Here is a 54,936-nt window from a genome sequence, read left to right on the forward strand (position 1 = left end):
GGCACGCGCAGGACGGTCTCGAGGGCCCGGGCGAGCTCCCCCTCGACGGTGCGCAGGCCGGGCTGGGCGGCCCAGCCACTGAAGCCGGCGCCGTCGTAGGCGAGGTCGAGCCTGAGGCGCACGGCCGCCGAGGACGGCCCGGCCGGCCCGTCCTCGGGCGCGACCTGCCCGGCCGCGGGGCCCGAGCGGGGCGGCGCGCCGTCCGGCTTCGCATCGGTGAGCATGGCGCTATTCGACCACGCCCGCCGCCGGCCCGCCGGTAGCCTGCCGCCATGAGCAGCCCCACGACCCTGTCCGTCGACTGCGGCGGCGGCGGCATCAAGGCCTCCGTGCTGTCCCCCGAGGGCGCGATGACCTCCCGGGCCGTGCGGACCCCGACGCCCTACCCCCTGCCGCCAATGACACTGGTCGACACCATCGCCGAGCTCGCCGCCCAGCTGCCGCAGGCGGACCGCGTGACGGTGGGGATGCCGGGCATGATCCGCCACGGCGTCGTCGTCGCCACCCCCCACTACATCACCCGTGACGGCCCGCGCTCGCGCGTGCTGCCCGAGCTGGTCGAGCTGTGGCGGCGCTTCGACATGGGGGCGGCGCTCACCCGGCGCCTGGAGCGGCCCGTTCTCGTCCTCAACGACGCGGAGGTCGCCGCCGCCGGGGTCGTCACCGGCCACGGCCACGAGATGATCGTCACGCTCGGCACCGGGCTGGGCAACGCGGTCTTCGACAACGGCGTGCTGGCGCCCCACGTGGAGGTCTCCCAGGGACCGATCCGCTGGGGCCTGACCTATGACGACTACATCGGTGAGCACGAGCGCCTGCGCCTGGGCGACGCCCACTGGTCGCGGCGGGTGCGGCGCGTCGTCGACGCCCTGCGGCCCATGTACCTGTGGGACCGCCTCTACCTCGGGGGCGGCAACTCCCGGCGGATCCTCGCCTCCCAGCTCGCGGCCATGGGTGACGACGTCGTCGTCGTGCCCAACGAGGCCGGGATGACCGGCGGGGCCCGCTGCTGGGACCTGGCCCGCCCCTGAGAGGCACCCTGGCTCCCACCCTGAGCGGACCCCGACCTTGGGAGGAGCCGATCTCCTCTCAGCGGGGGATTCGCCCGCCCACAGGCGGCTGTCAGGATGCGCCCATGACTCGTCCCTGCCCTCCCCGCCCCCGCGCCGTCAGGGCGTCCCGGAGCCCGGTCCTGCTGCCCCGGGCCGTCATGACCGTGGGACTGGTGGCACTGCTGTCCACCTTCCTCTACTCGGTCCCCGCCCTGAGCAGGCTCAGCACCTTCGTCCTCACCTGGCTCGTCCCCCTGCCGGTGCTCGACTGGTTCACCGCCGTCGTCATCCTCATCCTCGGCTCCGCCCTCTCGCGCCGCCTCCGCGCGGCCTGGCTGGCCACCACCGTCCTGGCCGTGCTGAGCATCGTGCTGTTCGTCCTGGCCGGTACCTCCCTCCTGCTCCTGCCCGAGGTGGACATCGCCGTCCTGGACCTGCTGTCCCTCGGCTTCAACGCCCTCATGCTGGTCCTGCTCGTCGTCCTGCTCCTGCGCGACCGCAGCGCCTACCGGGTCCGCATGAGGCCCGGCAACCTGCGCCGGGCGCTGACCGTCACGACGCTCGGCATCGGCGCGAGCACCGCCCTGACGGCCCTCGCCGTCCTCGTCATCCACCCCTCGGCCCTCACCGGCCTGTTCCTGGCGGGGGACCCTCACCCCCTCATCGACCTCGTCCGTCAGTTCCCCGACTGGGCCCTCAGCCTCCTCGGCCTGGGATGGGCCCTGTCCTTCCTGACCGGCCTGGCGACGCTCCTGCGCTCCCAGCGCCTGGCCGCGCGCATGAGCGTGGAGGAGGAGGAGCGGGTGCGCACGCTCCTGGCCGCCCACCCCCAGGACTCGCTCGGCTACTTCGCCACCCGGCGCGACAAGTCCGTCCTGCTCACCGAGCACGGCGCCGTCGCCTACCGCCCCAGCCTCGGCGTCGCCCTCGTCTCCGGCGACCCCCTGGGCGACCCGGCCACCTGGCCCGCCACCGTGGCCGCCTTTAGCCGCCACTGCGCCTCCTACGGGCTCACGCCCGCCGTCATCGGCGCCTCCGAGGCCGGGGCCCGCGCCTGGGTGCAGGGCGGCCTGCACGCCCTGCACATCGGCGACGAGGCCGTCCTGCGCCCCGCCCGCTTCCGCCTGGGCGAGCTGGCGGAGGTCCGCCAGGCCATGCGCCACGCCTCCGGCGCCGGGTACACGGCGCGGGTACGGCGCCACCGCTCCATCCCGGTCGAGGAGCTGACCGGTCTCAGCGCCCTGGCGACCACCTGGCTCAACGGCGAGGCGGAGCGCGGCTTCTCCATGGCGCTGGGGCGCAGCCTGGACGACCCCTCCGACGGCGAGTCCGTCCTCGTCGAGGCCCTGTTCCCCGACGGCGACGAGCGCGGGCGGGTCGCCGCCCTGCTGTCCTTCGCGCCCTGGGGCGCCGACGGCCTGAGCCTGGACGTCATGCGCCGCCATCCCGAGGCCGACCACGGCGTCACCGAGCTCATGGTGAGCACGCTCATGGCCGAGGCCGCCCCCCTGTCCGTCACCCGCGTCTCGCTCAACTTCGCGGTCTTCCGCGACGTCTTCGCCCAGGGCGCGCGCCTGGGCGCCGGACCGATCCAGCGCGCCCGGCGCCAGGTGCTCCTGCTGGCCTCGCGCTGGTGGCAGCTGGAGTCCCTGTACCGCTCCAACTCCCGCTATGAGCCCGACTGGGTGCCGCGCCTGCTGTGCTACACCGACGGCGGGGACCTCGCGCGCGTCTCGGCGGCCGTGGCCGTCGCCGAGGGCTTCCTGCGCCCACCCGGCCCCCTGTGCGGCCAGGAGTGGCCCCAGCCGCGCCTGAGCGAGGAGGACAGCGCCCGCATGCTGGCCCTGACCCGGGCCGTGCCCGAGCCGCGCCCGGCCGCGCGAGTGCCCCGTGAGGTGCGCGAGCGCGCCGCCTGCCGCGAGCGGATGCTCAGCCATGGGCTCACGCCCTACCCGGCGGTCACCACCGTGACGACGGGCTGCGCCCGTGCGCTCGACGCTGGCGGGGAGCGGACCGTCGCCGGGCGCGTCGTCGGGCTGCGCGACCACGGCGGCGTCCTCTTCGCGGACCTGCGCGACTGGGGCGGCCAGGTCCAGGTGCTTCTCGAGCGGGGTACGGCGCCCGAGGCCCTGACCGGCTTCAGGCGCCTGGTGCGCACCGGGGACCAGGTGACCGTCACCGGCGCGCCCGGGGCCTCGCGCACCGGCACGCCGAGCCTGGTGGCGACCGGCTGGGCGATGGCCTCCAAGGCCCTGCGGCCCCTGCCGGACAAGCACCGCGGCCTGGCCGACCCCGAGGCGCTCGTGCGTCAGCGCCACCTGACGCTCATCACCTCCTCGCGGCAGCGCCACCTCGTCGAGGCCCGCTCCCGGGCGGTGCAGGCCGTGCGCTCGCGCCTGCTCGAGCGCGGCTACCTGGAGGTCGAGACGCCGATCCTGCAGCCGGTGCACGGCGGGGCGAACGCACGTCCCTTCCGCACCCACATCAACGCCTACGACCTCGACCTGTACCTGCGCATCGCCCCCGAGCTCTACCTCAAGAGGCTCGTCGTGGGCGGCATGGACCGCGTCTTCGAGATCGGCCGGAGCTTCCGCAACGAGGGGGCGGACTCCACCCACAACCCCGAGTTCACGATGCTGGAGGCCTACCAGGCCTACGCCGACTACGAGGTGATGAAGACGGTCGTCCACGACCTCGTGGTCTCGGCGGCGCGCGAGGCACTGGGCACCACCGTCGTGCGGGGCACCGTGGGCGGGATCGAGCACGAGGTGGACCTCGCCCAGCCGTGGCGGACCGTGAGCGTGTGCGACGCCGTCTCCCACGGCCTGGGCGAGCAGGTGACGACCTCCACCCCCACGGCCGTGCTGCGCTCCTACGCCGAGCGCCTGGGCCTGCGCCACGACCCGTCGTGGGGGTGGGGCACCCTGGTCCAGGAGCTCTACGAGCACCTGGCGGAGTCCAGCACCGTCCAGCCGACCTTCTTCAGCGACTTCCCGGCGCAGACCTCGCCGCTCACGCGCCCGCACCGTGGCGACCTGGTGCTGGCTGAGCGCTGGGACCTCATCATCTTCGGCTCGGAGGTCGGCACCGCCTACTCCGAGCTCGTGGACCCGGTGATCCAGCGTGAGAGGCTGACGGCCCAGTCGCTGGCCGCCGCGAGCGGCGACCCGGAGGCGATGGAGCTGGACGAGGCCTTCCTCGAGGCCCTTGAGCAGGGCATGGCACCCTCGGGCGGGCTGGGGGTCGGCGTCGACCGTCTCGTCATGATGCTCACGGGCGCGTCGATCCGCGAGACCATCACCTTCCCCCTGGTCAGGCCCTCACGATGAGGCGGCTGCTGGCGGCCGGTGTGCTGCTGTCCTACAACACGTGGGTCCTGGCGCCCCTGCTGTGGGGCGGGGACGTGCCGCCCGGCTACCTGTCCGAGCTGGCGGCGGACGACCAGCCCTGGCAGTGGGTCTTCCGCGGGGGCGACCTGCTCGCCGGTGCCCTGCTGCTGGCCATCGCGGCCCTGGGGGTGCGCGGGTGGCGGGCCCGGCTCGGCGACTGGTCCGCGGCCGTGTCCCTGGCCCTGGCGGCCAGCGGGGTGGGGACGGTGGCGGACGCGCTGGGCAACATGCCCTGCGCCCCGACGACGGACGCCATGTGCCGGGACACGGCGACGGTCTCCGGCGTCGTCCACGTCATCGCCTCGGGAACGGTGGGTGCCGGCTTCCTCATGGTCCTGGGGCTGCTGGTGCTGGGGCTACGGGACCGGGGGGCGCCGCGCGCGCAGGTGCGCGCGGTCCTCGTGGCCGCGGGAGCGCTCGGCGCCGTCGACGTCCTCACCCTGGTGGTGGCGGCCCTGGCCCCCGGCAGCCAGGTCTGGCCGCAGGTGGGGCAGGTGCTCCTGTCCTCCCTGCTGGCGGCCGCCCTCACCCTCGGTCTTGAGAGGGGGGCCGACGGCGGTGCCCGCCTTCCAGCACGAACCTGCTGAGCCCGGGGACGGCGCCTCCGGGGGTGCCCCGGCGCCCGCTGGCGGGCGGGTACCAGCCCCCGCCGCCGGGCACCCGGGGCACTGGGCGCGCCGGGCCGGCACCACGGCCCGGCGTCTGGCCCCCGCCGCCCCCGGGCGCCCCATGCTCGTCCTCCTGGCGGGCGCGGGCCTGGGCTCCGCCTTCTGGGAGCCGGTGCTGGCGCTGGCGCCCGGCGCCCACGTCGTCGTCGACCGGCAGGGGCGCCTGGGCACCCACTGCCCGGGGCCGCCGGCGCTCCACGCCCAGGCGGCCGTCCTCGCCCGGCTCATGGAGGACCTGGCGGTGGCCGACGGGGCCCCGACCGTCCTCGTGGCCCACTCGATGGCGGCCTTCGAGGCCGAGCTCCTGGCACGCCGTCGTCCCGACCTCGTGGACGGGATCGTCCTCGTCGACCCCTCCCTCGCCCTGCGGCCAGCGCTGACGCCCCCGCTGGCGGCAGGCGCCGTCGGGGGCCGTGCGCCCCTGGCCGCGCTCGCCCTGACGGTGGTGCGCGGCCTGCTGGGGGCGCCGGCCGTCCACCGGGCCGTGTCCGCCGTGGTGCGCGCCGGCATGCGCGGGCAGGTGTCGCAGCCGCGGGCCCTGGGCTCGCCCGCCTGGGCGGACACCTGGACCGCCGCCTCGCTCACGGGCGGTGCGGCGGAGTCCCTGGCCTACTCGGCCCAGCAGGACGACCTCCTGCGGGCACGGGAGCGCGACCGCCTGCCGGTGTGGGTGCCCACGCTCCTGCTCCAGGCGCCGCCCTACGCCTCGCGCCGACGCCTCGCCGCGGCACACCGGGCCTTCTCCCGGCTGGTGGTGCGCCGGGTGCCCGGCTCCGGGCACCTCATGGCGGTGGACGCCCCGCAGGAGGTGGCCCGGGCCGTCCGTGAGGTCCTGGGGATGGTGGGCGGCTGAGGCAGCCGCAGCACGCGCGCAACGGCCGCGGGGCCCGTCACCGTGTGGTGGCGGGCCCCGCGGGCGTGCGTGTCAGACCTGGAGCAGGCTCAGTCCTCGACCTTCTGGGCGGCGGCACCGCCGGCGGGGGCGAAGCCGGCGGCCTCGGCGTCCTCGGCGGAGGCGAACCAGACCTCGGCGACGGTGGCGTCGTACCAGCGCGAGCCGGGGACGTGGTACTTCATGGAGTCCTCGTTGCCCTTGACATGGTGGTCGGCGTCGGGGGCCTTAGCGGAGCCCTCGGCGAGGCGGACGGCACCGGCGTACTCGACGGCGGTGGTCTCCTCGGCCGGGGCCTCGGCGGGGGTCTCGACGGCCTTCTCGGCGGCCCGCTTGGCGGTGGCGACGGCGTCGGCCACGACCTCCTTCTTGGCGACGGGCTCGAGCACGAGGGAGATGACGGCCATGGGAGCGTTGTCACCCTTGCGGGGGGCCACCTTGACGATGCGGGTGTAACCGCCCTCGCGGCCCTCGAGCTGGGGGGCGATCTCCTCGAAGAGGCGGTAGACGGCGAACTTGTCTGTCACCTTGCGCAGGACCGTGCGGCGGGCGTGCAGGTCGCCGCGCTTGCCCTTGGTGATGAGCTTCTCGGCGTAGGGGCGCAGGCGGCGGGCGCGGGCCTCCGTCGTCGTGATGGACTCGTGGATGAAGAGCTGCGTGGCCAGGTTGGCCAGCATGTGGCGCTCGTGCTGGGCGGAGCCGCCCAGGCGGGGTCCCTTGGTGGGGCGAGGCATTGTTGTCTCCTAGGTGAATGGCGAGCGGGGGCGCGCGGCTCAGGCCTGCTCGTCGCTGAACGTGGGGTTGGTGTAGTCGTCGTCCGCGATGTAGTCGACCGGGGAGCCCTTGAGGGACAGACCCAGCTCGGCCAGCTTCTCCTTGATCTCGGAGATCGACTTGGCACCGAAGTTGCGGATGTCGAGGAGGTCCGCCTCGCTGCGCGCGACGAGCTCACCGACGGTGTGGATGCCCTCGCGCTTGAGCGCGTTGGAGGAGCGGGCCTGGAGGTCGAGCTCGTCGATCATGAGGGCGAGGTCCTGCTGGAGGGCCTGGTCCATCGGCGAGGGGCCGACCTCGATGCCCTCGGCCTCGACATTGAGCTCACGGGCCAGGCCGAAGAGCTCGACGAGCGTCTTGCCGGCGGAGGCGAGCGCGTCACGAGGGGTGATCGAGGCCTTGGTCTCGACGTCCACCACGAGGCGGTCGAAGTCCGTGCGCTGCTCGACACGGGTGGCCTCGACCGCGTAGGAGACCTTCTTGACGGGCGAGTAGATGGAGTCCACGGGGATGCGGGAGATCTCCGCGTTCGGGTCCTTGTTCTGGGCCGCGGAGACGTAGCCGCGTCCGCGCTCGACCGTCAGCTCGATCTCGAGCTTGCCCTTCTCGTTGAGGGTGGCGATGACGAGCTCGGGGTTGTGGATCTCCACGCCGGCGGGCGGGGTGATGTCACCGGCGGTGACGACACCCGGGCCGGACTTGCGCAGGTACATGACGACCGGCTCGTCGTTCTCGCTCGAGAGCACGATCTCCTTGATGTTGAGGATGATCTGGGCGACATCCTCCTTGACCCCGGCGATGGTGCGGAACTCGTGGGGCACCCCGTCGATGCGCACGCTGGTGACGGCGGCGCCCGGGATGGACGACAGCAGCGTGCGGCGCAGGGAGTTGCCGAGCGTGTAGCCGAAGCCGGGCTCGAGGGGCTCCAGGACGAACCGCGAGCGGCGGTCCTCCTCGATGACCTCCTCGGAGAGCGTGGGTCGCTGTGCAATGAGCACGTGGTTTCCTTTCGTGGCGGCGCCCGCTATATGACGCCGATCCTGCGGGATGTGGACGGCGCGCGAGTGATCTCGGCCCGTCCGCGTCCGCCCTTCAGGGGCGGGCGCGAGGAGCCGACGGCGTCATGGGCCCGGGGGGCCGGACGCCGTCGGCCTCGGTCGTCTCAGACGTGGCGGCGCTTGGGCGGGCGGCAGCCGTTGTGGGCCTGGGGCGTGACGTCGGAGATGGAGCCGACCTCGAGGCCGGCGGCCTGGAGGGAGCGGATCGCGGTCTCACGGCCCGGGCCGGGGCCCTTGACGAAGACGTCGATCTTCTTCATGCCGTGCTCCTGCGCGCGGCGGGCGGCGGCCTCGGCGGCGAGCTGGGCGGCGTAGGGGGTCGACTTGCGCGAGCCCTTGAAGCCGACCTGGCCGGAGGAGGCCCAGGCGATGACGGCGCCGTTCGGGTCCGTGAGGGACACGATGGTGTTGTTGAAGGTGGACTTGATGTAGGCGTGGCCGTGGGTGACGTTCTTGCGGTCCTTGCGACGCGTCTTGCGCACGGCGGTGCGGCTCTTGGGAGGCATGTTTCCTTCTTCGATCTAGGTCGTCGTTCCATGGCGGGCAGCCGTGCCCGCGCTCATGGACTGCTGCTTACTTGGCCTTCTTCTTACCGGCCACAGTGCGCTTGGGACCCTTGCGGGTGCGCGCGTTGGTCTTGGTGCGCTGGCCGTGCACCGGCAGGTGACGGCGGTGGCGCAGGCCCTGGTAGCAGCCGATCTCGATCTTGCGGCGGATGTCCGCCTGGACCTCGCGGCGCAGGTCGCCCTCCACCTGGTAATTCGTGTCGATGTGGTTGCGAAGCAGGACGAGCTCGTCCTCGGTGAGGTCCTTGACGCGGGTGTCGGGGTTGACGCCCGTCGCCGCGAGGGTCTCGTCCGCACGGGTGCGGCCGATCCCGAAGATGTATGTGAGGGCGACCTCGACTCGCTTCTCGCGAGGCAGGTCGACACCGGAAATACGTGCCACGGTGTGGTTCTCCTGTGTGCTCCCGGAGGTCGTCGCCCACCTCCCCCGCCGTCTGTCGCGGCGGCCCCGGCCTCCAGGAACCGAGGGTTGCTCACCGGTGGTGAGCTGGGGTGGGTGCTTGTGAGTGGCCGCCTGGTCGGCGGCCGTCAGCGTCCGGGGTCAGCCCTGGCGCTGCTTGTGCCGCGGGTTCTCGCAGATGACCATGACGCGGCCGTGGCGACGAATCACCTTGCAGCTGTCACAGATCTTCTTGACGCTCGGCTTGACCTTCATGATGTTCCTCCGTCATCCCCGTCAGGGGAGGACTGTCACTTGTACCGGTAGACGATGCGACCGCGTGTGAGGTCGTAGGGGCTCAGCTCCACGACCACGCGGTCCTCGGGGAGGATGCGGATGTAGTGCTGCCGCATCTTGCCGGAGATGTGCGCGAGCACGACGTGCCCGTTGCTCAGCTCCACCCGGAACATCGCGTTCGGAAGGGCCTCGACGACCGATCCCTCGACCTCGATGACGCCATCCTTCTTAGCCATGTTCCTCCGTCGGTGCTTGCTCGCTCGAGTTCCTCCGACGACGTCGCCGTCGGACGACGCGCCCCTTGCCCCCACCCCCAGCTGGTGCTGCGCGTGGGACCGTAGGGCGCACCGGCCCTTAACAATACGGCAGGGCCGCCGGGCCCCACCACGCGAGATCGGGCACAGTGACGGTGTTTCCGACCACAGGACGCGGCCGGCACGGCCTCGGCTCTGCCCGGACGGCCCTGACCGGTTCAGGACCGGGCGCGGCGCGCGGCCTCCTGCTCGGCGATGACCTGCGCGTACCGAGGGCCGGCCTCGCGCCACGGCACCCCGGGCACGAGCACGAAGTGTGTCCCCGCGGCGCGCATGCGCGCGCCGTGGGCGGCGCAGCGGCGCATGAAGCCGTCCAGGGCCCGGGCGCGCCCGTCCGGGCCCTCGGGCAGGGCCCGGCACCAGCCGACCTCGGCCGTGCCCAACAGGCGCGGCAGCAGCAGCGCCTCGACGTCCTCGACGCCGCGGGCGGTCTCCGCCCACAGGGTCGCCTCGACGCCCTCGATGCCGGGCTCCCCCACGCCCTCGAGGAGGCCGGCGGGGTCCCAGTCGCGGGCCGCACCAAGGTCCAGCACCCCGGCCCAGTCGAGGCCCAGCGGCGCCTGGGCGTCCCAGGCCATGTCGAGGTAGGCGTGCTTGCAGGGGGACATGATGAGGCGCGCCCCCTGCTGGACGGCCAGGCGCTGGCCCTCAGCGGCCTCCTGGCCGCGCACGTCCCACACCTGCAGCTGCGGGGGCGTGCCGGCCTCCTCGGGCGCCGGGCCGACGGGCTGGGCGGACCAGGCCTCGTTCCAGCCCACGGGCACGCGCCCGCGCTCGCGCACGACCTCGCAGGCCCAGGTCAGCAGCTCGGCGTAGGCCGAGCCCGGCCCGATGCCGTAGCGCTCGGCCATCGCCCAGGGCTCGTCGCCGCCGAGGTGGACGCGCCTGCCCTCGGGGTCGAGGTCCATCACCTGGGTGAGGACGTGGCGCAGGAAGGCGCGGGTGGCCGGGGCGCGGGGGTCGAGGTAGGAGAAGCCGACGATGATGCTGCCGTCCGCCGGGGCGGCGGGCGCCCCGGGGGTGGAGACGTGGGAGCTGCCCGGGGTGCACAGGCCGGGCAGGGCGTGCATGGCGGCGCCCACGTGGCCGGGCACGTCGATCTCGGGGACGACCTCCACGCCGCGGGAGCGGCAGAAGGCCAGGATCCGCCGGTAGTCCTCCTGGGTGTACCAGCCCGGGCGGCCCGGGCGGCCGGACCAGGCGGGCAGGGTGACGGCCGTGCGCCCGGAGACCTCGGTCAGCCGCCTGTAGTCGTGGGGGTCGTCCTCGGCGCGGCCCTCGTTGGTGATCTCCAGGCGCCAGCCCTGGTCGTCGGCCAGGTGCAGGTGCAGGACGTTGATCTTGAGGAGGCTGACGGCCTCGACGACGCGCAGCAGGTCCTCGACGGGCAGGAAGCTGCGGGCGATGTCGATCATGACGCCGCGGTGGGCCCAGCGCGGGGCGTCCTCGACCCGGGTGCCGGGCACGAGGGCGAGGACGTCGTCGTCACCCCTCCCCCACGCCGTGCCCTCGGGGTCCATGACGCGCGGCGGCAGCAGCTGCAGGAGGGTGCGCACGGCGTGGAGCACGCCGAGGCGGGTGGCCGCGCGCAGCACGACGCCCTCGGGCCCGGACTCGAGCGTGTAACCCTCGCTGCCGAGGTCCTGGTCCTCGTCGAGCAGGAGCGTGAGGGCCCCGGCGACCGGTGCGGGCGCCCGGTCCTCCGCCAGGGGCAGGAGGTCGGCGCTGCCGGACCAGCCCAGGCCGGCGCGCAGCCTCTCGGCCAGGATCTCGGCGGGCTCCTCGGTGCCGGCCTGGCACAGGAGCGGGGTGGTCCTCATCAGCGTGAAGCCGGCGGCGCGCGCCTCGAGGCTCCGCGGGGCGGGCAGGACGTGGACGGGTGGGCTCAGGGGGGCGACGGCGTTGTCCTCCATGGGCCGAAGCGTAGCGGTGCGCGGCTAGGGCGGCTGCCGGCCGCACCGGGGCTCAGCGCAGCGGCCTGGGCTCGATGCCGTAGGGGCTCAGGCCCTCGACACCGCCGTCGGGCGCGGTGAGGACCCACACGCCGCCGGGGACGATGGCGACCGTGTGCTCCCACTGGGCGGCCCGTGAGCCGTCCTCGGTGACGACGGTCCAGCCGTCGTCGAGCTCGCGCACCCGCGGTGAGCCAGCGGTGAGCATCGGCTCGATGGCCAGGACCATGCCCGGGCGCAGGCGCGGCCCCTTGCGCCTGACGGAGTAGTTGAGGACGTCGGGCGCCATGTGCATGGCCGTGCCGATGCCGTGGCCGACGTACTCCTCGAGGATGCCCAGGCGCTGGCCGTGCTCCTGCGCGGCGGCGTCCACGACCTCCTCGACGGCGTCGCCGATGGCGTTGAGGCGCGTCCCGCGTCCCGTCGCCTCACCGGCGGCCGCGCGGGCGACGGCGGCGATGGCGGCCCACAGGGCGTGGCGGGTGGTGGTGTCCAGGAGCCGGTCGGAGTCACAGGCGTAGCGGCCGCCGACGACGGTGGTGAAGGCCGCGTCGCCGTGCCACTGGGTGCCCTCCTCGTCCAGGACGTAGGCGCCGCAGTCGAAGGTGATGAGGTCGCCCTCGGCGAGGACCCGCTCGCCCGGGATGCCGTGGACCACCTCGTCGTTGACGGAGGTGCACACGGTGGCCGGGTAGTCGTAGTAGCCGAGAAAGCTCGAGTGCGCCCCGGCGCGGGAGATGACCTCGGCGCAGACGGCGTCGAGCTCGCCGGTGGTCACACCGGGGCGGACGGCCTCGCGCAGGGCTGCGTGGATGTCGGCGACGACGAGCCCGGCGCGGCGCATGTGGCGCACCTGGTCCGGGGTCTTGATCTGGATCTGCTCGTGTCCGATCACGGTGGGGTCCTTCCAGCGGGTGGGCTGCCGGGTGGCCAGGACGACGACGGCGGGCCGCCCGTGCGTGGGGGTGACCCGCCGTCGTGCTGCCTCAGGCGCTCACGCCGGCCTCGGCGAGAGCGGCCATGACGCGGTCGGTGACCTGGTCGAGCCCGCCGATGCCGTCGACGGACACGAGTAGGCCCTTGTCGGCGTAGATGGCGGCGAGGGGCGCGGTCTGCTCGGCGTAGACCTCGAGGCGGCGGCGGATGACGTCCTCGGTGTCGTCGGCGCGGTTCTGCTCGGTGGCGCGCTTGAGGAGCCGGGCGACGACCACCTCGGCGTCCGCGGTGATCTCGAGGACGACGTCGAGGGCGAGGCCGCTGTGGGCGAGCATGGCGTCGAGCTCGTGGACCTGGGCCTCGGTGCGAGGGTATCCGTCCAGGAGGAAGCCCTCGGCGGCGTCGGGCTGGCTCAGGCGGTCCTTGACCATGGCGTTGGTGACCAAGTCCGGGACGTACTCGCCCTTGTCCATGTAGGACTTGGCGAGGGTGCCGAGCTCGGTGGCGCCGGCGACGTTGGCGCGGAAGATGTCCCCGGTGGAGATGGCGGGGATGCCGAGCCGCTCGGACACGCGGGCGGCCTGGGTGCCCTTGCCGGCCCCGGGAGGGCCGAGGAGGACCATACGTGCGCTCATGAGAGGAACCCTTCGTAGTGGCGCTGCTGGAGCTGGGAGTTGATCTCCTTGACCGTCTGGAGACCGACTCCCACCATGATGAGGATCGTCGTGCCGCCGAACGGCAGGTTCTGGGACAGGCCGAGCCAGATGACCGCGGCGGTCGGCAGCAGGGCCAGGGCGAGCAGGTAGACGGAGCCCGCGGTGGTCACCCGGTTGATGACGTGCGTGAGGTAGCGCACGGTCGGCTCCCCCGCCCGGATGCCGGGGATGAAGCCCCCGTACTTCTTCATGTTGTCCGCGATCTCCTCCGGGTTGAAGGTGATGGCCGTGTAGAAGAAGGCGAAGAAGAGGATGAGCAGGCCGTAGCCGACGAGGTAGACGGTGTCCGTCTGGGAGAAGTTGTCCATGATCCAGCGCACCCAGCGCGACTGCTGGTTGCCGAACTGCGCGATGAGCTGGGGCATGGCCAGGATGGAGGAGGCGAAGATGACGGGGATGACGCCCGCGGTGTTGATCTTGATCGGGATGTAGGTGGTGGACCCGCCGTACTGGCGGCGCCCGACCATGCGCTTGGCGTACTGCACGGGGATGCGGCGGGTGGCCTGCTCGATGAAGACGACGGCGAGGGTGGCCGCGAGGATGACGACGAGCACCGTGAGGAACTTGGTGACGCCGTTGTTCGTGCCCACGATGGAGAACAGGTTCTGCGGCATGCGGGCGACGATGGAGGTGAAGATGAGCAGCGACATGCCGTTGCCGATGCCGCGCTCGGTGATGAGCTCGCCCAGCCACATGATGAGGCCGGTGCCGGCCGTCATCGTGAGGATCATGAGGGCGAGGTCGAGGGGGGAGGCGTTGGGGACGACGGAGACCGTGCAGGTGGGGAAGAGGGTGCCGGAGGCGGCGGTGGCCACGATGGTCGAGGACTGCAGGACGCCCAGGCCGATGGTGAGGTAGCGGGTGTACTGCGTGAGCGTGGCGTTGCCCGACTGGCCCTCCTTGTGCAGCTCCTCGAAGCGCGGGATGACCACGCGCAGGAGCTGGATGATGATGGAGGCCGTGATGTAGGGCATGATGCCCAGCGCGAAGACGCTCAGCTGGAGCAGGGCGCCGCCGGAGAAGACGTTGATGAGGCCCAGCAGGCCCGCGTCCTCGGTCTGGCCGACGCACACCTGGACGTTGCCGATGTCCACCCCGGGGGTCGGCAGCACGGAGCCGAACCGGAACAGGGCCATGATGCCCAGGGTGAAGAGGAGCTTTCCCCTGAGGTCGGGCGTGCGGAACGCCTGCATGAACGCAGTGAGCACTCGTACTCCTGTTGTCGCTGCTGGGCACGGACACCGCCGTCGGGCCTGGGGCACAAGGTGCGCGGGGCCGCGGTGGGGTCCGGTGCCCGGTGGGCACCGGGGGCCACCCTACCGCTCGTGGCCTTCGCCCTGAACAGGCAGGAGCCCCGGCGGGGGCGGGGATCGGTCACGTTGTGGCGGTCAGAGGCCACGGGCCCCTGTCACCGGTGGTGACAGGGGCCCGCGGTCAGTGCGTGGCGCCGGTGGCTCAGCGGGTGCTGAGGGTGCCGCCGGCGGCCTCGATCTTCTCCTTGGCGGAGCCGGACCAGGCGTCGACGGTGAGGTCGAGCTTGACCGCGACGTCGCCGGTGCCCAGGACCTTGACGAGCTGGCCGCCGCGCACGGCGCCCTTGGCGACGAGGTCCTCGACCGTGACGGCGCCGCCCTGCGGGAACAGCTCGGCGATGCGGCCAACGTTCACGGGCTGGAACTCCACACGGTTGGGGTTGCGGAAGCCGCGGAGCTTGGGCAGGCGCATGTGCAGGGGCATCTGGCCGCCCTCGAAGCCGGCCTTGACCTGGTAGCGGGCCTTGGTGCCCTTGGTACCGCGGCCGGCGGTCTTGCCCTTGGAGCCCTCACCGCGTCCGACGCGGGTCTTGGCCTTCTTGGAGCCGGGGGCCGGACGGAGGTGGTGCAGCTTGACGACCTGCACCTTCTCCTCGGTCTTCTTGGTGTCAGCCATCTTCTCAGGCCTCCTCAACGGTGACGAGGTGCGCCACCGTGGCGATCATGCCGCGCACGGAGGGGCTGTCCTCGCGCACGACGGACTGGCGGATCTTGCGCAGGCCGAGGGAGCGCAGGGTCTCGCGCTGGCGGTGGGTTCCACCGATGCCGGAGCGGACCTGGGTCACCTTGAGCTGCTTGGTGGCGGTCTCAGCCATCACGCCTCAACTCCTTCAGCGGCCTTCTCGGCCTCCTTCTTCTCGGCCTCGGCGCGCCGGTCGGCCTCGCCCTCGGCACGGGCGCGCAGCATGGACTGCGGCGCGACGTCCTCGAGGGGCAGGCCACGGCGGGCGGCGACGCCCTCGGGCTGCTCGAGCTTCTTGAGCGCGTCGACCGTCGCGTGGACGATGTTGATCGCGTTCGAGGAGCCGAGGGACTTCGACAGGATGTCGTGGATGCCGGCGCAGTCCAGCACGGCGCGCACCGGGCCACCGGCGATGACACCGGTACCGGGGGACGCGGGGCGCAGGAGGACGACTCCGGCGGAGTCCTCGCCCTGGACCAGGTGCGGGATGGTGCGGCGGATCATCGGGACGTGGAAGAAGCTCTTCTTCGCGACCTCGACGGCCTTGGCGATGGCGGCGGGGACTTCCTTCGCCTTGCCGTAGCCCACGCCGACCGTGCCCTCGCCGTCACCGACGACGACGAGCGCCGTGAAGGTGAAGCGGCGGCCGCCCTTGACGACCTTGGACACGCGGTTGATGGTGACGACGCGCTCGATGTACTTGTCGTCGTTGCCGCGGCCGTTGTTGCGGTCGCGGCGGTCGTTGTTGCGGTCACGACGCCCGCGGCCCTCGCCGCGGTTCTCACCGTTGCGGGCCGAGCCGTCGGACGACGCGGACCTGTCTCGCTGCGGTGCAGCCATCAGATTCTCCTTAGCTTTCGTCCGGGTCAGAGCGTCAGGCCGCCCTCGCGGGCGCCCTCCGCGACGGCCGCGACACGGCCGTGGTACTTGTTGCCGCCGCGGTCGAAGACGACCGCCTCGATGCCCAGGGCCCTGGCGCGCTCGGCGACGAGCTCGCCGACCTTGTGGGCGGCCCCGACCTTGTGGCCCTCGACGCCCTTGACGGCCTCCTCGAGGGTGCTGGCCGAGCACAGGGTGTGACCGATGGTGTCGTCGATGACCTGCGCCACCATGTGGCGGTTGGAGCGGGTGACGACGAGACGGGGGCGCTCGGGAGTGCCGTTGACGCGCTTGCGCACGCGCTGGTGGCGGATCTTGCGGGCGATGGTCTTGGACTTGCCCCTCTTGATCGCGTAAGCCATGGTCACTTACCAGCCTTTCCGACCTTGCGGCGCACGTTCTCGCCGGCGTAGCGCACGCCCTTGCCCTTGTAGGGCTCCGGCGGACGGATCTTGCGGATGTTCGCGGCGACCTCGCCGACCTGCTCCTTGGAGATGCCGGAGACGGCGATCTTCAGGTTGCCGTTCACGGTGAGCGTGATGCCCTCGGGGGCCTCGACGAGGACCGTGTGCGAGAAGCCGAGGGACAGCTCGATGCCAGTGCCCTTCTGGGCGGCGCGGTAACCGGTGCCGACGATCTCGAGGTTCTTCGTGTAGCCCTCGGTGACGCCGACGACCATGTTGTTGATGAGCGTGCGCGACAGGCCGTGCAGGGAGCGCGACTGGCGCTCGTCGTCGGGACGGGTGACGAGGATGGAGCCATCCTCCTCACGGGTCACGCTCAGGGGCTCGGCGATGGTGCGCGTCAGGGTGCCCTTGGGGCCCTTGACGGTCACGTCGTTGCCGTCAATGATGACGTCCACTCCGGCGGGAACCGGAACGGGGAGACGTCCAATACGAGACATTGCTATTCCTCCGTTCCTGTGCTCACCAGACGTAGGCGAGGACTTCGCCGCCCACGCCCTTGGACTCGGCCTGCCGGTCGGTCAGCAGACCGGAGGAGGTGGACAGGATCGCCACCCCGAGGCCGCCGAGGACCTTCGGCAGGTTGTTGGACTTGGCGTAGACGCGCAGGCCGGGCTTGGAGACGCGCTTGAGGCCCTGGATGGCCCGCCGGCGGTTGGCTCCGTACTTGAGGTTCAGCGTGAGCGTCTTGCCGACCTCGGCGTCCGTCACCTCGTAACCGGCGATGTAGCCCTCGGCCTTGAGCATCGAGGCGATGTTGACCTTGAGCTTGCTCGACGGCATGGAGACGGCGTCGTGGTAGGCGTTGTTGGCGTTGCGCAGACGGGTCAGCATGTCTGCGATGGGGTCTGTCATAGTCATGAGTGGGCCTCAGCCCTTCCTCGTCGTGGTTTCCTCGCGGACCTGCGACGTAAGTTCTTACCAGCTGGACTTGCTCACGCCCGGGAGCTGGCCGGTGAGGGCCATCTCGCGCAGGCAGATACGGCACAGGCCGAACTTGCGGTACACGGAGTGCGGGCGGCCGCAGCGCTGGCAGCGCGTGTAGGCGCGGACACCGAACTTCGGCTTGCGGTTCGCCTTCTCGATGAGAGCGGTCTTGGCCATGTCACTTCTCCTTGAAGGGGAAGCCGAGCTGCTTGAGCAGCGAGCGGGCCTCCTCGTCGGTCTTGGCGGTGGTCACCACGGTGATGTCCATGCCGCGCACGCGGTCGATGGAGTCGGCGTCGATCTCGTGGAACACGGACTGCTCGGTCAGACCGAAGGTGTAGTTGCCGTTGCCGTCGAACTGCTTGGGGGACAGTCCGCGGAAGTCGCGGATGCGCGGCAGCGAGATCGAGATGAGGCGGTCGAGGAACTCCCACATGCGGTCGCCGCGCAGCGTGACGTGCGCGCCGATAGGCATGCCCTCACGCAGCTTGAACTGCGCGATGGACCTGCGGGCCTTGGTGACCTGCGGCTTCTGGCCGGTGATCGCGGTGAGGTCGCGCACGGCGCCCTCGATCATCTTGGAGTCGTGAGCGGCCTCGCCGACACCCATGTTGACGACGACCTTGACGACGCGGGCGACCTCCATCACGTTGCCGTGCTGGAACTCGGTGCGCAGGGCGGGCTGCACCTTCTCGGTGTAGGTCGCCTTGAGGCGGGGGGTGGTGCTCTCAGACATGGTCACAGGTCCTCCCCGGACTTCTTCGCGTAGCGCACGCGGACGGTCCGCTTGGCGCCGTTGGGGCGGGTGCCCTCCTCGACGCGGAAGCCCACGCGGGTGCGCTTACCCTTGGCGTTGGCGTCGTAGATCATGACGTTGGACACGTGGATCGGGGCCTCGACGGTCTCGATGCCACCGGTGCGGGCGCCCTGGGCGGACTGGCCCACCTTGGTGTGCTTGGTGACGCGCTGGACGCCCTCGACGATGACGCGGTCCTCCGTGGGACGGACCTCGAGGACGCGACCGACCTTGCCCTTGTCCTTGCCGGCGATGACGATGACCTGGTCGCCCTTCTTGATGCGTGCCATGTTCAGATCACCTCCGGGGCGAGAGAGACGATGCGCATGAACTTCTTCTCGCGAAGCTCACGGCCGACGGGGCCGAAGATGCGCGTGCCGCGCGGCTCGCCGTCGGCGTTCTTGAGGATGACGGCGGCGTTCTCGTCGAAGCGGATGTACGAGCCGTCCGGGCGGCGGCGCTCCTTGCGGGTGCGCACGACGACCGCCTTGACGACGTCGCCCTTCTTGACGTTGCCGCCGGGGATGGCGTCCTTGACGGTAGCGACGATCGTGTCGCCGATACCCGCATAGCGACGACCAGAGCCACCGAGAACACGGATGCAAAGGATCTCCTTGGCACCGGTGTTGTCGGCGACCTTGAGTCGCGACTCCTGCTGGATCATTGAGTGTTCTCCTGTCGTCGAGCCGGTTCTCGGCATCCCGGTGCGGGGCGCGAGCCTGGCCGAACGTTCTTTCGGTCTTGCGTGCTCCTGCCCCGTCCTGGGGCGAGGGGTCCTCGGTACGCGGGTCCCGCCAGACACAGGCGCAGGGAGCGCGAGGTCTCTGGTGGGCGCACCTTCGGCGCACGCAACTCCCATAGCCTAGTCGAGGCCGTGATCGCGCGGAACCTGAGGCGGTGGCCGCCTCCTGTGCCCTTGCTCACCGGGCCGGACGGCTGTGCGCCGGGAGGGTGGCAGGGGCGCACGACGGCGAGGGGACGGCCGGGTGGACGGCGACGCCGTCGCCGTCCACGGGGGACGGCGACGGCGTCGCGGGGGTGCTGAGGTCAGCGTCGGGTCACTTGGCCCGCTCGGCGATCTCGACCAGGCGCCAGTGCTTGGTGGCGCTCAGCGGCCGGGTCTCCATGATGACGACGAGGTCACCGGGGTGCGCCTCGTTGTTCTCGTCGTGGACCTTGACCTTCTTGGAACGACGGAGGACCTTGCCGTAGAGGGAGTGCTTGTAGCGCTCCTCGAGCTCGACGACGATGGTCTTGTCCATCTTGTCCGACACGACGTAGCCGCGACGGACCTTGCGCTGAGGACGCTCGTCCTCGACGACGGGGGTGGTGTTCTGCTCGCTCACTTGGACTCCTCCGTGCTCGGAGCGGTACGGATGCCGAGCTCACGCTCGCGCACGATGGTGTGGATGCGGGCGATGTCGCGGCGCACGGCCTTGAGACGGCCGTGGTCCTCGAGCTGTCCGGTCGCCGAGGCGAACCGGAGGCTGAAGAGCTCGGCCTTGGCCTTGGAGAGCTCCTCGGAGAGGCGCTCGTTATCCATGGCGTCGAGGTCGGTGGGGGTCAGCCCCTGGGAACCGATTGCCATCAGACGTCACCACCCTCACGTGTCACGAAACGGGTCTTCATCGGAAGCTTGTGCTGTGCGCGGCGCATGGCCTCGCGGGCGAGGGCCTCGTCGACGCCGCCGAGCTCGAACAGGATGCGTCCGGGCTTGACGTTGGCGATCCACCACTCGGGGGCGCCCTTACCGGAGCCCATGCGGGTCTCGGCGGGCTTCTTGGTCAGCGGGCGGTCCGGGAAGATGTTGATCCACACCTTGCCGCCGCGCTTGATGTGGCGGGTCATGGCGATACGGGCCGCCTCGATCTGGCGGTTGGTGATGTAGGCGGGCTCGAGGGCCTGGATGCCGTAGTCACCGAAGGCGATGCGGTTGCCGCCCTTGGACATGCCCGAGCGGTGCGGGCGGTGCTGCTTGCGGAACTTGGTCCGGCGGGGGATGAGCACGGCTCAGGCCTCCGTTCCCTGGTCTGCGGCAGCGTTCTCGGCGACCGGCGCCTGCTCGGCCTGCTGCTCGTTCTGACGCGGGGCTCGCTCGCCGCGGCGCTCACCACGGCCACCGCGGCGGTCGTTGCGCCCGCCGCGGCGCTGGCCGGCCTCGGCCTGCTGACGGGCGAACTCGCGCTCCGTCATGTCGCCCTTGTAGATCCAGACCTTGACGCCGAGACGTCCGAAGGTGGTCTTGGCCTCGTAGAAGCCGTAGTCGATGTTCGCGCGCAGGGTGTGCAGCGGCACACGGCCCTCGCGGTAGAACTCGCTGCGGCTCATCTCGGCGCCGCCGAGGCGGCCGGAGCACTGGACACGGACGCCCTTGGCGCCGGCGCGCATGGCGGACTGCATGCCCTTGCGCATGGCGCGGCGGAAGGAGACTCGGCTGGCGAGCTGCTCCGCGATGCCCTGGGCGACGAGCTGCGCGTCGAGGTCGGGGTTCTTGACCTCGAGGATGTTGAGCTGGACCTGCTTGCCGGTGAGCTTCTCGAGCTGGCCGCGCAGGCGCTCGGCCTCGGCGCCGCGACGTCCGATGACGATGCCCGGGCGGGCGGTGTGCAGGTCGACGCGGACGCGGTCACGCGTGCGCTCGATGTCCACCTTGGAGATGCCGGCGCGCTCCATGCCGTCCTCCATGAGGCGGCGGATCTTGACGTCCTCCTCGACGAAGTCGCGGTAGCGCTGACCCGGCTTCGTGGAGTCGGCGAACCAGCGCGAGCGGTGGTCCGTCGTGATGCCCAGGCGGAACCCGGTCGGGTTGACCTTGTGCCCCATTACCGGGCTCCTTCCTTCTTCGCGGTGTCGGCCTTGGGGCCGACGATGACGGTGATGTGGCTGGTGCGCTTGAGGATCCGACCGGCGCGCCCCTGGGCGCGGGGGCGGAAACGCTTGAGGGTGGGGCCCTCGTCAGCGAACGCCTCGGTGATGTAGAGCGTGCTCTCGTCGAACCGCTCGCCGTCACGCTCGGCCTTGACCCGGGCGTTGGCGATGGCGGACTCGATGACCTTGCGCACCGGCACCGCAGCGGCCTGCGGGGCGAAACGGAGCACGTTGATGGCCTCGAGGGCGTTCTTGCCGCGGACGACGTCCACGACGCGACGGGCCTTCATCGGCGTGCAGCGCACGTACTTGGCCTGCGCCTTGGCTTCCATGTTCTCTGCCTCTCTGACTTCCGTCGGCGTCAGCGACGCGACTTGCGGTCGTCCTTGACGTGCCCGCGGAAGGTACGGGTCGGAGCGAACTCGCCGAGCTTGTGGCCCACCATGGACTCGGTGACGAAGACCGGGACGTGCTTGCGACCGTCGTGGACGGCGAAGGTGTGTCCGAGGAAGTCCGGCGTGATGACCGAACGACGGGACCAGGTCTTGATGACGTTCTTGGTGCCCTTCTCGTTCTGGGCGTCCACCTTCTTCATGAGGTGGTCGTCGACGAAGGGACCCTTCTTCAGGCTGCGCGGCATATCAGGCTCCTATCAGCGCTTCTTGCCGGTCCGACGACGACGCACGATGAGGCGGTCGCTGGACTTGTTGGGACGACGGGTACGGCCCTCGGGCTTGCCCCACGGGGACACGGGGTGGCGGCCACCGGAGGTGCGGCCCTCACCACCACCGTGCGGGTGGTCGACCGGGTTCATGACGACACCGCGCACGGTCGGGCGCACGCCCTTCCAGCGCATACGGCCGGCCTTGCCCCAGTTGATGTTGGACTGCTCAGCGTTGCCGACCTCGCCGACGGTGGCTCGGCAGGCAGCCTCGACGTTGCGGATCTCGCCGGAGGGCATGCGCAGCTGCGCGTACTTGCCCTCCTTGGCGACCAGCTGGACGGACGTGCCAGCGCTGCGGGCGATCTTGGCGCCGCCGCCGGGACGCAGCTCGACGGCGTGGACGACCGTGCCGGTGGGGATGTGGCGCAGCGGCAGGTTGTTGCCGGGCTTGATGTCGGCGTTGGGGCCGGCCTCGACGACATCACCCTGGGCGAGCTTGTTGGGGGCGATGATGTAGCGCTTCTCGCCGTCCGCGTAGTGCAGGAGGGCGATGCGGGCGGTGCGGTTGGGGTCGTACTCGATGTGAGCGACCTTGGCGGGCACACCGTCCTTGTCGTGACGACGGAAGTCGATGACGCGGTAGGCACGCTTGTGGCCGCCGCCCTTGTGACGGGTGGTGACGCGGCCGCTGTTGTTGCGGCCGCCAGACTTGCTCAGCGGGCGCACGAGGGACTTCTCGGGCTCGCTGCGCGTGATCTCGACGAAGTCGGCCACGGAGGAGCCGCGACGCCCCGGCGTCGTCGGCTTGTACTTACGGATTCCCATGTCGTTTCTTTACCTTCCGTGTCACTTAGCCACGTCGCCAAAGATGTCGATGGTCCCCTCACGCAGCGTGACGATCGCGCGCTTGGTGGCCTTCGTCCTGCCCAGGCCGGTACGGGTCCGGCGGGTCTTGCCGGGACGGTTCTGGGTGTTCACGGACTCGACCTTGACACCGAAGATGGCCTCGACGGCCTGCTTGATCTCGGTCTTGTTCGAGCCCGGCGCGACGAGGAACGTGTACTGGCCACGGTCCATGCAGGCGTAGGACTTCTCGGAGACGACCGGCGCGACGATGACGTCGCGGGGGTTCTTGCTCTTCTCGAGGCTCACTTGGACTCCTCCTCGCCCTTGCCGAGGAAGGTGTCCAGGGCGGCGGCAGTGAAGACGATGTCGTCGTTGACGAGCACGTCGTAGGTGTTGAGCTGGTCGGCCCAGGTCACGAGGACGTCGGGCAGGTTGCGCAGGCTCAGGACGGACAGGGTGTCCGTGCGCTCCACGACCACGAGGGCCTTGCGGTCCGTGAGGTTGCGCAGGCCGGCGAGGGCGCCCTTGGTGGAGGGGGTCTCGGAGGCCAGGAACTCGGTGATGACGTGGACGCGGCCGTTGCGGGCGCGGTCGGACAGGGCGCTGCGCAGGGCGGCGGCCTTCATCTTCTTGGGAGTGCGCTGGGAGTAGTCGCGCGGCTGCGGGCCGTGCACGACGCCACCGCCGACGAACTGCGGGGCGCGGGTCGAGCCCTGGCGGGCGCGGCCGGTGCCCTTCTGGCGGTAGGGCTTGCGGCCACCGCCGCGGACGGCGCCGCGGTTCTTGGTGGCGTGGGTGCCCTGGCGCGCAGCGGCGAGCTGGGCGACGACGACCTGGTGCATGAGCGGGATGTTGAGCTCGGCGTCGAAGATCTCGGCGGGCAGCTCGGCGGTGCCGGTCTTCTTGCCCTTCGAGTCGACGATGTCGACGGAGAGAACGTCAGCCATGGTGTCAGGCTCCCTTCACCGCGGTGCGGACGACGACGACCGAGCCCTTGGGGCCCGGGATGGCGCCGTTGACGAGCAGGAAGCCCTTGTCGGCGTCCACGCCGCGAACCTTGAGGTTCTGGACGGTGGTGGTCTCGTTGCCCATGCGTCCGGCCATGCGCAGACCCTTGAAGATGCGACCCGGGGTGGCGCAGGCGCCGACGGAGCCGGGCTTGCGGTGGTTGCGGTGCGCACCGTGCGAGGCGGAGACGCCCTTGAAGCCGTGGCGCTTCATGACACCCGCGAAGCCCTTGCCCTTGGAGGTGCCCTGGACGTCCACGAGCTGGCCGACCTCGAAGAGGTCGGCGGTGAGCTCCTGGCCGGGGGTGAACTCGGAGGCGAGGGAGGTGCGGACCTCGGCGACGTGGCGGCGCGGGGCGACGCCCGCCTTGGCGAAGTGGCCCTGCAGGGGCCTGGTGACCTTGCGCTCGTCGATCTCGCCGAAGGCGAGCTGGACGGCCTCGTAGCCATCGGTCTCGACGTTGCGGACCTGGGTCACGACGTTGGTGTCGACGCGGACGACGGTGACGGGGCGCATGACGCCGTTCTCGTCCCAGATCTGCGTCATGCCGAGCTTGGTGCCGAGCAGCGCCTTGGCAGGCGCGGCCGGAGCCGGCGGGTTAAGCGTAGTCATGGCTTCAGTCCTCAGAGCTTGATCTCGATGTTGACGTCCGCGGGCAGGTCGAGTCGCATGAGCGAGTCGACGGCCTTGGGGGTCGGGTCGATGATGTCGATCAGCCGCTTGTGCGTGCGCATCTCGAAGTGCTCACGGCTGTCCTTGTACTTGTGGGGCGACCGGATGACGCAGAACACGTTCTTCTCGGTCGGCAGCGGCACCGGGCCCACGACCGTCGCACCTGCGCGGGTCACGACGTCGACGATCTTGCGCGCCGAGCTGTCGATGACCTCGTGGTCGTAGGACTTGAGCCGGATGCGGATCTTCTGTCCCGCCATGGCGCCTAACCTCTCTTGCTTTCGGTGACCGGTCCACGCGCTCGGGCGTGTCGCTCACGCGACCTGCTCACACGCAACTCGCTGTTGAGGATGAGGGACCGGTCTGGACACACGGAAACCCGGTGGGTACCGGGTCCGTCAGACTGGTTCCCGGGTCGACCCCGGGAGGTGGTCGGCGCGCTCTCGCGCACCGGCCAGGCAACGCTATCAGCGCTGCGACTCGTGCGGGAAGCCGAGGGGGCGCTCCACTCCTGTGAGACCGCCCACCCGGTCCACGTGCTCGGGCGTGTCGCCCGGGCCGGTGGTGCGGGGCGGGGCGCCGTCGTCTCCCTTCTCCCCCGCGGCACCCGTCCGCCCCGGGCGGCCCGCGCACCGACGGCGGGGCGGGCGGCCGGCGTGCCAGATGTACAGGGCCACCATGGCCAGGCCGACGGCGAGCCGCACGGCCCACCAGGGGAAGCCGGGCACGTCGGGGGCGGCCCCGGCGGCGGCGACGTCTTGGGCGGGTGTGGGCAGGATGCGCTCACCGGTGACGAGGATGCGGTGGCTGTTGATGCCCAGCGGGGTGCAGGTGACGAGGGTGACGAGGTCCTTGCCCTCGACGGGGCGCAGGGCCTCGGTCTCGTCGGGCTCGACGACCTTCGTGCCGGTGACGCGGTAGGTGAGGACCTCACCGAGGACCTCGAGGGTGAAGGTGTCACCCACCTCGACCCGGTCGAGGTGGGTGAACATCGTCGCGCTGGCCAGGCCGCGGTGGCCGGTGATGACGGAGCGCGTGCCCTCGCCGCCGACGGGCAGGGAGGTGCCCTGCAGGTGGCCGAGGCCGGACAGGAGGGTGGCGTCGGAGGTGCCGTGGTAGACGGGCAGGTCGAGGTCGATGGCGGGGATCCTCAGACGCGCCATGAGGCCGCTGCCGTTGGCATCGAGGAGGGCGTTGTAGTCGAGGCTCGTGCCGGCGCTCGTGCCGTCTCCTGTGGGAATGTTGGTGCCCGCCTCGAGGACGGCGCCGGAGGCGAGGGCGTCGTTGTAGGCGCGGGCCTGGGCGAGCTGGGTGGGGGCGTCGGGGCTGGCGTCCTCGACGGCGCTGGCGTAGGAGACGACGACCTGGGACTGGTTGTACTGGCTGAGCCAGGCGGCGGCGGCGGGATAGGTGAGCAGGAGCATCCCGGCAGTGGCGAGCGCGGCGGGGACGAGCGAGAGCAGGTTGAGGCGCCAGCGGCTCCGGCGGGCTCGCGCATGGCGGATGCGGTGGGTGCGCACGTGGGGCTCCTGTCGGGGGTGGCTGGAGTGCCAGCGTAGGCGAGTGGCCGGGTGCGCGTCGGCGGGGGAGGCCGAGACCTCCCCCGCCGACGTCCCGGTGCTCCGGGAGGGGCAGTCGTCAGTCCTCGGAGCGACGACGGTTGCGGATGACGAGCACGGAGCCGCCCGCGACGAGGACGAGGGCCGCTCCCCCGGCCACCATGAGCACCTGGCCTGCAGCACCGGTGACAGGCAGGTTCGGAACCTTCTGCTTGGTGTTGTCGATGTCGTAGGCCTTAGTGAGGTCAGCCGTGGTGGTCTGGTTGTCCGTGAACTCGAAGGTGCGCACCTGTTCGTCAAGGACGTAGCCGGCAGGTGCCTGGGTCTCGACGAGGACGTACTTGCCGGGCACACGGAGCTGGTCAAGGCTGGCGGTGCCGTCGTCGCCGGTCGTCAGGGTGCCGATCGCCACGCAGTCCTTGGTCGCGTCGCCGTTGGTGTTGTCGCAGACCTTGAAGGTGGCGCCCCTGAGGACGTTGGCGTTGTCCTTGTCCTTCTTCGTGACGGTGACCTTGCCGAGGTAGTCCTTAACCGTCGCCGTGCCAACCTCGTTCGTCGTCTCGTTGATGTAGGTCTTGACCTCATTGGTGTACTCACCGACCTGTCCGACCGTCGTGTACTCGGCGACGACGGCGCCGCCGGAGGTGAGCTTGGTCAGGTCCGTGACAGTGATCGTGAGGACCTTCGTCGCGGTGTCAAGGGCGACCGTGTAGTCAGTGTCCTTCACCAGGGCGGCCCCATCAACCTTGAGGACCAGGCTGTCCACGGTGCCACTCGTGTCACCGGCTGCGGACAGGTCGTCCTTGAGCACGAAGTGGGTCAGCGGGCTAGCGGTGTCGTAGGTAGGGATGGCCTGCGTGACGGTCCATGTGAGGACACCGTCGGCGATGTTCTTGGTGTCCACCGTCTTGGTCGGTCCGGTGGAGACGACATTCTTGGGGTAGACATGGGCGGTGCTGCTCCAGCTGCCGTTGTCCTTGATGGGCAGGACGACGAAGAAGGGCTTCGCCTTCGTGACGATGTTGTTGTCGCCGGTGTCCGCGCCCTCGGCGACGACGTAGAGGCCCGGGTGCAGCCCGGTGAAGGCGGCGATGCCGGTGGCACCTGTCGTGGCTTCCGTTCCGGATCCGAGCGCGTGGTCCGCTCCGTCGATGGTGACCTTCGTGGGACTGGTCGCGTTGTCGAGAACAGGCTCAACGGGGGCGGAGCCGGAGATCTTCTGGACCACGTCCCAGCCGGCGTTGCCGCTCACAAGGTCGACGTCGGTGACCTTGTAGAGGGTGAAGGTCACGCCGGCCAGCGGCTCGGCCCCCTGGGGAACGGTCGTCTCGGTGCCGTCGCTCGGCGTGAGTGTGCCACCGGGGTTGGAGTACTTGTGGACGTTGATGACACCGTCACTGAAGTCAGTGATGTTGCCGGGGACGGCGGCCGCGGTGCTGGCGAGGCCGAGGCCGGTGAGGCTCAGGGCGAGCACGCCTGCGGCGGCGACCAGGCGACTCCTCAAAGTGCGCTTGGGTGTTGTCATGTCGGGATTCCTCTCATGGCGCGGCGTCCGTCGAGGCGTCGCGTGGGAACGGGTCGGGGGGCGAAAGACAAGGGCGAGGCTACCGGGTTGTGTCATGACCGGGCCACGCTGCGGCCGTGGGGCCGGTTACTGCGACGTCGTCTGCTGGCGGCGCCTCCTCATGGCCTCGGCTGCGAGGGCGGCCGCGATCAGCAGACCGCTGCCCACGAGCAGCATGTCGGTGCCGAGCCCACCGGTGAGCGGCAGGGTCGGGACATCTCGCTTGGTGTTCGTCACCTTCGCCGGCAGGCCGGAGACCGTGCCGTCCGCGGACACCGTGAAGGTGATGTCGCCGGCCTTGGTGTAGCCGACCGGCGCCTTGGTCTCCGTGAGGGTGTAGGTGCCGATGGGCAGGCCCTCGACACCGTAGCTGCCGTTAGAGGAGGGTAGATCGACGCTGGCATCGTTCATTCCGGTGCGGGTGATGGTCCACTCGGCCCCGGTGAGGGGCGCGCCGGACTCATCGACCTTCTCCCAGGCGATGGGGAATGCCTTGAGCGTGTTGGTGATGGTGCAGGCGACGTCACGTCCCCGCGGCACGGTGACCGTGGTGCCGTTGAGGGCGACCTCTCCCCCGGCGCCGTCGGTGTAGGAGCACTGCCAGGTCCCGGCCGCGTAGGCCTCGGCCGGCAGCGCCAGCGTCGCCTGAGCGGACTCGGCGAGAGTGTAGTCGCCGGCCGCGACCTGCGTCGGCTCGACGGAGCCCGTGCCGTTGAGGGCCGGGGTGCTGCCGGTGGTGGCGGTGAGTGTCCAGTCCTCGGGCATCGCCTGCGTGGCCCATGGGTGCACCGAGGCGCTGTTGTCCACCTTCTTGTCCAGGCTCAGCGTCTGCGTGCAGGTGACGGTGTTGGTGAGCGTGTAGCTGTTGGACTCGGCAGTGAGCGTCACGGTGGCCTCCGGCTTGGCCAGGTCGAGATCGATGACCTGGTCCAGGCCCGTACCACTGAGGCTCGAGCCCGTGAGCTCGCACCCGGGCATGTCCTTGATCACCGTGGCCTCGGCAATGGTGAGCGTGTCGTCCACGTGATGTCCCGTGCTGGTCTCTCCCCAGGTGGTGTCCGCGTCGTTGACCTTGAGGGAGGCGGTCATGCCGAGCCCCTCCGGGACGCCACCGATGTACTCCTGGCCGTCGACCATCCACTTCTTGCTCACTGTGACCGTGGCGACAGGCGCCGGCTCGCGGTTGATGACGTAGCAGGAGATCTGGTTCTGGGCAGAGACAGGGATCGTGAAGCCACCGTCCGCAGCGTCAGTCACTGAGATAGGCACCCGTGAGCCGTCGTCGGACAGCTTGTAGCAAGCCGCGTTGGCACCACCCTGCTGGACGAGGCTGTAGCCGGGCTGCTGGGTCTCAGTGAGCGTCATCGTGCCGGTGGCGCTTGCCCAGGGGACCTCGAAGCGGAACTCGGTGGCGCCGGTGCCGGTCTGGCTCTCGGCGGCCCCAGTAACGCCGGTCGCGTTGGTGGTGCCGTCCGCGAAGGTCGCGCCGCCCGCCGTCGTCGCCTCGAAGGTCCAGCCATCGGCGAGGGCCGGGGAGGTGCTGGCGTCATACGTGTAGGGGACGGTCTGCTTGACAACTGTCACGGTCTGCCGGCATGCGCCCGAGGCGAGCGCCTTGAGCTGCTCGGCCGCCACGGCGTAGTCAGTGGTCTGGAAATAGTCCGAGCCCGCGCTCTGACCGGAGATGGCCCGGAGGTTGGCCGCCGCCGCGGTGCTGCTCACGCCGCTGCCGACACCGAAGGCGACAACTCTCGCACCCTCGGACTTCAGCGCGTTGGCAGAGGCGATGGCCTCCTCCGTGACGTCAAACCGCGTGGTGTTGCCCTGGGCGTACGGTCTGGTTCCATAGAACGTGGGAAGGCCGTCCGTGATGAACATTACGACGGAGTAGCCCTGGCCCTGCAGCTGTGACAGTCCCCGGTCCCAGTTCGTGCCCTGGGTCAGGTGCGTCCAGCTCGCGATGGACTGCTTGACCCTCTGAGCCCCCTCGGGAGTAGAGACCGCAGTGGCGGAAAGGTTGGTCATGCCAGCCGCCGGAGCAACACTCCCGAAGGTGTAGACGCCAATGGAGGAGGGCGTGCCGGTCAGCACGTCAACGAAGCTGTTGGCAGCCCTCTTGGCCTGCTCGACATGCTCGGGCCTCACTGAGGAGGACAGGTCCATGACAATGGCGACTTTGAGCCCACACTGCTGCGGAAAGGAGGGATTGCCAATGGAGGCCTGCCAGCCACCGGTGGTCGTCGGCAGGCCGCTGCCTGTAAAGCCACTGGCACCGCTTCGGTAGGTGCGGCCGCCTTCCAGTCGCGGAGTCGTCATCCGGTACTGCACGCTTTGCACCGGGCTCCAGTCCCCCCGACCTTTGACTGCGAGGCGCGTGTTGGCGTACCAGCCGGCCGGAACATCGTCCTCGGTGTAGGTGACCGTCATCACCTGGTTCCGATTGGGCTGCCGCGACCCGGTGCTCGGCACCGTGAAGGCGCAGTCGCCCTCGGCGTCTGAGGTGCAGTAGAAGACCGATCCATTTCCGAGTGTGCCCGTGAGGCGGACCCCCGGGAGCGGCAACTTCGTGCCGTTCGCAGCACGTGCACCGACAACGCTCACGACGACAACCGATTCCGAATAACCTGCCTGCGGGGCCGCACGCAGTGCGGTAGCCGGCTCCGCCACGGCCTCTTTGTCGGCCTCGGCACCGTCCTGCGCTACGGCCTCCTCGCTCTGCGTCACGGTCCAGGTGACGTCACCGACCTCCTCGGCGACCGCGTCTCCATCGCCGGACGCAGATCCCGGCTCCGCGCCCACCTCGGGCTGCGGCTCAGCAGCACCTCCGATGTCGGCTGTCCCAGGGGCCGGGTCCGTGGCGACCAGCTCCACAGCAGCCTCCCCGACCACAGCGCCAGCGCCGTCGGACTCGTCCTCACCGAGGGCGAGGGGCGCGGCAGCCAGGGCGAGCCCGCCGGTTCCGAGTGCAACGGCGAGAGCAACCATAGAAGCCAGGCCGCGGGCGGCACCCGCGCGCCACGGCCGGGAGGCGGCCGCGTGCCGCCTGGTGCCGCTCGTGCTGGGGCGCCCGGAGGCGATGGGGTTGAGGTGACTCATGGGGAGACCTCCGGGGAAATGAGGACCGCTCTCCACAGGGGAACGGGCTGACGGGCTCAGTGTCGCAAAACAGCCGACATGACACAAATTCATGTCATGACACAGTTCGGACGCAGAGATTACTTAGATACACCGTCCTCATGATGGTGGGCCCCGCACTTCACACCACAGGCCACCACGACCTCGCCGGTGACAGCCCTTGGACGCGACGATTCCCCGGCTCCTCGCGGAGCCGGGGAATCGTCGTCAGTCAGCAGCACTCACACAAGCGGCTGCGTCAGATCACTTGAGGATCTTGGTGACGCGGCCGGAGCCCACGGTGCGGCCACCCTCACGGATGGCGAAGCCGAGGCCCTCCTCCATGGCGATGGGCTGGATGAGCTCGACGGTCATCTCGGTGGTGTCACCGGGCATGACCATCTCGGTGCCCTCGGGGAGGGTGATGACACCGGTGACGTCCGTGGTACGGAAGTAGAACTGCGGACGGTAGTTCGAGTAGAACGGGTTGTGACGGCCGCCCTCGTCCTTGGTGAGGATGTAAACGTGACCCTCGAAGTCCGTGTGCGGGGTGATGGAGCCGGGCTTGACGACGACCTGGCCGCGCTCGACGTCCTCACGCTTGGTGCCACGCAGGAGCAGACCGCAGTTCTCGCCGGCCCACGCCTCGTCCATCTGCTTGTGGAACATCTCGATGCCCGTGACCGTGGTCTTCTGGGCCTCGCGGATACCGAGGATCTCGACCTCGGAGTTGATCGGGAGCTTGCCGCGCTCGACACGACCGGTGACGACGGTGCCACGACCGGTGATCGTGAAGACGTCCTCAACGGGCATGAGGAAGGGCTTGTCCATGTCGCGCTCGGGGGTCGGGATGTACTCGTCGACCGCGTCCATGAGCTCCTTGATCTTCCCGGCCCAGGCGGGGTCGCCCTCGAGGGCCTGGAAGGCGGAGAGGCGGATGACGGGGGCGTTGTCGCCGTCGTACTCCTGGGAGGAGAGCAGCTCGCGCACCTCCATCTCGACGAGCTCGAGGAGCTCCTCGTCCTCGACCATGTCGCACTTGTTGAGGGCGACGAGAAGGGTGGGGACGCCGACCTGACGGGCGAGCAGGACGTGCTCGCGAGTCTGAGCCATCGGGCCGTCCGTGGCGGCGACCACCAGGATGGCACCATCCATCTGGGCGGCACCGGTGATCATGTTCTTGATGTAGTCGGCGTGGCCGGGGGCGTCGACGTGCGCGTAGTGACGCTTCTCGGTCTCGTACTCGACGTGCGCGATGTTGATCGTGATGCCGCGCTGACGCTCCTCAGGAGCCTTGTCGATCTCGTCGAAGGGCGTGAAGGGGTTGAGGTCCGGGTACAGGTCGTGCAGCGTCTTGGAGATCGCGGCGGTCAGCGTCGTCTTGCCGTGGTCGACGTGACCGATCGTTCCGATGTTGACGTGCGGCTTGGTCCGCTCGAACTTGGCCTTGGCCACTTGTGTCCTCCTGGGACTCGGGGAGTTCTCTTCGTCGTGATTCGACTAGCCACATGCTAGCCGTGCCCGAGTCGAGAATCTCTACTGATGGGTTGTTGGAAAGATTACTGGTTCCGCGGGTCCCGCGCCGGGCGGGCCCGCGGTCCCGGGGAGCGGACGGCCTGCGTCCGGTCCCCGGGAGCCGGGGGACTACTCGCCCTTGGCCTTGGCGATGATCTCGTCGGCGACGTTCTTCGGGACCTCCGCGTAGGAGTCGAAGGACATCGAGTACACCGCGCGGCCCTGCGTCTTGGAGCGCAGGTCGCCGACGTAGCCGAACATCTCGGACAGCGGGACCGCCGCCTTGATGACCTTGACGCCCACGGCGTCCTCCATCGACTGGATCATGCCACGACGGGAGTTGAGGTCGCCGATGACGTCGCCCATGTACTCCTCAGGGGTGCGCACCTCGACAGCCATGACGGGCTCGAGGAGGACCGGGTTGGCCTTCTTCGCACCCTCCTTGAAGGCCATGGAGCCGGCGATCTTGAAGGCCATCTCGGAGGAGTCGACCTCGTGGTAGCCGCCGTCGATGAGAGTCGCCTTGACGTCGACCATCGGGTAGCCCGCGAGGACGCCCGTGAGCATGGCCTCCTGGACGCCGGCGTCGACGCTGGGGATGTACTCGCGCGGCACGCGGCCACCGGTGACGGAGTTGACGAACTCGTAGTGCTTCTTCTCCTCGCCCTCCTCGGCCTCCACGACCTCGAGGGGCTCGAAGGACATCTGCACCTTCGCGAACTGGCCGGAGCCACCCGTCTGCTTCTTGTGCGTGTAGTCGACCTTGTCGACCTTGCGCTTGATGGTCTCGCGGTAGGCGACCATCGGGTTGCCGACGTTGGCCTCGACCTTGAACTCGCGGCGCATGCGGTCGACGAAGACGTCCAGGTGCAGCTCGCCCATACCGCCGATGACGGTCTGGCCGGTCTCCTCGTCGAGCTCGACCGTGAAGGTCGGGTCCTCCTCGGAGAGCTTCTGGATGGCGACGCCCAGCTTCTCCTGGTCGCCCTTGGTCTTGGGCTCGATGGCCACATGAATGACCGGGTCCGGGAAGGTCATGGACTCGAGGATGACCGGGGCGGACTGGGCGCACAGGGTGTCACCAGTGGTGACGTCCTTGAGGCCGATGAAGGCGTAGATGTGGCCCGCGTGGGCGACGTCGACCGGGTTCTCCTTGTTGGAGTGCATCTGGAACATCTTCCCGATGCGCTCCTTCTTGCCCTTGGTGGCGTTGAGGACCTGCTCGCCGGAGGAGACCTTGCCCGAGTAGACACGCACGTAGACGAGCTTGCCGTAGAACGGGTGGGTGGCCACCTTGAAGGCCAGGCCGGAGAAGGGGCCGTTCTCGTCGGAGTCGCGCACGACGACGGTCTCCTCGTCGCCGGGTGCGTGGCCCTCGACGGCCGGCACGTCCAGCGGGGACGGCAGGTAGTCGATGACCGCGTCGAGGACGGGCTGGATGCCCTTGTTCTTGAAGGCGGAGCCGGCCAGGACGGGGAAGGCCTCACCGGAGATCGTCAGCGCGCGGACGCCGCGCTTGATCTCCTCGACGGTGAGCTCACCCTCCTCGAGGTACTTCTCCATGAGCTCGTCGTCGGCCTCGGCGACCGTCTCCATGAGCTCGGCGCGCAGCTCCTCGGCACGCTCCTGGAGCTCAGCGGGGATCTCCTCGTACTCGACGACGGAGCCGCGGGTCTCGTTACCGGCGGCATCCTTCTCGGGGAAGCGCACGGCGCGCATCTCGATGACGTCGACGACGCCGGAGAACTCGCTCTCCGCGCCGATGGGGAAGTTGACAACCATCGGGGTGGCGTGGAGGCGGTCACGGATCGTCTGGACGGAGAAGTCGAAGTTCGCGCCCAGCTTGTCCATCTTGTTGATGTAGCAGATGCGCGGGACGTTGTACTTGTCCGCCTGACGCCACACGGTCTCGGACTGGGGCTCGACGCCCTCCTTGCCGTCGAAGACCGCGACGGCGCCATCGAGCACGCGCAGGGAGCGCTCGACCTCGACCGTGAAGTCCACGTGGCCGGGGGTGTCGATGAGGTTGATCTGCGTGCCCTTCCAGAAGGTGGTGGTCGCAGCGGAGGTGATCGTGATGCCACGCTCCTGCTCCTGCTCCATCCAGTCCATCGTGGAGGCGCCGTCGTGGGTCTCACCGATCTTGTAGTTGATGCCGGTGTAGAAGAGGATGCGCTCGGAGACGGTGGTCTTACCGGCATCGATGTGCGCCATGATGCCGATGTTGCGGACCTTGTTGAGGTCAGTCAGCACGTCAAGTGCCACGTGAGAGTCCTTCGTTCAGTGGGGGGAGAGTCAGCGTCGGTCGGGGTCCGCCGGGGGCGGAGCCCGACCGACGTGTGGCTGTTACCAGCGGTAGTGGGCGAAGGCCTTGTTGGACTCGGCCATGCGGTGCATGTCCTCGCGGCGCTTGACAGCGGCGCCCAGACCGTTGGAGGCGTCGAGGATCTCGTTCATGAGACGCTCGGTCATCGTGTTCTCACGACGCTGGCGCGAGTAGTCCACGAGCCAGCGCAGGGCGAGCGTGGTGGCGCGGTTGGGGCGCACCTCGACGGGGACCTGGTAGGTCGCGCCGCCGACGCGGCGGGAGCGGACCTCGAGGGCCGGGCGGATGTTGTCCAGGGCGCGCTTGAGGACGGCGACCGGGTCCTGGTCCGTCTTGGAGCGCACACCCTCGAGGGCACCGTAGACGATGCGCTCGGCGGTGGACTTCTTGCCGTCCAGGAGGACGCGGTTGACGAGCTGGGTGACGACCGGCGAGCCGTAGACGGGGTCGACGACGAGGGGGCGCTTGGGCGCGGGACCCTTACGAGGCATTACTTCTTCTCCTTCTTGGCGCCGTACTTCGAGCGTGCCTGCTGGCGGCCCTTGACGCCCTGGGTGTCGAGGGAGCCGCGCACGATGTGGTAGCGGACACCGGGAAGGTCCTTCACACGACCACCGCGGACGAGCACGATCGAGTGCTCCTGGAGGTTGTGGCCCTCGCCGGGGATGTAGGCCGTGACCTCGATGCCGGACGACAGGCGCACACGGGCGACCTTACGCAGGGCGGAGTTCGGCTTCTTCGGGGTCGTGGTGTACACGCGGGTGCACACGCCACGACGCTGCGGGCTGGCCTTGAGCGCGGGCGTCTTGGACGACGAGCGCTTCGAGGAGCGGCCCTTGCGGACCAGCTGCTGAATGGTAGGCACTACGGATTCTCCATCTAGAAGTGCGTCGGACAGTTCTGCTGCCCGCCGCCGGCCCTCGTCCTCGCTCGCGGCGCACGACGCCGCGGGGACCAGGCCGGTGCGCACACCCTCAGGGTGCGCCCGGAGCCCCGCGGAGTGGGGCCCGTCGGTTCCCGCCGCGGCAGACCCGCGTCACGGTGGCGCCGGGGCGCCCGCCGCTGGGAACGGAGTGGAGAACGGTGGCCCGCACGCGGGCACCGGTGACAAACATACCGAGCGGTCCCCTCCCCCGCCAGGCGCAAGCGGTCGCACGGGTGGTGTCATGCGACACGTCGGCACACGCCGCGGGAGCCAGGGCAGGGCGGGCCGGGGCTGGTCCGGACAGGCCGGGGCTGGTCCGGGCAGGGCAGGGCGGGGCTGGCACGGGCAGGCCGGGGCCGGCCCGGGCGGTCGGCCCCCGTGGACCACGCCTGCGTGCCTGGACAACGTCTGCGTGTAAGGACAACCTCCATGCGCAAGGACAACCTGTTGGCGCTCACACGGTTGTCCATCCACGCGCAGGTTGTCCTGCTGCACATAGGTTGTCCATCCACGCGCGGGTTGTCCTGGGGAGCGACGGAGCCGCCCGGCACGAGCAGCACGAGCAGCACGACGGCGGGCCGCCACCTGCACGGTGACGGCCCGCCGTTGTCTCAGCCTCGTCTCAGCCCACTCGCGAGCCCGGCCAGCTCCTCCGAAGCGGCCTCGGACCGGGTCCGCGCCCAGCGCCACAAGGGGCACTCAGAACTGGTAGTCCTCGCTGGAGAACCCGGTGCGGAAGTCGTCCGAGAAGTCCGCCCGGAAGTCCCCACCGAAGTGGAAGTCGTCCAGCGCGACCGACTCGCCGACACCGAACATGTCGTCGGTGAAGCCCGTGCGGGAGAACACCTCCTGCTTGACCTCCTCCGTCGGCTCCACCTCGATGTCCGAGTAGCGGGCCAGGCCCGTGCCGGCGGGGATGAGCTTGCCGAGGATGACGTTCTCCTTCAGGCCCAGCAGCGGGTCCGACTTGCCGTTCATCGCGGCCTCGGTGAGCACGCGCGTCGTCTCCTGGAAGGAGGCGGCGCTCAGCCACGAGTCCGTGGCCAGCGAGGCCTTGGTGATGCCCATGAGCTCGGTGCGGCCCGAGGCCGTCTTGCCGCCCTCGGCCATGACCCGGCGGTTCTCCGCACGGAAGGTCATGACGTCCACGAGGTCGCCCTGCAGCAGCATCGTGTCGCCCGACTCGAGCACGGTGACGCGGCGCAGCATCTGGCGCACGATGACCTCGATGTGCTTGGAGTGGATGTCCACGCCCTGGGAGCGGTAGACCTCCTGGACCTCCTCCACCAGGTGGCGCTGGGTGGCGCCCACGCTGCGCAGGCGCAGCACCTTCTTGGGGTCGATCGGGCCCTCGGTGAGGGCGTCGCCCGGCTCCACGTGGTCGCCGTCGGTCACCAGCAGACGCTGGCGGCGCGAGACCGGGACCACGAGGTCCTCCTCGCCGTCGTCGCGCGTGATGACCAGGCGCTTGCCGTCGGCGTCGTCCTCGATCTTGAGGCGGCCGGCGGCCTCGGCCACAGCGGCCTCGCCCTTGGGCGTGCGGGCCTCGAAGAGCTCCTGCACACGCGGCAGACCCTGGGTGATGTCGGCCGCGCCGGCCGCACCACCCGTGTGGAAGGTGCGCATCGTCAGCTGCGTGCCGGGCTCACCGATGGACTGCGCGGCGATGATGCCCACGGCCTCACCGATGTCCACGCGCTTGCCGGTGGCCAGCGAGCGGCCGTAGCAGGCGGCGCAGGTGCCGACGGCGGAGTCGCAGGTGAGAACCGAGCGCACCGTGATCTCCTCGATGCCCGCCTCGATGGCGGCCGCGATCTCGGCGTCACCGAGGTCCGTGCCCGCCTCGATGACGACGTTGCCCTCGGCGTCGACCGCGTCGCGCGCGAGCGTCGTGCCGTAGACGGTGGTGCCCAGGATCTCGCTAGGCTCCTTGACCGCCACGCCGTCGACCACCGTCGCGGTGAAGATGCGCTTGGTCAGGCCCTTGCGGGTGCCGCAGTCCTCCTCGCGGACGATGACGTCCTGGGAGACGTCCACCAGACGACGCGTGAGGTAGCCCGAGTCGGCTGTGCGCAGCGCCGTGTCCGCCAGGCCCTTGCGGGCGCCGTGGGTGGCGATGAAGTACTCCAGGACGCTCAGGCCCTCGCGGTAGTTCGACTTGATCGGGCGCTCGATGAGGCGCTGCTTGGGGTCGGCCACCAGGCCGCGCATGCCGGCCAGCTGACGGATCTGGTCCCAGTTGCCACGGGCGCCGGAGACGACCATCTGGTAGACGGTGTTGCGGGCCGGGAAGTTCTCGCGCATGGCCTCGGCGACCTCGTTGGTCGCCTTGGTCCAGATGTCGATGAGGGACTGGTAGCGGTCCTCCTCGGTGAGGGCACCGAGCTCGAACTGGTCCTCGATCTCCTGGGCCTCGGCCTCGTAGCGGGCGAGGATCGCCGGCTTGCTCTCCGGGGAGACGACGTCCGCGTAGGCCACCGTGATGCCGGACCAGGTGGACCAGTAGAAGCCGTTGGCCTTGAGGGCGTCCAGGGAGGCCGCGACGTCGACGCGCGGGTAGCCCTCCGCCAGCGTGTTGACGATGTTGCCCAGCTTCTTCTTGTCCACGACGTAGTTGACGTAGGGGAAGGTCTCGGGCAGCGCGGTGTTGAACAGGGCCCGGCCCAGCGAGGTGCGCAGGGTGATGGGCTCGCCCTCGCTCCAGCCCTCGGGGGCCTGCCAGTCCTCGGGGGCGGTGATGCCCTCCTCGAAGCGGATGTCCACGGTGGCGTTGACGTGCAGCTTGCCGAAGTCGTGGGCCATGACCGCCTCCGCGAAGGAGGAGAAGGACGGCACGACCTCGTGGCCCTCGGCGTCGACCTCGACGGGGACCGTCGGGTCCGGCGTCTGGGTGAGGTAGTAGGTGCCGATGATCATGTCCTGGGAGGGCATGGTCACCGGGCGGCCGTCGGAGGGCTTGAGGATGTTGTTGCTCGAGAGCATGAGGATGCGGGCCTCGGCCTGCGCCTCGGCGCCCAGCGGCAGGTGCACGGCCATCTGGTCGCCGTCGAAGTCGGCGTTGAAGGCGCCGCAGACCAGGGGGTGCAGCTGGATGGCCTTGCCCTCGATGAGCTGGGGCTCGAAGGCCTGGATGCCCAGGCGGTGCAGCGTGGGGGCGCGGTTGAGCAGCACGGGGTGCTCGCGGATGACCTCGGCCAGGACGTCCCAGACCTTGGGGTTGGCGCGCTCGACCATGCGCTTGGCGGCCTTGACGTTCTGGGCCTCCTTGAGCTCGACCAGGCGCTTCATGACGAAGGGCTTGAAGAGCTCCAGGGCCATCTGGCTGGGCAGGCCGCACTGGTGCAGCTTGAGCTGGGGGCCGACGACGATGACCGAGCGGCCCGAGTAGTCCACGCGCTTGCCCAGCAGGTTCTGGCGGAAGCGGCCCTGCTTGCCCTTGAGCATGTCGGACAGGGACTTGAGCGGGCGGTTGCCGACGCCGGTGACGGGGCGGCCGCGGCGGCCGTTGTCGAACAGGGCGTCGACGGCGTCCTGCAGCATGCGCTTCTCGTTGTTGACGATGATCGTCGGCGCGCCCAGGTCCATGAGCCGCTTGAGACGGTTGTTGCGGTTGATGACGCGGCGGTAGAGGTCGTTGAGGTCACTGGTGGCGAAGCGGCCGCCGTCGAGCTGGACCATGGGGCGCAGGTCCGGCGGGATGACCGGGATGTTGTCCAGGACCATCGACTCCGGGGCCGTGCCCGTGATGCGGAAGGCGTTGATGACCTTGAGACGCTTGATGGCGCGGGTCTTGCGCTGGCCGGTGCCGTTGGCGACCACCTCGGCCAGGGTCTCGGCCTCGGCCTCGAGGTCGAAGGTGCGCAGGCGCGCCTGGATGGCCTCGGCGCCCATGGCGCCCTTGAAGTAGATGCCGTAGTCCGCGACCATGTCGCGGTACAGGACCTCGTCGCCCTCGAGGTCACCGACCTTGAGGCCGACGAAGCGGTCCCACACGCGGTCCATGTGCTCCAGGGTGCGGGCGTTCTTGCGGCGCAGGGCACCCATCTCGCGCTCGGCCACCTTGCGCAGGCGGTCGCGCTGAGCCTGCTCGGCGCCCTCGGCCTCGAGCTGGGCGAGCTCCTCCTCAAGTCGGCGCTGGCGGGCCTCGACGTCGGCCTGGCCGGCCTGCTCGACGTGCTTCTTCTTGACCTCGAGCTCGTTGCGCAGCGAGGGCAGGTCGTCACGACGGCCCTCCTCATCCACCTCGGTCACCATGTAGGCGGCGAAGTAGATGACCTTCTCCAGGTCCTTGGGGGCCAGGTTGAGCAGGTAGCCCAGGCGGGAGGGCACGCCCTTGAAGTACCAGATGTGGGTCACGGGCGCGGCCAGCTTGATGTGGGCCATGCGCTCACGGCGCACCTTGGAGCGGGTGACCTCGACGCCGCAGCGCTCGCAGACGATGCCCTTGTAGCGCACGCGCTTGTACTTGCCGCAGGCGCACTCCCAGTCGCGGGTGGGGCCGAAGATCTTCTCGCAGAAGAGCCCGTCCTTCTCCGGCTTGAGGGTGCGGTAGTTGATGGTCTCGGGCTTCTTGACCTCGCCGTGGGACCAGGACCTGATGTCCTCAGCGGTGGCGAGACCGAGCTGGATGCGATCGAAGACGTTAGCGTCGAGCACAGTTCCTCATTCCGATGTGTCAGCTCATCGTGTGTGTCTTGGTGGGGCTGCCTGGGCGTTGTTCCATGACGCCGCCGGCGGCCCGTGGGGCCCAGGAGGGGGCGGCCCGCCCCCTCCACCGGGTCCCGTCAGGGCTCAGATCTCGTCGACCGTGGAGACCGTGGCGCCGCCCGGGCGACGGCCCAGGTCGAAGCCCAGCTCCTCGGAGGCGCGGCGGCCGTCGTCGTCGGCGTCGTCCAGGGCGATGACGTTGCCCTCGTGGTCGAGCGCCTCGACGTTCAGGCACAGCGACTGCATCTCCTTCATGAGCACCTTGAAGGACTCGGGGATGCCGGGCTCGGGGATGTCCTCGCCCTTGACGATGGCCTCGTAGACCTTGACGCGGCCGTTGACGTCGTCGGACTTGACGGTGAGCAGCTCCTGGAGGGCGTGGGCGGCGCCGTAGGCCTCCATCGCCCACACCTCCATCTCGCCGAAGCGCTGGCCACCGAACTGCGCCTTACCGCCCAGCGGCTGCTGGGTGATCATGGAGTACGGGCCGGTGGAGCGGGCGTGGATCTTGTCGTCCACCAGGTGGTGGAGCTTGAGGATGTACATGTAGCCGACCGAGATCGGGTACGGGAAGGGCTCGCCGGAGCGGCCGTCGAACAGGCGCGCCTTGCCGTCGCTCTGGACGAGCTCCAGGCCCTCGGGGCTCTCCAGCGTGGAGGACAGCAGACCCATGAGCTCGTCGTCGCGCACACCGTCGAAGACGGGGGTGGCCACCGGCGTGCGCGGCTCGGCGCTCACGCCGTTCTCGGGCAGTCGCAGGGCCCACTCCTCGCCGGCCTCGCGGGCCGCGGTGGCGTCCCAGCCGCGGGAGGCGACCCAGCCCAGGTGCAGCTCGAGGACCTGGCCGACGTTCATGCGGCTGGGCACGCCCAGCGGGTTGAGGATGACGTCGACGGGGGTGCCGTCCGCGAGGAAGGGCATGTCCTCGACCGGGTTGATCTTGGAGATGACGCCCTTGTTGCCGTGGCGGCCGGAGAGCTTGTCGCCGACGGTGATCTTGCGGCGCTGGGCGATGTAGACGCGCACCATCCGGTTGACGCCGGCCGGCAGCTCGGCGTCCTCGCTGGAGGCGTCGAACTCGCGCACGCCCGTGACGATGCCGTACTCGCCGTGCGGCACGCGCAGGGAGGTGTCGCGCACCTCGCGGGCCTTCTCGCCGAAGATCGCGCGCAGCAGACGCTCCTCGCTGGTGAGCTCGGTCTCCCCCTTGGGGGTGACCTTGCCGACGAGGATGTCGCCGCTGCGGACCTCGGCACCGATGCGGATGATGCCGCGCTCGTCGAGGTTGGCCAGGGTCTCCTCGGAGACGTTGGGGATGTCGCGGGTGATCTCCTCGGCACCGAGCTTGGTGTCGCGGGCGTCGACCTCGTGCTCCTCGATGTGGATCGAGGTCAGCAGGTCCTCGGCGACGACGCGCTGGGAGATGATGATGGCGTCCTCGTAGTTGAGGCCCTCCCAGGTCATGAAGGCCACGAGGAGGTTCTGGCCGAGCGCCAGGTCGCCACCCTCGGTGGCGGGGCCGTCGGCCAGGACGCTGCCCGCCTCCACGTGCTCGCCCTCGTTGGCGACGACGAGCTGGTTGTAGCAGTTGCCCTGGTTGGAGCGGCGGAACTTGGCGACCTTGTAGACCGTCTCGGAGCCGTCGTCGTTGGCCACGCGCACGAAGTCCGCGCAGACCTCGGTGACGACGCCGGGCTTGGTGGCCACGAGGACGTCGCCGGCGTCGACGGCGGTGCGCCGCTCCATGCCCGTGCCCACGAGCGGGGCGTCGGGGCGAATGAGCGGCACGGCCTGGCGCTGCATGTTGGCGCCCATGAGCGCGCGGTTGGCGTCGTCGTGCTCGAGGAAGGGGATGAGGGACGTGCCCACCGACACCATCTGGCGCGGGGAGACGTCCATGAGGTCCACCTCGTCGGCCGCCACCAGGGCGGGCTCGCCGCCGGCGACCCGGCACAGGACCCGGTCCTCGGCGAAGTGGTGGCCGTCCTCGGTGAGCTCGACGTTGGCCTGGGCGATGACGTGGCGGTCCTCGTCGTCGGCAGTGAGGTAGTGGGTCTCGTCGGTGATCTCGCCGTCGCGCACGACGCGGTAGGGGGTCTCGACGAAGCCGAAGGGGTTGATGCGGGCGAAGGTGGCCAGCGAGCCGATGAGGCCGATGTTGGGCCCCTCGGGGGACTCGATGGGGCACATGCGCCCGTAGTGGGAGGTGTGGACGTCTCGTACGTCCATGGAAGCGCGCTCGCGCGAGAGGCCGCCGGGGCCCAGGGCGGACAGGCGGCGCTTGTGCGTCATGCCGGCCAGCGGGTTGTTCTGGTCCATGAACTGGCTCAGCTGGGAGGTCCCGAAGAACTCCTTGATGGCCGCGGTCACAGGGCGGATGTTGATGAGGGTGTTGGGCGTGATGGCCTCGACGTCCTGGGTGGTCATGCGCTCGCGCACCTGACGCTCCATGCGGCTCATGCCGGTGCGCACCTGCGACTGGATGAGCTCGCCGACGGCGCGGATGCGGCGGTTGCCCAGGTGGTCGATGTCGTCGAACTCGACGGCGATCTCGACGACCTCGCCGTCGCGCACGCCCTCGACGCTCTCCTCGCCGGCGTGCAGCGCCAGGAGGTACTTGATGGCGGCGGTGATGTCCTCGATGCGCAGGACGGAGTCGGCCAGGTCCGCGGCCAGGCCGAGCTTCTTGTTGATCTTGTAGCGGCCGACCTTGGCCAGGTCGTAGCGCTTGGGGTTGAAGTAGAAGTTCTCCAGCAGGGTGCGGCCGGCCTCGACGCTCGGCGGCTCACCGGGGCGGATCTTCTTGTAGATGTCGAGCAGGGCCTCGTCCTGGGTGGTGACCTTGCGGTCCTCGTCGAGGACGGAGGTCAGGGCCGGGTAGGCCTTGAACTCCTCGCGGATCTCGGCCTCGTCCATGCCCAGGGCGAGGAGGAAGACGGTGATGTCCTGCTTGCGCTTGCGGTCCACGCGCACGGCGACGTGGTCGTTCTTGTCGACCTCGAACTCGAGCCAGGCGCCGCGTGAGGGGATGAACTTGGCGTTGTAGACGTACTTGTCCGTGGCCTTCTCGGTGGCGCGCTCGAAGTAGACGCCCGGGGAGCGCACGAGCTGGGAGACGACGACGCGCTCGGAGCCGTTGACGATGAAGGTGCCCTTGTCGGTCATGAGCGGGAAGTCGCCCATGAAGACCGTCTGCGACTTGATCTCACCGGTCTGGAAGTTCTCGAAGTCCGCGACGACGTAGAGGGGGGCGGAGTAGGTGAGGTCCTTCTCCTGGCACTCCTCGGCCGTGTACTTGGGGTCCTCGAAGCGGTGGTCGTGGAAGGACAGGGCCATGGTCTCGCCGAAGTCCTCGATCGGGGAGATCTCGTCGAAGATCTCCTCGAGACCGGAGGCGCTGGGCAGGGAGTCGGGTCGCTCGGCGTTCGCGGCGTTGACGCGCTGGCGCCACTTCTCGTTGCCGACGAGCCAGTCGAAGGACTCGGTCTGCAGGGCGAGAAGGTTCGGGGCCTGCATGGGCTCCGGGATCTTCGCGAAGTTGATGCGACGCGACGCGGTGCGCGCGGCGATGTCAGCGGCAGTAGGTGCAGAGGTGCGCGAGGCAGCCAAAGGGGGATCCTTCCCTCATCTCGGGGATCACTCTGCGTGCACTGCGCGGTGCCGGTCGGGTCCGCCGCCGCGGGGCCAGGCCAGGGGCCTGTCCTCCGTCGGTCGATCACACTCGTGCCAGTACACACAATGGACGCAAAGCGCTAGCGTACACGCCGCCTCCACCCGTCTCCACGTCGGGACCCCTCAGGTTCTTGCGATCCCGGACACATTCGTGGATACTGCCCGGTTCCCGTCCCCTGTGCGTCCCGACGGCGGCCGTGGGCGCCGGAGCGATCATCGTCGGACCCCGGCCACCAGGTGGTGGCCGGGGTCCGACGATGATCGCTCCGCCCCGCCGGTCGGGCCGTGCGGGCCCGGGTCACCGGCGCGGGGACGGGCTCACTTGAGGGTGACGGTGGCGCCGGCGCCCTCGAGCTGCTCCTTGGCCTTGTCGGCCGTCTCCTTGTTGACGCCCTCGAGGACGGCCTTGGGGGCGGAGTCCACGAGCTCCTTGGCCTCCTTCAGACCGAGGGAGGTCAGGGCGCGCACCTCCTTGATGACGCCGATCTTCTTGTCGCCGGCGGCCTCGAGGATGACGTCGAACTCGGTCTTCTCCTCCTCGGCGGCGCCGTCAGCGGCGGCACCGGGGGCGGCGGCGACGGCAACGGCGGCCGGAGCGGCAGCGGTGACGTCGAAGGTCTCCTCGAAGGCCTTGACGAACTCGGACAGCTCGATGAGGGTGAGCTCCTTGAAGGCCTCGATGAGCTCGTCGGTGGTCAGCTTCGCCATGATGGGCGTTCCTTCCTGAAAAAGGGTCCTGCACCGTCTGTGGTCAGCACAGGGTCTGTGTGGTGTGGGGGTGACGCACGCGGCTCAGGCCGCGGCCTCCTGCTTCTCGCGCAGGGCGTCGACAGTGCGGACCGCCTTGGAGGCGGGCGCGACGAAGAGGTACGCGGCCTTGGACAGCGACGCCTTCATGGCGCCGGCGGCCTTGGCGAGCAGCACCTCGCGGGACTCGAGCGAAGCCAGCTTCTCGACCTCGGCGGAGTCGAGGACGTTGCCGTCCATGACACCACCCTTGACGACGAGCTTGGCGTTGTCCTTGGCGAAGTCACGCAGGGCCTTGGCGGCCTCGACCGGCTCACCGGTGACGAAGGTCAGGGCGGTGGGGCCCTTGAGGTCGTCGGCGAAGGCCTCCAGGCCGGCCTCGCGGGCGGCGATGGCGGCAAGCGTGTTCTTCACCACGGTGTACTCGGCGTGACCGGCGAGCGAACGACGCAGCTGCTTGAGCTCGGCGACGGTCAGCCCGCGGTACTCAGTCAGCAGCACGGCACCGGAGTCGCGGAACCTGCCCGCGAGCTCGGCGACAGCCGCCTCCTTGTCAGGCCTTGCCATGGGCCCTCCTTCCGTGGTCTGCCGCAGGCGCCCGGGCCCGGGAACGGGTAGAGCCCCGCGCCGGCAAGGCACGGGGCTCTCGCTCCGCACGGGGCGGAGGGGTCTCGTTCTCACCTGCGCTGGCCTCGCCGCCCGTGGGCGCCGAACTTGGTCCTGGTCCTCGCGGACCGGGAGACCTGCGGTCTTTGGCAGGTGCCACACTACCGGCCCCACCGCCCCGCGCCGCAAGCGCTGGCACGCTCCTGCGCGGTGCGATCGGTCACGTGCGGGCCCGGGCCCGCAGCCTCGGGGGCGCCCGCCCCTTCCCGCCGACGCCCCGTGCCCCTACGGTTCCGGCATGCCGCAGACCACTCCCACGTGGGCCCCGTCCGTCGCCCCCGCCCAGCTCCTCGTCGACGGCGCCCCCTCCGGCGTCCCGCTGTGGGTCGCGCACAACCGCAAGGAGCGCAACGCGGGTCTGCTGGGCACCGAGGGTCTCGACGGCGCCCTGTGGATCCGCTGCTGCAACTGGGTCCACACCTTCGGCATGCGCTATGCCATCGACGTCGTCTACCTCTCGCGCTCGGGCCGGGTGCGCACCGCGCGCACCATGCGGCCCGGGCGCCTCGGGGCGCCGCGCGTGAGCGCGACCGCCGTCGTCGAGCTGCCGGCGGGGGCGGCCGCGCACGCCGGGATCACACCCGGACGCACCCTCGCCGTCGGCCCCGCCGACGAGCGCCCCACCGCCTGAGCCGCGGGCGGCCCACCAGGCCCCGCGCACCGGTCGCCCCGCGCAACCGGGCGGCCCTCACTCCCTCCCGCCGGGCGTCACACGAGGGCGAGACCCGCCTCGGCGTCGGCGCGGTTCTGCTCGAAGGCGTCGGAGTCGTCCCAGCGCAGCAGGATGACGGCCCGGTTGACGTCGCCGTCCCGCACGAGCCACAGGCAGCCGTGGTAGTCGCCCGCCCCGCTCCACAGGAAGTCGACGCGCTGGCCCTCCAACGAGCCGTTGGAGAAGGCGGACACGGCCGCCTCGCGCAGCGCGGTGACACCCGGGTCCTTGAGGAAGCCCGCCACGGCCTCCGTCAGCGAGGCGCCGGCCAGGCCGTCACCGGCCATGACCGTGCCCGGCAGGCGCGAGTCCTCGACCCGGTCGGTCCACGCCCGGGACCAGGGGGCGGCGCCGTTGCGCTCCTCAGGCTGGCCGATGTCGTTCCAGTCCTCGCCCACGAGCAGCCAGAGGCCGGCGGCCTGGCGGCGCTGCCACCCCTCGGCGGGCGCCTGCGGCTCGGGCTCGTCGGCCAGCGCCAGGCCCGCCTCGAAGGCCGAGACCATGTCGTCATCCACTGACGGGCCGAAGAGCACGACGACGGCCGTCGAGGGGGTGCCGGTGAGTGTCCACACGGCGCCGGACCCGGTCGACGAGGTCAGCGGCTGGCGCGAGCCGCCGCGCACCTGCTGCGTCTCGCCGGTCGTGACGTCGGTGCCGACGATCTCCATGAGGCTGGCAAGGCCGAGCGCGGCGGAGGCCTTGTCCTCGGCCCCGGCGCCCCACAGGCGCGCGAGGACGAGGTCGCCCTGCGGCACGGCCGAGGTGTCGCTCGTCCAGCAGCGGTCCCAGTAGAAGTCCGTGGAGCCGCTCTCCTGGACGAACGGGCTCATGCCCGCGGGTACGGGTACGGTCAGGGGCTCCATGACCTCACGCTGCCAGCTCTCGGGCAACGGGGCCTCCTGCGGGTCCTCCGAGTCACCGGAGCAGGCGGCGAGCGCGGGGGCGCCGGCGGCGGCGAGCGCTGCCGCGCCGGTCAGCCGGAGCAGGAGGCGTCGGGAGAGTGTCATCGTCAGGGCTCCTCGTCAGGACGTCAGGGACCACAGCACGCTACCGGCCGTCTCGTGGTCCCGACCAGGGGCGTGCGCCCCACGCCGGCGCCGCACTGCGGGGCGCACGGCTCACGCCGCCGGCGCCGCGCGCGTGAGACAGTGGCGAGCGTGCCCCTCACGCTCCTCCTCGTCCTGGTCGTCCTCGCCGTCTGCGCCGCCACCGTCCACGGGCCCGCCTCCCGCTACGCCCGCGGCTACGTCAACGCGCTGCTCGTCGAGACCGCCGTCCAGGAGCCGGGGGCGCAGCCCCCCGCGCTGCGCGCCGCCGCACGCCGGCGCGCTCTGCTGCGCGCCGGCCGGCAGACGGCCCTCTTCCTCCTGGCGGCGCTCGGCGCCTGCACCGCCGCGCTCTGGGCCGGACGGTGGCACGAGGCCGTGCTCGTCCTACCGGTTCTCGCGGCGCTGACGGTGGCCGGGAGCACGGACGCCGTCTGTCACCGCCTGCCGAACCGTCTGCTCGGTCCGGCGGCCCTGTGGGCCGCCGTCTGCGTCGTCGTTGACGTCCTCGCACGCCTGGCGGCGGGGACCGGGCCCGCTCAGGCCCTCCTCCCCCTGGCGGGGGCGCTCGGGGCCGCCGCCGGGCTCGGGGGCGCGACGCTCCTGCTCGCCCTCGTGCCCTCCGGGATCGGCATGGGCGACGTCAAGCTGTGCGCGATCACCGGGCTCTGGCTCGGACGGCTCGGCTGGGCCGTGCCCGTTGCCGGGGTGGTCGCCGGGTTGCTCCTCGCCGGGCTGGCGGCCATCGTCCTCATGGTGCTGCGCCGTGCGCAGCGGGACACGATGATCGCCATGGGCCCGTACCTCGTCGCCGGTGCCTGCGCCGCCTGGGTCCTCGCCGTGCTGTGAGACGGCGCGGGGCCCGCCGCGCGCCGGGCCCTGAGCCCCTGCCGGGGTGCTCAGTCCCGGGGCGCCGTGGTCGCTGAGCACAGCGACATCAGCGCCGCACAGGTGTCGACCAGCGCGCCCCGGGGCACGAAGGCCGTCAGCGTGTAGGCGCGTGCGGCCTCGTCGCAGAGGAAGAGCTCGACCGCGTCGATGACCGTCGTCTCGCCCCAGCCGGGCAGGAGCGCGTCCTGCGTCCACGTCAGCTGATGGCTCTGGGCGAAGCCCTCCCAGGTCAGGGGCTGCTCGGCCGTCGTCACGGCCCCCTGCGACTGGAGCTCCTGCCTCACGGCGTGCGCGGCGCTCTGCGTGGAGCCGGTGAAGGCCGCCGGCCCCTCGACGACGAGGTACCCCCAGGCGGTGTCGTCGGGCCACACGTAGGTCACGGACACGCGCCCCTCGCCCAGGCTCTCGGGCGTGAGGGCCCGGGCCCCCTCGCCCAGGCTCACCAGCAGGCCGGTGACCGGCTCGACCCGGGTGCCGGTGACGGCCAGCCGTGCCAGCCGGATCTGCGGCGCCTCCTGCCCGGAGGCGGGCGCACTGGGCTCGGAGGGCGGGTCGGCGGCCTGTGGGGAGGAGGCGCAGCCGGCGAGACCGGCCAGGAGCGCGCTCACCGTCACCAGGCCCGTGCGCACAGCGCTGCGGCGCCGCACGGCCAGGACACGCGCGGTCGCGCTCAGTCGCTGCCGGCCAGCCACAGCCCCTCCTCGACCGTGCTCAGCAGCGCGGTGTCGAGGCCCGCGGTGAGGGTGGCGAGGACGGCGCACACGAGTGGCTCGCCGTCACCGCGCGAGCGCTGGAGGGTCCACAGGACGCCGCTGCCCCGGCCGGCGCCCTCGTCCCGGCCGCCATAGGTGAAGGGCAGGCGCAGCGCGTCGAGGCCCTCCTCGTCGAGGGACAGCGCCTCCACGGTGCCGTCGCGCTCGAAGGCGGGCACGGAGCCCGCCACGCAGTCGGACTCGATCTGGGCCAGGGCGTCCGAGGCACTGGCCTCCCTCGTCTCGGGGCACAGGAGCACCAGGGCTCGCGCCGCGCCGTCCGCGTCGACGTCGCCCCAGCCGGCGGTCCACCGCTGTGAGCCGGCCAGGGCGCCGACGGCGCTCCAGGCCGAGGGCACGCTCAGGCTCGCGCCGCCGCGCCCGACGCGGGTCCAGCCGCCGGGGGCGCTCGGGCCGTCGTGGCGCGGGGAGATCCTCAGGGACTCCTCCACCGTGGTCCTCACGGACTCGTCGAGACGGTGGGCGCCCAGCAGGACGGCCGCGCAGGAGGCGCCTTCCTCAAGCGCCCAGAGCCTGACGGAGCCCAGCTCGGTGCGCTCGGTGGCCAGGTCGAGGCAGGCGACGGTGAGGGAGTCCTCACCGCCCTGGGCACTGGTCGTGGTCGGGCGCAGCCCGGGCACGCTGGTCCGCAGGGCGTCGAGCGCGGCGGCCAGCGCCTCCTCGGCGGTGGTGGCGCCGACGGGGCCGGCGGCCAGCAGGTGCCCGTTGCCCCCGTCCTCGCGCCAGGCGTCCGTGAACACGCCGATACCGGTGTCAACCGGGCCGTGGGACCAGCCGGTGGGCACGCTGAGGGACAGGTCGCCGACGGCGACGCGGTCCCAGCCCCTCGGGGCGGCCGGCCCGTGAGCGCTGCAGCCGGTGGCCGCCAGCGGCACGGCGAGCGCGAGGGCGAGGAGGCTGCGGCGGGTGAGGCCGCTCATGGCTGAGCGTCCTGGTCGGCGGGCGCGTCCTCGGGGGCGACGAGGGCCTGCTCGTAGGCGAGTGCGAGGGCGTCGTCAGCGCCCACGAGGGCGATGACCACCCAGCCGTCGGTCGTGGCCAGCACCCAGGCGCGCGAGGAGCCCTCGTGGCCCGTGCGGGTGAAGGCCAGGTGGATGACGCCCTCGTCCGCCTGCCCGGCGGCGACGGCGGGGCCGGGGGCCCCCGAGGTGTAGGAGCCGGTCTCCGTGTAGCCGCTGACCGCGGCACCCAACAGGGTGGTGGCGAGCATGCGGGCCTGCCCGCCGGAGCCCGCCCCCAGGGGTGTGGAGACGAGCACGTGGGCCGAGTCCTGCTCGCCGGCTCTCAGGGCCCATGCCTCCCCGTCGTCCGTGGTGGGCGCGGCGGCCCAGTCCGCGGGCAGGGGCAGCTGGATGCCGCTCACGCTCACGACCGCCTCGGCCCGGGTGGCGGCGGGCGGCAGCGGCGAGGGCTGGACGAGGACGTCGTCGTGCGCGCAGGAGGCGACGGCCCCGGCGAGCGCGGGCACCAGCAGGAGAAGGAGGATGGGTGCGGGCATGGCGGTGCGGCGGGTCACGGGGCGGGCACCCACTCTCCCCCGGCGGGCCGTTCGGCGAGCGGCAGGCGCTCGGCGCCCTCCAGGAGGGGGTCGGCCCGCAGCCGCTCGGCCGTGGCGCTCTCGCCCTCGGGCAGGATGACGCTCTCGCGCAGGCCCTGGCCGGTCTGCGCGGCGAGACGCTCGAAGGCACTCACCGACATGTCGGCGGGGTCCGTGCCGGTGAGCGCCACGGGGTCGGGGTCGACCCGTTGCCCGGCGAGCTCGACGAGCCAGGACTCGACCGCCGCCCAGCTGGTGGGGGTGACGGGCACGACGAGCTCGGTGCGCTCGAGCCCGGTGGGGGTCTCGGCGAGGGAGCAGACGGCCAGTGCCGTCAGGGAGCCGTCGGGCAGCCGCTCGGCGCGCACCTGGATGAGGGCCCCGTCGGGGCGCTGCCACGTCCAGGTCAGGGTGGTCACCCCGGTGGCGGGTGTGAGCACGGAGCGGTGGAGCACGTCGTCGACGGCGTCGAGCCCGGCATCCGGCCTCACGCCCAGGTCCAGGTCGACGACGACGGGCTGCGCCGTGCTCGGGTCGGCGGGGTCGAGCCCGAGCAGCGGGGCCCGCAGCAGGCCGGTGGCGCGCTCGGCGAAGGGGTCGGAGGCCAGGGCGTCCCACGTGTCGCAGGATCCTGTCCCCGGTGCCCCGCAGGCGAGGTCCTCGAGCGCCACGAGGACGCCGGCGCCCTCGAAGCGGCTGGCGGGCGCGGCCTGAGGTCGGCCCTCACCCCACATCTGGCTCCAGGCGGGGACGGCCTGGGCGAGCGTCACGGGACTCCGGCCGGCCACGGTGTCCCGGTGTCCCCCCGCCACGACGCCGGCCGCGGCGGCCGCCACGACCACCCGCTCGTCACTCGCCGCCGGCAGCGCGACGGCGCCGGTCGGCACCGGTGCGGGGGCGGGTGCACCGCAGGCGGAGGAGTCGGCCAGGCACAGGAGGCGGTGGAAGGCCCCGGTGACGGCACCGAGGATGACGAGGCCGGTGATGACGAGCACGGCGATCATCGCCCGGTAGCCGCGCAGGCCCGGCTCCGCGCGCAGCTGTGGGCGCCTCCCTCCGCTCAGTGCCATGCGTGCCCCGGCTCAGTCGGTGACGAGGCGGGTGTCGATGCGGGCCCGGGTGGTGTACGTGCGCGGCAGGGGCGGCTGGGGCGGTTCGGTCGGCGCGGCCGACTCGCTCGGCTCCGGGGAGGAGCCGCCGGGCGCGTCCTCGGCGGGCTCGACCTCCTCGGGCTCGGTGCGGCACACCCGCCCGTCCTTGACGCCCAGCAGCCCGTCGCTCACGCAGGCGCCCGAGGCCAGGTCCAGCTGGGCGGTCGCCATCGACGAGTTGTGCAGGTCCGTGCCGTAGACGGTGTCGTTGCTGCGGGCCTCCACCCTGAAGCGCAGGCCGGGCAGGACATCGATGTCGGTCACGGTGGCGTTGTTCGCCGCGGCGTAGGAGGTCACGGCGTGCTCGATGCCGCTGCGCGAGCAGTAGGTGGACACCGGCTGGCCGAGCTCGGCCCAGAACCCGGCCGGGTCCTCGGCGAGGACCGCGCGGCGGTAGGCGTCCTCGAGCTGGTCGGCACAGTGGTCGGCGGCAGCGAGCGCAGCGGCGTCCGCGGCCGTGTTGACGCTGCGGCGCTCGGCGACGGCGTCGCCGACCATGAGCATGACGACGACGCCCACGGACAGCAGGCCGATGGCCATGACGGCGATGAGGCCACTGACCGCGGCGCCGCGCTCGTCGCACAGGGCGGCGGCGAGCGGGCGCAGGCGAGTGGGCACCGCCGTGCGCACAGCGCTCATGCCTCGATCACCGGGATGCCGGTCAGGCGCAGGGCGATGGCGTCGTCGCCGTCGCCGGGCAGGTCGAGGACAACCTCGTCCTGGCCGGTGTCCGGCCAGACGGCGGGCAGCAGGACGGGGGCGTCGGGGCCGTCGATGAGCGGGGCGCTGACGTCGGTCATGGGCGTCAGCAGCGCGTCGTCCTCCGCCTGCAGCGGCAGGTAACGGGTCGCCCCGTCCAGCAGCGACAGGGAGCAGACATTCGGTGTCACGACGCCCCAGTGGGCCTGCCAGGCGTGCGGCAGGTGGAAGGCGTCCGGGGAGAAGTAGACCGTGGCGTCGGCGCTGATGCGGACCCGCCCGATGAGGCAGCCGTCGGCGCGGGTGACCTGGTCCAGGGACACGTGCAGCGTCGCGCCCTTGTAGTCCACGTCGACGCCGTCCTTCCCGGTGCCGACCGGGCCGGCGGGCTCCGGGAGCTCGCCCGCTGCTGCCTGCGCGAGCCCGTCCTCGCCCTCGGCGGGCTCGGCGGGGGTCAGGACCACCTCGACGCGGCGGTTGACGGCCCGGTTGGCGTCGGAGTCGTTGGGCACGCGCGGCTCCGACTCCCCCTTGCCGGTGAGCGTGACCTGCCAGGCGGACAGGTCGGTGAGCCGGCCCAGGCGGTCGCCGACCGCCTGCACCCGCCGCTCGGAGAGCTCCTGGTTGTGGGCGTCGGAGTCGACGTCGTCGGTGTGGCCGGTGACCGCCAGCGAGCCGCCGGAGGGGTAGCGCTCGATCTGCGCGGTGACGGTGGACAGGATGGTGTCCGCCTCGGCGGTCAGCTCGGCGGAGTCGGAGGCGAAGGTGACGTCGCCCGAGACGAGGACCGTCGTCGTGTCCTCGTCCTCCTGGGTCTCGGAGGAGCCGTCGGCAGCCCCGATGAGGGTCTGCAGCGGGTAGGGGCCCGCGTCGTCGAGGTCCGGGGAGGAGGCGGCGAGCACGGCGGCGGCGTCGAAGACGTCCGTGGAGCTCTCCACCGGGATGCCCGGGATGACGCCGAAGCCGGGCAGGAACAGCGCGACCTCCTCGGTGCCCTCGGCGAGCGCGGTGAACAGCGGGTGCAGCACGAGGGGCTCGTCGGCGCTCACGGTGCTCAGCACGCCCTCCGTGCTACCGCCGCTCTCCGGGTAGCAGGCGGCGCCGGCGAGGTCGAGCATGCGGATACCGCCGATGAAGTCGCCGGGGGTGTTGTAGGTGGAGAAGGTCGTCGTGCCCAGGATGGCCTCCCCCTGCGTGGGGAACAGGGTGAGGTGGACGAGGGTGGTGCCCTCGGTGACGACGGCGGGGCCCGCCGTGACCGTCCACTCGACTCCGCTCAGGCCTCCGGTGAGGGCGGGGCCGGATGCCGCGCCCTGGCCGGCCGTGGCGGAGGGGCCGCCGCTCGCGGTCGGCTCACCGGTGGAGGCGTCGACAGGCTGTGACGGCCCACAGGCCGCCAGGACGGCGGCCGTGCCGAGGACGGCCGAGCCCAGCAGGGCGGCGCGGCGGGTGACGGGCTCTGGTGACTTCATGGCGGCGGCGCTCCTCAGCACTTCCTCAGTCTGGTCAGTCGGATCGGGTGAGTCGGACGGATGGCAACCGCTGCGAGCCTAGCGGCGGGCGGCGCGGCCGTGGACCCGGTCGGCATGGGCCGTGCTCCCCATGCGCTGGGTGGTTCTCATGCGACGTGCGCAGCACGGTGGGCTCGGGCACCGAGGGTGCCCGAGCCCACCGCGTGGCACGGACGGGTCAGAAGATCTTGCCGAGTGCCTCGGTGACCTTGGCGCCGATGTCGAAGCCGTTGAACGCCGTCATCACGGCGGCGGCGACGATCATGGCGACGACGATCATGCCGGCGTACTCGGCGGCACCCTGGCCCTCCTCGCGCTCGACGAGGTTGTGGAGCCAGGTGTGGACGCGGACCTGGGAGGAGAGAACGGCGTTGGACATGGGATGACCTCCATGGCTGGGCCGAGTCGAGGACTCGGAGTGTTCAGGGGCACCGGCCTGCCGGTGATGACGACAGGCTAGGAAGGGGCACCGCCCCACCCCCAGGGGCACCCGCCCCCAAGGACGCCCCGTGCCCGGCGGGGCAGCGGGACCGGGGCACGCCCGGGCACCCGAGCTGCCCGCCGTGCCCGCGCCACGGGCGCCGCCCTCAGCGCTCGGCGGTCTCGGCGGCGCGCCAGGCGACGACCGCCTCCGCACGGTTGTGGACGTGCAGCTTGGGGTAGGCGGAGTTGAGGTAGTTCTTCACCGTCCTGGGTGAGAGGAACTGCTCCTCGGCGATCTCGGCGTTGCTCAGGCCGCGCGCGGCCGCCTCGATCACCTCGGCCTCGCGCTTGGTGAGCAGGTCCGCCAGCGGGTTGCGGCGCGCCCGGGCGGGGGTGGCGCCGACCGCCAGCAGCGCGCTCGCCTCGGGACCGAGGACGAGGCCGCCCTGGGCGCAGGTGGTGATCGCCGCCGCCACCTGCTCGACGCCGAGGCTGCCGTGGACGAGGTAGCCGCGTGCGCCCAGTGACATCGCCTCAGTGATCGTCTCGGCGTCGTCGGCGCTCGTGAGCATGACCACCTGGGCGGTCTCGGCGAGCACGGGCAGCGCCTCGAGCCCGCCCATGCGCGGCATGCGCACGTCGAGCAGGACGACGTCGGGCCGGAAGCTGCGGGCGCGGTCGATGGCCTCCTGGCCGTCGGCGGCCTCGGCGACGGCCTCGACGGCCTCGATCTGCTCGAGGACGCGGGCGAGGCCGAGCCGGACGATGGCGTTGTCGTCGACGACGAGCACCTTCATGGTTCCTCCTTCACGCTCACGCGGCCAGCGCGCTCGCGGGACGGTTGCGGGACGGGGATCGTGGCGAGGACGCGGGTGCCGCCGCCCTGGCGGGGCTTGAGGGACAGGCGCCCGCCGAGCGAGGCGAGGCGCTCCTGCATGCCGCACAGCCCGTAGTGGCCGGAGCCGCGCAGGTTCGTCGGGTCCTCGAGGACGCGCCGCGGCAGGCCCACGCCGTCGTCCTCGACCTCGAGCAGCAGGCGCGGCGGAGCGTCGTCGGTGCCGGTCACGCGCACGCGCACGTGCGAGGCCCTGGCGTGCTTCTCGATGTTGGAGAGCATCTCCCCCAGCGCGCGCTGCGCCTGCCAGGTCAGCTCGCCCGAGGCCGCGAGCGAGCGGCCCTCGCACGCGGTGCGCACCTCCAGCTGGAGCCGCCGGCCCCAGGTCTCGACGTCGTGGACGAGGCGCAGGCGCAGGTCGCCCTCCGGTGCCACGCGCAGCTCGTCGAGC

The 54,936-nt window shown here is 71.1% G+C and carries 58 protein-coding genes and 1 pseudogene (1 of these 59 only partly in view); 6 read left to right on the top strand and 53 right to left on the bottom strand.

The genetic code is table 11. The features are described 5' to 3' along the window. Positions 1–224 (bottom strand): annotated as a pseudogene (locus tag H6X67_RS02530) (tRNA pseudouridine synthase A); the annotation flags it as partial. A gap of 48 nt (positions 225–272) precedes the next feature. On the opposite strand from H6X67_RS02530, the gene H6X67_RS02535 reads away from it, so the two are divergent. The 4 genes from H6X67_RS02535 (at position 273) to H6X67_RS02550 (ending at position 5,962) form a co-directional block, all read left to right on the top strand. Then, positions 273–1,031, top strand: coding sequence for an ROK family protein (locus H6X67_RS02535; protein ID WP_249367376.1), 759 nt, complete (start codon positions 273–275; stop codon positions 1,029–1,031). 104 nt (positions 1,032–1,135) lie between these two features. Next, entirely contained in the window at positions 1,136–4,381 is a 3,246-nt protein-coding gene (lysX, locus tag H6X67_RS02540; RefSeq protein WP_249367377.1) for a bifunctional lysylphosphatidylglycerol synthetase/lysine--tRNA ligase LysX, read from the top strand. Continuing rightward, on the top strand, positions 4,378–5,028 hold the full coding sequence (locus tag H6X67_RS02545; RefSeq protein WP_249367378.1) for a DUF998 domain-containing protein: 651 nt from the start codon (positions 4,378–4,380) through the stop codon (positions 5,026–5,028). Before lysX ends, H6X67_RS02545 begins: the two co-directional genes overlap by 4 nt. Next, a complete protein-coding gene (locus tag H6X67_RS02550) occupies positions 5,000–5,962 on the top strand; it encodes an alpha/beta fold hydrolase (protein WP_249367379.1) in 963 nt (320 codons plus the stop codon). Before H6X67_RS02545 ends, H6X67_RS02550 begins: the two co-directional genes overlap by 29 nt. An 89-nt stretch (positions 5,963–6,051) precedes the next feature. Here the strand turns inward: H6X67_RS02550 and rplQ are convergent, their stop codons facing one another. From rplQ to rplJ, 42 genes are all read right to left on the bottom strand, one after another. Next, complete coding sequence (gene rplQ / locus H6X67_RS02555) at positions 6,052–6,735, bottom strand: 50S ribosomal protein L17, sunset domain variant (RefSeq protein ID WP_249367380.1); 684 nt, start codon at positions 6,733–6,735, stop codon at positions 6,052–6,054. A gap of 39 nt (positions 6,736–6,774) precedes the next feature. Beyond that, positions 6,775–7,773: a DNA-directed RNA polymerase subunit alpha gene (locus H6X67_RS02560; protein ID WP_249375299.1), complete on the bottom strand. Its 999-nt coding sequence runs from the start codon at positions 7,771–7,773 to the stop codon at positions 6,775–6,777. A gap of 164 nt (positions 7,774–7,937) precedes the next feature. Next, a complete protein-coding gene (gene rpsK, locus H6X67_RS02565) occupies positions 7,938–8,339 on the bottom strand; it encodes a 30S ribosomal protein S11 (protein WP_249367382.1) in 402 nt (133 codons plus the stop codon). A 67-nt stretch (positions 8,340–8,406) separates the two neighbouring features. Then, positions 8,407–8,781 (bottom strand): 30S ribosomal protein S13, encoded by a 375-nt coding sequence (gene rpsM, locus H6X67_RS02570; protein WP_249367383.1) that lies wholly within the window; start codon positions 8,779–8,781, stop codon positions 8,407–8,409. 159 nt (positions 8,782–8,940) lie between these two features. Beyond that, complete coding sequence (rpmJ, locus tag H6X67_RS02575) at positions 8,941–9,054, bottom strand: 50S ribosomal protein L36 (protein WP_003781903.1); 114 nt, start codon at positions 9,052–9,054, stop codon at positions 8,941–8,943. Between the two features lie 35 nt (positions 9,055–9,089). Further along, entirely contained in the window at positions 9,090–9,311 is a 222-nt protein-coding gene (infA, locus tag H6X67_RS02580; RefSeq protein ID WP_111835832.1) for a translation initiation factor IF-1, read from the bottom strand. A 236-nt stretch (positions 9,312–9,547) separates the two neighbouring features. Further along, complete coding sequence (locus H6X67_RS02585; protein WP_249367384.1) at positions 9,548–11,302, bottom strand: beta-N-acetylhexosaminidase; 1,755 nt, start codon at positions 11,300–11,302, stop codon at positions 9,548–9,550. A gap of 52 nt (positions 11,303–11,354) precedes the next feature. Further along, positions 11,355–12,236, bottom strand: coding sequence for a type I methionyl aminopeptidase (gene map, locus H6X67_RS02590; protein ID WP_249367385.1), 882 nt, complete (start codon positions 12,234–12,236; stop codon positions 11,355–11,357). Between the two features lie 91 nt (positions 12,237–12,327). Further along, complete coding sequence (locus tag H6X67_RS02595) at positions 12,328–12,912, bottom strand: adenylate kinase (RefSeq protein WP_249367386.1); 585 nt, start codon at positions 12,910–12,912, stop codon at positions 12,328–12,330. Next, positions 12,909–14,201: a preprotein translocase subunit SecY gene (gene secY, locus H6X67_RS02600; protein ID WP_249367387.1), complete on the bottom strand. Its 1,293-nt coding sequence runs from the start codon at positions 14,199–14,201 to the stop codon at positions 12,909–12,911. Before secY ends, H6X67_RS02595 begins: the two co-directional genes overlap by 4 nt. A 247-nt stretch (positions 14,202–14,448) precedes the next feature. Beyond that, entirely contained in the window at positions 14,449–14,922 is a 474-nt protein-coding gene (gene rplO / locus H6X67_RS02605; RefSeq protein ID WP_249367388.1) for a 50S ribosomal protein L15, read from the bottom strand. Positions 14,923–14,926: 4 nt separating this feature from the next. Then, positions 14,927–15,121, bottom strand: a complete 195-nt coding sequence (rpmD, locus tag H6X67_RS02610) for a 50S ribosomal protein L30 (protein WP_249367389.1) — start codon at positions 15,119–15,121, stop codon at positions 14,927–14,929. After that, positions 15,121–15,828: a 30S ribosomal protein S5 gene (rpsE, locus tag H6X67_RS02615; protein ID WP_249367390.1), complete on the bottom strand. Its 708-nt coding sequence runs from the start codon at positions 15,826–15,828 to the stop codon at positions 15,121–15,123. The genes rpmD and rpsE overlap by 1 nt, the downstream gene beginning before the upstream one ends. 26 nt (positions 15,829–15,854) lie before the next feature. Then, positions 15,855–16,229, bottom strand: a complete 375-nt coding sequence (gene rplR / locus H6X67_RS02620; RefSeq protein ID WP_249367391.1) for a 50S ribosomal protein L18 — start codon at positions 16,227–16,229, stop codon at positions 15,855–15,857. Between the two features lie 2 nt (positions 16,230–16,231). Next, the gene (gene rplF, locus H6X67_RS02625; RefSeq protein WP_249367392.1) at positions 16,232–16,771 is read right to left on the bottom strand and encodes a 50S ribosomal protein L6; all 540 of its coding nucleotides are present in this window, start codon (positions 16,769–16,771) and stop codon (positions 16,232–16,234) included. Between the two features lie 22 nt (positions 16,772–16,793). Beyond that, positions 16,794–17,192, bottom strand: a complete 399-nt coding sequence (rpsH, locus tag H6X67_RS02630) for a 30S ribosomal protein S8 (protein WP_249367393.1) — start codon at positions 17,190–17,192, stop codon at positions 16,794–16,796. Between the two features lie 57 nt (positions 17,193–17,249). Continuing rightward, positions 17,250–17,435, bottom strand: a complete 186-nt coding sequence (locus tag H6X67_RS02635; RefSeq protein ID WP_166856061.1) for a type Z 30S ribosomal protein S14 — start codon at positions 17,433–17,435, stop codon at positions 17,250–17,252. A 1-nt stretch (position 17,436) separates the two neighbouring features. Then, a complete protein-coding gene (gene rplE / locus H6X67_RS02640) occupies positions 17,437–17,994 on the bottom strand; it encodes a 50S ribosomal protein L5 (protein WP_249367394.1) in 558 nt (185 codons plus the stop codon). A gap of 2 nt (positions 17,995–17,996) precedes the next feature. After that, positions 17,997–18,344: a 50S ribosomal protein L24 gene (gene rplX / locus H6X67_RS02645; protein ID WP_249367395.1), complete on the bottom strand. Its 348-nt coding sequence runs from the start codon at positions 18,342–18,344 to the stop codon at positions 17,997–17,999. Positions 18,345–18,346: 2 nt separating this feature from the next. After that, complete coding sequence (rplN, locus tag H6X67_RS02650; protein ID WP_249367396.1) at positions 18,347–18,718, bottom strand: 50S ribosomal protein L14; 372 nt, start codon at positions 18,716–18,718, stop codon at positions 18,347–18,349. A 394-nt stretch (positions 18,719–19,112) separates the two neighbouring features. Next, the gene (rpsQ, locus tag H6X67_RS02655) at positions 19,113–19,400 is read right to left on the bottom strand and encodes a 30S ribosomal protein S17 (protein WP_311765825.1); all 288 of its coding nucleotides are present in this window, start codon (positions 19,398–19,400) and stop codon (positions 19,113–19,115) included. Next, the gene (gene rpmC, locus H6X67_RS02660) at positions 19,397–19,642 is read right to left on the bottom strand and encodes a 50S ribosomal protein L29 (RefSeq protein ID WP_283251296.1); all 246 of its coding nucleotides are present in this window, start codon (positions 19,640–19,642) and stop codon (positions 19,397–19,399) included. Before rpmC ends, rpsQ begins: the two co-directional genes overlap by 4 nt. Continuing rightward, entirely contained in the window at positions 19,642–20,061 is a 420-nt protein-coding gene (gene rplP / locus H6X67_RS02665; protein ID WP_249367397.1) for a 50S ribosomal protein L16, read from the bottom strand. The genes rpmC and rplP overlap by 1 nt, the downstream gene beginning before the upstream one ends. Before the next feature lie 3 nt (positions 20,062–20,064). Beyond that, complete coding sequence (gene rpsC, locus H6X67_RS02670; RefSeq protein WP_249367398.1) at positions 20,065–20,877, bottom strand: 30S ribosomal protein S3; 813 nt, start codon at positions 20,875–20,877, stop codon at positions 20,065–20,067. Continuing rightward, positions 20,877–21,254, bottom strand: a complete 378-nt coding sequence (gene rplV, locus H6X67_RS02675) for a 50S ribosomal protein L22 (RefSeq protein ID WP_249367399.1) — start codon at positions 21,252–21,254, stop codon at positions 20,877–20,879. Before rplV ends, rpsC begins: the two co-directional genes overlap by 1 nt. A 29-nt stretch (positions 21,255–21,283) precedes the next feature. Continuing rightward, positions 21,284–21,562: a 30S ribosomal protein S19 gene (gene rpsS / locus H6X67_RS02680; RefSeq protein ID WP_006548387.1), complete on the bottom strand. Its 279-nt coding sequence runs from the start codon at positions 21,560–21,562 to the stop codon at positions 21,284–21,286. Positions 21,563–21,574: 12 nt separating this feature from the next. Beyond that, complete coding sequence (gene rplB / locus H6X67_RS02685) at positions 21,575–22,411, bottom strand: 50S ribosomal protein L2 (protein ID WP_249367400.1); 837 nt, start codon at positions 22,409–22,411, stop codon at positions 21,575–21,577. A gap of 21 nt (positions 22,412–22,432) precedes the next feature. Next, positions 22,433–22,738 (bottom strand): 50S ribosomal protein L23, encoded by a 306-nt coding sequence (gene rplW, locus H6X67_RS02690; protein ID WP_249367401.1) that lies wholly within the window; start codon positions 22,736–22,738, stop codon positions 22,433–22,435. Beyond that, complete coding sequence (gene rplD, locus H6X67_RS02695) at positions 22,735–23,379, bottom strand: 50S ribosomal protein L4 (protein WP_249367402.1); 645 nt, start codon at positions 23,377–23,379, stop codon at positions 22,735–22,737. The genes rplW and rplD overlap by 4 nt, the downstream gene beginning before the upstream one ends. Before the next feature lie 4 nt (positions 23,380–23,383). Continuing rightward, the gene (gene rplC, locus H6X67_RS02700) at positions 23,384–24,052 is read right to left on the bottom strand and encodes a 50S ribosomal protein L3 (protein WP_249367403.1); all 669 of its coding nucleotides are present in this window, start codon (positions 24,050–24,052) and stop codon (positions 23,384–23,386) included. A gap of 11 nt (positions 24,053–24,063) precedes the next feature. Next, positions 24,064–24,372, bottom strand: coding sequence for a 30S ribosomal protein S10 (gene rpsJ, locus H6X67_RS02705; RefSeq protein ID WP_005987219.1), 309 nt, complete (start codon positions 24,370–24,372; stop codon positions 24,064–24,066). Positions 24,373–24,579: 207 nt separating this feature from the next. After that, entirely contained in the window at positions 24,580–25,632 is a 1,053-nt protein-coding gene (locus H6X67_RS02710; RefSeq protein WP_249367404.1) for a class C sortase, read from the bottom strand. A gap of 118 nt (positions 25,633–25,750) precedes the next feature. Beyond that, entirely contained in the window at positions 25,751–27,196 is a 1,446-nt protein-coding gene (locus H6X67_RS02715; protein WP_249367405.1) for a SpaH/EbpB family LPXTG-anchored major pilin, read from the bottom strand. 126 nt (positions 27,197–27,322) lie between these two features. Continuing rightward, on the bottom strand, positions 27,323–30,331 hold the full coding sequence (locus tag H6X67_RS02720) for a SpaA isopeptide-forming pilin-related protein (protein ID WP_249377027.1): 3,009 nt from the start codon (positions 30,329–30,331) through the stop codon (positions 27,323–27,325). Between the two features lie 282 nt (positions 30,332–30,613). After that, complete coding sequence (gene tuf / locus H6X67_RS02725; protein WP_249367407.1) at positions 30,614–31,804, bottom strand: elongation factor Tu; 1,191 nt, start codon at positions 31,802–31,804, stop codon at positions 30,614–30,616. Between the two features lie 189 nt (positions 31,805–31,993). After that, positions 31,994–34,129 carry an elongation factor G gene (gene fusA, locus H6X67_RS02730; RefSeq protein ID WP_249367408.1) on the bottom strand — a complete coding sequence of 712 codons (2,136 nt, stop codon included), beginning with the start codon at positions 34,127–34,129 and terminating at the stop codon, positions 31,994–31,996. An 81-nt stretch (positions 34,130–34,210) separates the two neighbouring features. Continuing rightward, positions 34,211–34,681 (bottom strand): 30S ribosomal protein S7, encoded by a 471-nt coding sequence (rpsG, locus tag H6X67_RS02735; RefSeq protein ID WP_249367409.1) that lies wholly within the window; start codon positions 34,679–34,681, stop codon positions 34,211–34,213. Further along, complete coding sequence (gene rpsL / locus H6X67_RS02740; RefSeq protein ID WP_166856096.1) at positions 34,681–35,055, bottom strand: 30S ribosomal protein S12; 375 nt, start codon at positions 35,053–35,055, stop codon at positions 34,681–34,683. The genes rpsG and rpsL overlap by 1 nt, the downstream gene beginning before the upstream one ends. A 759-nt stretch (positions 35,056–35,814) precedes the next feature. After that, positions 35,815–39,771, bottom strand: a complete 3,957-nt coding sequence (locus tag H6X67_RS02745; protein WP_249367410.1) for a DNA-directed RNA polymerase subunit beta' — start codon at positions 39,769–39,771, stop codon at positions 35,815–35,817. 135 nt (positions 39,772–39,906) lie between these two features. Then, positions 39,907–43,431 carry a DNA-directed RNA polymerase subunit beta gene (gene rpoB / locus H6X67_RS02750; RefSeq protein ID WP_249367411.1) on the bottom strand — a complete coding sequence of 1,175 codons (3,525 nt, stop codon included), beginning with the start codon at positions 43,429–43,431 and terminating at the stop codon, positions 39,907–39,909. A 381-nt stretch (positions 43,432–43,812) separates the two neighbouring features. After that, positions 43,813–44,202, bottom strand: coding sequence for a 50S ribosomal protein L7/L12 (gene rplL / locus H6X67_RS02755; RefSeq protein WP_249367412.1), 390 nt, complete (start codon positions 44,200–44,202; stop codon positions 43,813–43,815). 84 nt (positions 44,203–44,286) lie between these two features. Continuing rightward, entirely contained in the window at positions 44,287–44,808 is a 522-nt protein-coding gene (rplJ, locus tag H6X67_RS02760; protein WP_249367413.1) for a 50S ribosomal protein L10, read from the bottom strand. Between the two features lie 337 nt (positions 44,809–45,145). Here rplJ and H6X67_RS02765 point away from each other — a divergent pair, with 337 nt between their 5' ends. Further along, a complete protein-coding gene (locus tag H6X67_RS02765; protein ID WP_249375457.1) occupies positions 45,146–45,538 on the top strand; it encodes a DUF192 domain-containing protein in 393 nt (130 codons plus the stop codon). Positions 45,539–45,615: 77 nt separating this feature from the next. On the opposite strand, the gene H6X67_RS02770 is transcribed toward H6X67_RS02765, so the two are convergent. Next, the gene (locus tag H6X67_RS02770) at positions 45,616–46,626 is read right to left on the bottom strand and encodes a hypothetical protein (RefSeq protein WP_249367415.1); all 1,011 of its coding nucleotides are present in this window, start codon (positions 46,624–46,626) and stop codon (positions 45,616–45,618) included. Between the two features lie 150 nt (positions 46,627–46,776). Between H6X67_RS02770 and H6X67_RS02775 the strand changes: the two genes are divergently transcribed. Beyond that, the gene (locus tag H6X67_RS02775; RefSeq protein WP_249367416.1) at positions 46,777–47,514 is read left to right on the top strand and encodes an A24 family peptidase; all 738 of its coding nucleotides are present in this window, start codon (positions 46,777–46,779) and stop codon (positions 47,512–47,514) included. 50 nt (positions 47,515–47,564) lie between these two features. On the opposite strand, the gene H6X67_RS02780 is transcribed toward H6X67_RS02775, so the two are convergent. The 9 genes from H6X67_RS02780 to H6X67_RS02820 form a co-directional block, all read right to left on the bottom strand. Then, positions 47,565–48,248, bottom strand: coding sequence for a hypothetical protein (locus H6X67_RS02780; RefSeq protein WP_249367417.1), 684 nt, complete (start codon positions 48,246–48,248; stop codon positions 47,565–47,567). Then, on the bottom strand, positions 48,227–49,249 hold the full coding sequence (locus H6X67_RS02785) for a hypothetical protein (RefSeq protein ID WP_249367418.1): 1,023 nt from the start codon (positions 49,247–49,249) through the stop codon (positions 48,227–48,229). The genes H6X67_RS02780 and H6X67_RS02785 overlap by 22 nt, the downstream gene beginning before the upstream one ends. Further along, positions 49,246–49,845, bottom strand: a complete 600-nt coding sequence (locus H6X67_RS02790) for a hypothetical protein (protein ID WP_249367419.1) — start codon at positions 49,843–49,845, stop codon at positions 49,246–49,248. Before H6X67_RS02790 ends, H6X67_RS02785 begins: the two co-directional genes overlap by 4 nt. Further along, positions 49,842–50,936, bottom strand: coding sequence for a hypothetical protein (locus H6X67_RS02795; protein ID WP_249367420.1), 1,095 nt, complete (start codon positions 50,934–50,936; stop codon positions 49,842–49,844). The genes H6X67_RS02790 and H6X67_RS02795 overlap by 4 nt, the downstream gene beginning before the upstream one ends. A gap of 12 nt (positions 50,937–50,948) precedes the next feature. Further along, complete coding sequence (locus H6X67_RS02800) at positions 50,949–51,656, bottom strand: hypothetical protein (RefSeq protein WP_249367421.1); 708 nt, start codon at positions 51,654–51,656, stop codon at positions 50,949–50,951. Continuing rightward, positions 51,653–53,188: an OmpA family protein gene (locus H6X67_RS02805; RefSeq protein ID WP_249367422.1), complete on the bottom strand. Its 1,536-nt coding sequence runs from the start codon at positions 53,186–53,188 to the stop codon at positions 51,653–51,655. Before H6X67_RS02805 ends, H6X67_RS02800 begins: the two co-directional genes overlap by 4 nt. Before the next feature lie 217 nt (positions 53,189–53,405). Further along, the gene (locus H6X67_RS02810) at positions 53,406–53,606 is read right to left on the bottom strand and encodes a hypothetical protein (protein WP_249367423.1); all 201 of its coding nucleotides are present in this window, start codon (positions 53,604–53,606) and stop codon (positions 53,406–53,408) included. A 208-nt stretch (positions 53,607–53,814) separates the two neighbouring features. Next, positions 53,815–54,447, bottom strand: a complete 633-nt coding sequence (locus H6X67_RS02815) for a response regulator transcription factor (RefSeq protein WP_249369730.1) — start codon at positions 54,445–54,447, stop codon at positions 53,815–53,817. Then, on the bottom strand, positions 54,444–54,936 hold the end of the coding sequence (locus tag H6X67_RS02820; RefSeq protein ID WP_249369733.1) for a sensor histidine kinase. The gene runs 737 nt beyond the window's last position; 493 of the gene's 1,230 nt are visible here — the last part of the coding sequence; its start codon lies off the right edge, out of view; it ends in the stop codon at positions 54,444–54,446. The genes H6X67_RS02815 and H6X67_RS02820 overlap by 4 nt, the downstream gene beginning before the upstream one ends.

Origin of the sequence: Actinomyces sp. AC-20-1 (assembly GCF_023369555.1) — a bacterium.
GTDB lineage: Bacteria > Actinomycetota > Actinomycetes > Actinomycetales > Actinomycetaceae > Actinomyces.

What these genes read in the sequence shown, in the direction of transcription:
- rplB (WP_249367400.1), bottom strand. Translation starts at nt 22,411, where the DNA reads ATGGGAATCCGTAAGTACAAGCCGACGACGCCGGGGCGTCGCGGCTCC.
- rplX (WP_249367395.1), bottom strand. Translation starts at nt 18,344, where the DNA reads ATGGCACGCATCAAGAAGGGCGACCAGGTCATCGTCATCGCCGGCAAG.
- rplD (WP_249367402.1), bottom strand. Translation starts at nt 23,379, where the DNA reads ATGGCTGACGTTCTCTCCGTCGACATCGTCGACTCGAAGGGCAAGAAG.
- rplJ (WP_249367413.1), bottom strand. Translation starts at nt 44,808, where the DNA reads ATGGCAAGGCCTGACAAGGAGGCGGCTGTCGCCGAGCTCGCGGGCAGG.
- rplF (WP_249367392.1), bottom strand. Translation starts at nt 16,771, where the DNA reads ATGTCTCGTATTGGACGTCTCCCCGTTCCGGTTCCCGCCGGAGTGGAC.
- H6X67_RS02595 (WP_249367386.1), bottom strand. Translation starts at nt 12,912, where the DNA reads ATGAGCGCACGTATGGTCCTCCTCGGCCCTCCCGGGGCCGGCAAGGGC.
- infA (WP_111835832.1), bottom strand. Translation starts at nt 9,311, where the DNA reads ATGGCTAAGAAGGATGGCGTCATCGAGGTCGAGGGATCGGTCGTCGAG.
- H6X67_RS02635 (WP_166856061.1), bottom strand. Translation starts at nt 17,435, where the DNA reads ATGGCCAAGACCGCTCTCATCGAGAAGGCGAACCGCAAGCCGAAGTTC.
- H6X67_RS02810 (WP_249367423.1), bottom strand. Translation starts at nt 53,606, where the DNA reads ATGTCCAACGCCGTTCTCTCCTCCCAGGTCCGCGTCCACACCTGGCTC.
- H6X67_RS02800 (WP_249367421.1), bottom strand. Translation starts at nt 51,656, where the DNA reads ATGAGCGCTGTGCGCACGGCGGTGCCCACTCGCCTGCGCCCGCTCGCC.
- H6X67_RS02765 (WP_249375457.1), top strand. Translation starts at nt 45,146, where the DNA reads ATGCCGCAGACCACTCCCACGTGGGCCCCGTCCGTCGCCCCCGCCCAG.
- rplO (WP_249367388.1), bottom strand. Translation starts at nt 14,922, where the DNA reads ATGGCTGACACCAAGAAGACCGAGGAGAAGGTGCAGGTCGTCAAGCTG.
- rplR (WP_249367391.1), bottom strand. Translation starts at nt 16,229, where the DNA reads ATGGCTTACGCGATCAAGAGGGGCAAGTCCAAGACCATCGCCCGCAAG.
- H6X67_RS02585 (WP_249367384.1), bottom strand. Translation starts at nt 11,302, where the DNA reads ATGGAGGACAACGCCGTCGCCCCCCTGAGCCCACCCGTCCACGTCCTG.
- lysX (WP_249367377.1), top strand. Translation starts at nt 1,136, where the DNA reads ATGACTCGTCCCTGCCCTCCCCGCCCCCGCGCCGTCAGGGCGTCCCGG.
- rpsE (WP_249367390.1), bottom strand. Translation starts at nt 15,828, where the DNA reads ATGGCTGCACCGCAGCGAGACAGGTCCGCGTCGTCCGACGGCTCGGCC.
- H6X67_RS02715 (WP_249367405.1), bottom strand. Translation starts at nt 27,196, where the DNA reads ATGACAACACCCAAGCGCACTTTGAGGAGTCGCCTGGTCGCCGCCGCA.
- rpsC (WP_249367398.1), bottom strand. Translation starts at nt 20,877, where the DNA reads ATGGGGCACAAGGTCAACCCGACCGGGTTCCGCCTGGGCATCACGACG.
- H6X67_RS02795 (WP_249367420.1), bottom strand. Translation starts at nt 50,936, where the DNA reads ATGGCACTGAGCGGAGGGAGGCGCCCACAGCTGCGCGCGGAGCCGGGC.
- rplE (WP_249367394.1), bottom strand. Translation starts at nt 17,994, where the DNA reads ATGTCTGAGAGCACCACCCCCCGCCTCAAGGCGACCTACACCGAGAAG.
- rpsJ (WP_005987219.1), bottom strand. Translation starts at nt 24,372, where the DNA reads ATGGCGGGACAGAAGATCCGCATCCGGCTCAAGTCCTACGACCACGAG.
- rplN (WP_249367396.1), bottom strand. Translation starts at nt 18,718, where the DNA reads ATGATCCAGCAGGAGTCGCGACTCAAGGTCGCCGACAACACCGGTGCC.
- H6X67_RS02535 (WP_249367376.1), top strand. Translation starts at nt 273, where the DNA reads ATGAGCAGCCCCACGACCCTGTCCGTCGACTGCGGCGGCGGCGGCATC.
- H6X67_RS02785 (WP_249367418.1), bottom strand. Translation starts at nt 49,249, where the DNA reads ATGAGCGGCCTCACCCGCCGCAGCCTCCTCGCCCTCGCGCTCGCCGTG.
- rpmC (WP_283251296.1), bottom strand. Translation starts at nt 19,642, where the DNA reads ATGGCAATCGGTTCCCAGGGGCTGACCCCCACCGACCTCGACGCCATG.
- rplL (WP_249367412.1), bottom strand. Translation starts at nt 44,202, where the DNA reads ATGGCGAAGCTGACCACCGACGAGCTCATCGAGGCCTTCAAGGAGCTC.
- rpmJ (WP_003781903.1), bottom strand. Translation starts at nt 9,054, where the DNA reads ATGAAGGTCAAGCCGAGCGTCAAGAAGATCTGTGACAGCTGCAAGGTG.
- rpsG (WP_249367409.1), bottom strand. Translation starts at nt 34,681, where the DNA reads ATGCCTCGTAAGGGTCCCGCGCCCAAGCGCCCCCTCGTCGTCGACCCC.
- rplQ (WP_249367380.1), bottom strand. Translation starts at nt 6,735, where the DNA reads ATGCCTCGCCCCACCAAGGGACCCCGCCTGGGCGGCTCCGCCCAGCAC.
- rplV (WP_249367399.1), bottom strand. Translation starts at nt 21,254, where the DNA reads ATGGAAGCCAAGGCGCAGGCCAAGTACGTGCGCTGCACGCCGATGAAG.
- rpsK (WP_249367382.1), bottom strand. Translation starts at nt 8,339, where the DNA reads ATGCCTCCCAAGAGCCGCACCGCCGTGCGCAAGACGCGTCGCAAGGAC.
- rpmD (WP_249367389.1), bottom strand. Translation starts at nt 15,121, where the DNA reads ATGGCTGAGACCGCCACCAAGCAGCTCAAGGTGACCCAGGTCCGCTCC.
- rplC (WP_249367403.1), bottom strand. Translation starts at nt 24,052, where the DNA reads ATGACTACGCTTAACCCGCCGGCTCCGGCCGCGCCTGCCAAGGCGCTG.
- rpsS (WP_006548387.1), bottom strand. Translation starts at nt 21,562, where the DNA reads ATGCCGCGCAGCCTGAAGAAGGGTCCCTTCGTCGACGACCACCTCATG.
- H6X67_RS02770 (WP_249367415.1), bottom strand. Translation starts at nt 46,626, where the DNA reads ATGACACTCTCCCGACGCCTCCTGCTCCGGCTGACCGGCGCGGCAGCG.
- H6X67_RS02815 (WP_249369730.1), bottom strand. Translation starts at nt 54,447, where the DNA reads ATGAAGGTGCTCGTCGTCGACGACAACGCCATCGTCCGGCTCGGCCTC.
- H6X67_RS02545 (WP_249367378.1), top strand. Translation starts at nt 4,378, where the DNA reads ATGAGGCGGCTGCTGGCGGCCGGTGTGCTGCTGTCCTACAACACGTGG.
- H6X67_RS02805 (WP_249367422.1), bottom strand. Translation starts at nt 53,188, where the DNA reads ATGAAGTCACCAGAGCCCGTCACCCGCCGCGCCGCCCTGCTGGGCTCG.
- rpsH (WP_249367393.1), bottom strand. Translation starts at nt 17,192, where the DNA reads ATGACTATGACAGACCCCATCGCAGACATGCTGACCCGTCTGCGCAAC.
- H6X67_RS02720 (WP_249377027.1), bottom strand. Translation starts at nt 30,331, where the DNA reads ATGAGTCACCTCAACCCCATCGCCTCCGGGCGCCCCAGCACGAGCGGC.